Below are 57,671 nucleotides of genomic sequence, written 5' to 3'. Positions count from 1 at the left end.
TCAACATTGACAAAACCATTGTGCATCCAGTAATTGGCAAAGGTTTTACCTGTTTTAGCTTCAGATTGCGCGATTTCATTGGTGTGGTGGGGAAACTCAAGGTCTGCGCCTCCAGCATGGATATCAATCGTATCACCTAGCAATTGCGTTGCCATAACAGAACACTCAATATGCCAGCCAGGACGACCCACTCCCCAAGGGCTCTCCCAAGAAATCTCTCCCTCTTTGGCTGATTTCCAAAGAGCAAAATCCAGAGGATTTTCTTTGATAGCCATCTCATCATCAACACGACCACTAGCTCCAACCTCTAAGTCAGCTAAGCTTTTATTTGCCAACTTGCCATAATTTTCTGATTTAGCCACTCTAAAGTAGACATCACCAGAAGCCTCATAGGCATAATCTTTCTCCAATAAAACAGTAATAAAATTAATAATATTTGGAATAAAATCCATCACACGCGGATGTTCCGTCGCCGGTTTCACAAAAAGTTTACTGGTATCTTCTTTAAAAGCAGCAATAAAAGTATCTGCTACTTCTTTAGGAGTCATCTCTAATGTAAGGCTTGCCTTGATGATTTTGTCATCGATATCGGTAAAGTTTGAAATATAATTTACCTGATAACCACGGTATTCAAAGTATCGGCGAATAGTATCAAAAGCAACAGTGCTTCTAGCATTACCTATATGAATGTAATTATAAACTGTTGGCCCACAGACATACATTTTCACCATATTTTCTTCTATTGGTTGAAAATCTTGAAGACTTCTTGTCATCGTGTCATAAATTTTAATCATACAGTCCCCTTACTTTTTGTTGGTTTTGCTGGAATACCAACAACGGTAATGCCTGCTGGAACATCTTTTAAAACAACAGCCGAAGCACCGACTTTAGCATATTCACCAATTTCGATAGGTCCAATCAGCTGTGAGTGAGCAGATATTAAAGCACCACGTCTCACCGTTGGATGTCTTTTACCACATTCCTTACCAGTGCCACCAAGTGTCACACCGTGATAGAGAAGAACTTCTGTTTCAACAATTGCAGTCTCTCCAATAACCAAACCATTGCCATGATCAATAAATACCCCTGAAGCAATTCGAGCACCAGGATGAATCTCAATTTGTGTTAAAAAACGCCAAAATTGACTATGCATTTTTGCTAATAATTTAAAATCATAACGCCATAAAAAATGTGATAATCGGTGAGCAGCAAGTGCCTTTACCCCAGGATAAGTCAGTAAAATTTCCAAGGTGCTTTTTGCTGCAGGATCATTTTTTTTAACAATAGCAATGGTCTCTTTCCACCAACCCATAATTCTCCTTTACTAGTCTCTTACGTAAATTTTTCCCAAGAAAGTAACTCCATTTCTTCATCAAAAGGATTAATAACAATTCCTTGTGATGACTCTATTTCATTTTCTTTTGATTGTAATTGCTCTAATTCGGTCAATCTCAAAGCTAACACAGTGCCCTTAGCCTCTCTAAAACGTAAACCAAATTTTTCATGATTATACCAGCGAGCAAAACTTTCTAAGTTTGAAAAAACTGGAATATAAATGTCACCATCAGGATTTGTCATAGTCGGAAATAGCTTTTTCTCATTTTCTTTGTTAGTCATAGAAAATGATGGTATCAGATAGTATTTTTCCAATTTCTCTGCTTTTTGATTATCTTCACTCATTAATCGATTCAAAATAGTAGTAAAATAGTTAATAAATGCTACTAATTCTTGACTTTTAAAAGTAGTTGTATTGCCAAAATCACCAGTTTTTTTCAAATTAAAAACGAGACCATAAAGTTTATTAACTAATGCTTCTTCTAATATTTCCAAACCGGAACGATGAACCCATTTTTTTGTTTGAGCACTTTCTTGAATAGCTTTAAAAGCCTCCAAATCTTTCTCATCAGTAAATACTGGTGTCACTTTTTTGCCATCTACCTCAATAGCATAAGGTGTATCACTAGCCCAAACCGGATACTGATGAAAGACATTTACAAGAGCAATACTATCTAAAAAATTCTCTGGTGTATTGATAAAGGCACGCAAACGTTTATCAATTTCAGCCATGATGTTATTGTTTGTTTTGTTTGTCATGTTTTTCTTCTTTATCTTCTTTTTTCTCAGGGCGTGGTGGTCGTGGCAAAAGTGCTTTCATAGACGCATCAACTCGCCCCTTATCATCAACTTTAATCACTTTAACCGAAACCATATCGCCAATAGCAACCAAGTCTTCTACTTTGTTGGTTCTTGTCCAAGCCATTTCTGAAATATGAACAAGAGCATCTGTTTTATCAAAGAGATTGACAAAGGCACCAAATTTTTCAATACGAACAACCTTAGCTTCATAGACATCACCAACTTTAGCTTCACGCACCAAGTTAGTAATAATTTCTTTTGTACGATTAATTGCTTCTTGATCACTCGAATAAATAGAAATCATGCCCTCTTCATCAATATCAATCTTAACTCCTGTTTCAGCGATAATTTTATCGATAGTTTCACCGCCCTTACCGATGACAATTTTAATTTTATCAACATCAATTTGAATAGTATCAATTTTTGGTGCGGTAGGTGCCAATTCTGGACGAGCTTTTGGAATAGTATTTTGAATAACATCAAGAATTTCAAAGCGTGCTTTTTTTGCTTGTGTTAACGCTTCTTCTAAGATTTGAGGAGTGATTCCTGCAATCTTAATATCCATTTGAAGAGCGGTAATACCCTCTCTTGTACCAGCCACTTTAAAGTCCATATCGCCAAAGTGGTCTTCTAGTCCTTGAATATCAGTTAAAATAGTGTAATTATTCCCATCTGAAATCAAGCCCATCGCAATTCCTGCAACTGGCGCTTTAATCGGTACACCACCAGCCATAAGAGCAAGAGTCCCTGCACAAATTGAAGCTTGAGAACTAGAACCATTTGATTCTAAGACTTCTGCTACCAAACGAATGGCATAAGGGAACTCCTCATAACTTGGTAACACTTGCTCAAGAGCACGTTCTCCTAGTGCTCCATGACCGATCTCACGACGGCCAGGTGCTCCATAACGGCCTGTTTCACCAACAGAATATTGTGGAAAATTATAGTGATGCATGAAGCGTTTTTTATAAACCTCGTCAAGACCATCAACCAATTGTGTTTCACCAAGCGGTGCTAAGGTTAAGACTGATAAGGCTTGTGTTTGACCACGCGTGAATAAACCAGAACCATGCACTTGTGGTAAAAAATCAATTTCAGCATCTAGTTGACGAATCTCATCAACACGACGGCCATCAGGACGAATTTTATCTTCTGTGATGAGACGTCGTACTTCTGCATGTTCCATCTGTTCCAAAATCTCTGCCACATCACGCATAATAGTCGCAAAGTCTTCATCGTCAGCGAATTTCTCCTCGTAGACTGCCTTAACTTCTTCTTTGACAGCTTCTGTTGCTGCTTCACGCGCTAGTTTTTCTTCAACTTGAACAGCTTTTTGCAATTGTGCATTGTACTGAGCAATAATTTCTACTTGTAAGGCTTTATCGACTTGGAGAAGTTCAACAGTTGCTTTTTCCTTACCAACTTGGGCAACAATTTCTTCTTGAAAGGCAATCAATTCTTTAATAGCTTCATGACCAAGTAAGAGAGCTTCCAACATGATATCTTCAGTTAATTCTTTAGCACCAGACTCAACCATGTTAATGGCATATTTAGTTCCTGCAACAATAAGGTCTAAAGCAGAAGCTTCTTGTTCTTCTTGTGTTGGATTAATAATGTATTTACCATCTACATAAGCCACTTGAACACCTGCAATCGGACCATCAAATGGAATATCAGAAACGGATAATGAAAGTGATGACCCAAACATAGCAGCCATCGGTGCAGATGCGTTGGCATCGTATGAAAGTACTGTGTTAATCACTTGCACTTCATTTCTAAAACCTTCAGCAAACATTGGACGTATCGGACGGTCAATCAAACGAGATGTTAAGGTTGCATTAGTACTTGGACGGCCTTCTCGTTTATTGAAACCACCTGGATATTTTCCAGCAGCATACATTTTTTCTTCATAATTGACTTGAAGTGGAAAAAAATCACCAGTTGCCATTTTTTTAGACATGGTTGCTGCAGTTAAGACAGTTGTTTCACCATAACGAACAACAACAGCACCATTGGCTTGTTTTGCTACCTGACCAATTTCAACTACTAAAGGTCGTCCGGCAAAGGTTGTTTTAAAGACTTGTTTTGACATAAAAACTCCTTGAATCTATTTATTATTTGATACATCGTTTGCTACAAAAATCAACCTATTTCCCTAGAAATAACCTCATCTTTGTATCAATCATGTATCTCTTTTATTTTACCACAAATGAGATAAAATAAGAAACGTCTTAATCACTGTTTTTCAGATGTTTTCATTTTCTAAAAAAGAAAAAAGCTCCCAAAGGGAACTTTTCTTTTGACAGTCTTGATTAACGACGAAGACCTAATGAACCGATTAATTCACGGTAACGGTTAACGTCAGTACGACGTAAGTATGCTAATAAGTTACGACGATGACCGATTTTTTTCATCAATCCACGGTAAGTAGCGTTGTCTTTTTTATGTTTTTTAATGTGTTCATTTAAGTGGTTAATTTCCCATGTTAAAACTGCCACTTGAACTTCAACACTACCAGTATCACCTTCGTGACGAGCGTATTGTGCGATAATTTCATTTTTTTTCTCTTTTGAAATTGCCATTATTTTTCTCCTTTTGATGCTTTATCCGAGTCATAGGTTTTGGCAGACCTAAAACCAAGAAAAAGTTGGTATGTCCTATAGACATCATTCATTGTATCAAAAGAGTCTCCCTTTTGTCAAATAGTCCACTTTATTTCTTGTTTTTTTTATGATATAGTTAAACATGAAATTAGATTTAGAAATCGAGGAAGACTCATGTCTGTTCAAGAAAAATTAATTCGTGCTGGTCATCTGATTGATATGGATGATATTATCAGAGAAGGAAACCCAACACTTCGTGCTAAAGCAAAAGAAGTCAATCTACCACTTTCTGATGAAGATATCAAGCTTGGTGAAAAAATGATGCAATTTTTAAAACACTCACAAGATCCTGTGATGGCTGAAAAAATGAAACTGCGTGCTGGTGTTGGGTTAGCTGCACCACAAATTGATATTTCAAAACGCATTATTGCCGTTTTAGTGCCAAATCCTGAAGACCCAGAAGGAAATCCACCAAAAGAAGCCTATGCTTTAGAAGAAGTCATGTATAATCCTAAAATTTTATCACATTCTGTTCAAGATGCTGCTTTAGCTGAAGGAGAGGGATGCTTATCTGTTGATCGCACCGTTGAAGGCTACGTGGTTCGTCATTCTCGCATCACTATTGAATACTATGATAAAAACAATGAAAAACACAAACTAAAATTAAAAGGTTATAATGCCATTGTTGTCCAACATGAAATTGACCATATCAATGGGGTGCTTTTTTATGATCGTATCAATCCTAAAAATCCTTTTGAAAGAAAAGAAGGACTTCTCCTATTAGATTAGTCGCTAAAACAACAAAACCCTCTGACCTTGTTAGCAACAAACTAACAAGGTCAGAGGGTTTTTCTTATTAAGCAATCGTTTTTTGAATGTCTTGCATCTGAGCATAACGACCATTTTGAGCCATTAATTCTTGATGGGTCCCTTGCTCAACAATTTCACCATTATCTAAGACCAATATCTGATCAGCATCTTGGATGGTTGAGAGTCGATGAGCAATAATGAAGGTTGTTCGACCTTCTTTCACAACTGCCATTGCTTTTTGGATAATCTCTTCTGTCTCTGTATCAATATGAGATGTTGCCTCATCTAAGATAAGAATCTTTGGATCAACAAGCAGAGTTCTTGCAAAAGCAATCAACTGTCTCTCACCACTAGAGAAGGCTGCCCCTTTTTCGACCACTTTTTCATGAATACCATTTTTTAATCGAGTAATCATATCATTAGCACCAACACGCTTTAGAGCTATCATAATCTCTTCATCAGAAAAAACAGGATTATTCATAGCCACGTTACTTGCAATTGTTCCTGAAAAAATATATGGCTCTTGAAGAACAATCCCCATATGACCACGAAGACTCTCTCTTGAGAAATGCCTAATATTTTGACCATCAATCATAATATGACCTTCTTGTGGATCATAAAAACGATATAAAAGATTCATAATAGAAGATTTTCCTGAACCTGTATGACCTACTAGAGCAACAGTCTGACCTGCTTTAGCATGGATAGTAATATTTTTTAAAACTTTTTTATCAGCTTCATATGAAAAAGAAATATTTTCAAAATCAACTTGACCAAACGGCACCTGAATGATGGCTTCATCATCTTCTTCTAAAGCTTCTTCCAACAATTCTAAAACACGTTTTCCAGTAACAAGAGATTGCTTCACATTAGGCAAGCTACGTACTAAATTACCCATCAAATCAAACAACATACTGATATAGTTGATGTAAATAAATAGTTTTCCTGGTGTCATTGAACCTTCACCACCTAAAAGTTGGTAGCCAACAATGGTTATCATTCCAGCCAATACTAAATTTTTTAAAAATTCTGTTAATGTCCACGATAAAAAACTACTAATCCAAATATTAGTATTCTCTGATTGGCGCATTTTATTTGCCATCTCATCAAATTGCGTCATTATTTTATTTTCTTGATGGTAGAGTTGAATAATAAAAAAGCCATTCATTGTTTCATTAACTTGAGTATTGATATCACTTCTAGCATTGAAAAAGTTGGCTGTGGGTTTCTCTGATAATTGGTGATATAGTTTTTGCCAAAAATAAAATAAAGGAACTAATAATATAAGAAATAAACCCAACTTCCAATCAAGAGAAAAAACAATTGCATAGATACTAATGACTCTTAGACTAACAATAAGAATATTAGATAAAAAATTTGAATAAAATTGTCTGCGTAAATTTTCTGTATCATTGATAATGCGAGTAGCAATCTTACCCGCTGGTTTATCATCAAAATAAGCAATTGGTAGGTGTTGCAAGACTTGATAGGCTTTTTCTCTTATATGAGCCACCGTTTTATTCGCACAGTGCATCAATAATCGAGAAGAAGCATAGAGTCCTATACTTGATGCAAAAACAGTACTAATAAACAAGACCAAGCGAGTGATAAAAAGAGAACCCTCCATCGGTTTGCCTCTCGAAAGAGAGCGTAAAGAACCATCAATGATTTGTTGAATAATTAAAGGAGATAACTGCTGCAAAACAGTTGCTACTAATAATAAACCAAATCCTAGAAAAAAGAGGTTTCGAACTTTTTTTAATTCTTTTAATAATGCTATAAAAACAGGCATGCTAGTCCTCCTCTTTTGTTTGCTGACGTTGGTATTGTTCATAATACCAGCCACCTCGTGCCACTAAATCTATTGGCTTACCTGCTTCAATTATCCTACCTTCATCTAAAACAATAACCCAATCAGCATGATTAACAGCTGACAAACGATGACTAACAATAATGGTTGTTTTACCGTTTCGCTCTGTTTGAATATTGCGGATAATTTCTTGCTCAGTTTTTGCATCAACTGCCGATAAAGAATCATCTAAAATTAAAATTTCTGGATTTTTTAAAAAAGCTCTTGCTATTGAAATCCTTTGTTTTTGCCCACCAGAAATTGATACCCCTTTTTCACCAATCTCTGTTGAGAGTCCATATGACATTCTCTTTAAATCTTCTGTAAAAGCAGCTGTCTTTACAGCACTTGAAATCTCAGCTAGGGTCGCATTAGTTTTTCCTATAGCAATATTTTCCTCAACTGATTTTGAAAACAAAATATGTTCTTGTGGTACATAACCGATTGCTGCTTCAATCGATTTTTTTTGGTAACTAAAAACAGATTGGTGATTAATTTCAAATATTCCCTTGCCAAGTGGGTATTGTCTGAGAAATTGTCGTACAAGAGTAGTCTTACCTGAGCCTGTTTTGCCAACAATTCCAATAGTATCACCCCGTCTAATGACTAAATTAATATCCGATAAACTAACTTGGGAGCTACCTGGATAAGTAAAAGAATAATTAGAAAATTGAATTTCTTCAGGAATCTGTAAAATTATTGTTCCATCTTCTTCCAAATCATCGCCAGTTTCTAACAACTCATGGATTTTTTCAAAAGATGTTTTTCCCACTTGGTAAACTAAAATAAAATCAGACAGCGACCAAAAAGGTTCAATCAGAGACATCGTATAGAGTTGAAGAGCAATGACTTGTCCCAAAGACAACTGATTGTTTTGGATGGCAGTCGCTCCCATAAAGAGAATAATAGTTGTGGAAACAGCAACAAAGAAAAAGAAGGTTGGCCCATACAAGGACTGATAACGCATGATGTCATCTCCTTTTTTTGCTAAATCGTTCACTTTTTGTTGAAATTTTTTAAGTTGCAATTCTTTTTTTCCATAAGCTCTTGTCACACGAATCCCTTCAACAACTTCCAAGACCTCATCATTTAATCCAGCAATAGCTTCACGATTGGCTTCAACTACAGTATCTTGCTTTTTCCCTAAAAGATAAACAACTATTCCTAAACACATAATAGGTAAGATAGCCATAATACTAATTTGCCATGATATCAAAAACATAACCGGAATAACAAATAATAGCATTCCACCTGAAAAAAAGACAATCATCAATCCATAGCCAACCATTTCCTTCAGCCCTTCTGAATCCGTAGTAAAACGCGTCATTACATCTCCAGACTTAAATTTTTCGTAAAATGGCGTTCGCATCATTAATAATTTTTGAAAAGCTTTTTTCTGAATTCCAAAACGAAAGTCAACCGAGGATCGAAACAAGTAAAAGTGCCAAATATAAGATGAGATGTATGAGATCACTGCTACTAATAACAGCAGTAAAATGGTCCTTGTTAACTCAGTAGTCGTCAACTGTTGATGTGACATCTTATCAATAACTTGTTGAATCAGCTTTGTTGGAATAACTAAGGTTACATCATAAATAATCAGCGTTGCTATAATTAATAAATAAAGCCACTTTTTTTGTTTTATATAGCGAAAGACCAATTGAAACACATTAATCTCCTTCTAAGATTTTCTCTTTGTTAAATTGTAATTTCTCATGAATACCAAAAAACCCCGATAGATAGCACTCCTATCGAGGTCCTTGTTTATTAGCTCGTCAAAAAGAGACTAACTTTTCAAGCCAGAAAGAAGTACTAAATTATTAATCATTAAATCATACAACCATTTATTCATGATTTTAAACTCCTTTCTTAAATCTGTTATTAATCGTAACATAAATAGACAAAGATGTAAACCATTTTATTTTTTTAAGCAAAATATGCCACCTCTAAAACAGCTTCAGATTTTATTTGTCAACTTTTAATAGAGAAATATCAACCTTAATATCTTTACGTAATAACTTTTTAACACTACAGTAGTCATCAATATAAGCTATGATAGCTCCAGATTCTTCTTGAGTATAAGGGTGATGGATAGCCACTGTTAAGTTGAAATGATCATCTTCATACGAGGAAGATACTTCAATTGGTACCTCATTTAATTGATGGTGTTTTTTAAAATACCCTTGCACACACATGGTAATACATGACCCCAAGGCAATATTAACAAGACTCATTGGCGTTTCTCCATGTTGTTTCACACCAAATAGCTCTACAGAGTCCCCATAACCCTCAGATTTGACATGAAAAAGTCGATCACCGATTATTTTTGTTTGATACATATTAAACTCCTTTGATAAATAATTTATAAACAAAACAGGAGAAGACATCATCTGCTCCTGTTAAAAACTTACTAAGCCACGATAGCTTTTGCCACTTCTTCTACTGTCATACGTGAGAAATAAGCAGTTGTATCGATGGTTTTTAATTTTTCAAGAACTGCAGGGTATTCATATGGAACACCGACCAGCAATTCTTCAATATCACTAACATCTTTAATGCCAAAGAAGTCGCCATAGATTTTGATCGAAGTAATGATTGATTTGTCAACATTGGCATAAGTGGTGATTTTCCCAGCTGGATAGCGCACATTACGAGAAATCGTATATTCTGGTGCTTTGCCATAAGTCCAATCCCATGTGCCAAAAGTTTCTTCTGCCGACTTTTTAATATGAGATAATTCTTCATCTGATAAAACATATTCAGTCATATCTGGATGTGTTTTTTTCATTTGCTCTAAAAGGGCATCCTTAAATTCAGTAACCGTGATTTTTTTAGGTAATTCACTTAAAATGTTAGTCACACGTGCTCGAACTGACTTAATCCCTTTTGATTCAATTTTATCCTTGCTTACTTTGAGCGCACTTGCTAAAACTGATAAATCAACATCAAAAAGTAAAGCACCATGGTGCATCATACGTCCCTTATAGTATGCTTGAGCGTTACCACCAAATTTTTTACCATTAATTTCTAAGTCATTACGACCAGTAAACTCAGCTTTTACACCCATATCTGCTAATGTTTCAATAACTGGGGCTGAAAATCTTTTGAAATCAAAAGCTCCTTCTTCTCCTGATTTTGAAGAAATAATAGTATAGTTGAGATTATTTAAATCATGATAAACAGCACCGCCACCTGAAAGACGACGGACCACTTTGATACCATGTTCATCAGTATATTCTTTGTTAATTTCTTCAATTGCATTTTGATGTCTACCGATAATAATGGCAGGCTCATTTATCCAGAGAATAAAAATTTCATCCTCATCCATTAGTTCTCTAAATGCATAAGCTTCTAAAGCAATATTAAAAGCTGGGTCGTTGCTGTTGTTAACAATATATTTCATTCGTAACTCCTTATCTAATGATAATGTTGGAACTAAGAAAAGACAAATCTTAGGTAATCTAAGATTTATCTTTTACTGTGCTTATTTACGTCTTGGTGGGTTATGAATAGCCTCTCCTAATACATCCATGAAAGCTTCATACATTACTTCTGAGAAAGTAGGATGTCCATGGATAGAAAGTGCTACTTCATCAACCGTCAATTCAGATTCCATAATGGTTGATGCTTCATTAATCATTTCAGCTGCAGATGGTCCTACAATATGAACACCCAAGATTTCATGATATTTAGCATCAGCTATTACCTTAACAAAACCATGGTCTTCGTTTGAAGCAATCGCACGTCCATTTCCAGTAAAACTATTTCTACCAATTAAAACATCGCCATATTGTTCACGTGCTTGTTCTTCTGTTAAGCCACAGATAGCAACTTCTGGGTGAGTATAAACAGCTGCTGGAGTATAAGTAAGATTAGCTTTTCGAATATTGCCACGCATAGCATTTTCAGCAGCTACCTCACCCATACGGTAAGCGGCATGTGCCAGCATTTTTTGACCATTTACATCACCTGGTGCATAAATACCAGGAATAGAGGTTTCTTGGTATTCATTAACCTTGATACGACCTCTTTCCAACTCAAGATTAAGATCTTCAAGACCATTTAATTGTGGTACACGTCCAATTGAAAGAAGAGCTTTATCAACAACAACTTCTTGACCACTCACCTTAAGTGTCAATTGATTATTAGTTTCAACAATTTCTTCTAATGATACAGAAGTCATGAACTTCATACCTTTCTTAGAAAGGATTTTTTGCAATTCAAGAGAAATTTCACGATCCATAGCAGGAATGATACGATCAGCCATTTCAACAACTGTTACTTCTGTTCCATATGATGCAAAGACTAATCCAAGCTCAACACCAACAACACCTCCACCAATTACAGCTAATGATTTTGGAATTTCACGAAGATCAAGAATATCATCAGATGTTAACACATGTTTAGAATCAATTCCTGGAATATTGATACGAGAAACCTTTGAACCAGTTGCTAAGATGATGTTGTGACCTTTGATTGTTTGGCTACCAATCACAACAGTCTTGTCTGGATTAACTTTACCAAGACCATTAAACATGGTCACTTTATTAGCTTTCAACAAGCCAGAAACACCACTTGTTAATTTCTTAACGACTGAGTTTTTAAAATCAACGGTTTTATCCATATCAATAGTGTAGTTTGTTGAAGCTAGGTTAATTCCTCGACCGGCTGCAATTTTCAAACCTTCTAAAATTTCTGCATTTTTAAGATAAGTTTTTGTTGGAATACATCCTTTGTTTAAGCATGTTCCACCAAATTCTGATTTTTCAACAATTGCAATTTTACCACCAAGTTGAGCTGCACGAATAGCAGCGTAATATCCAGCTGGCCCACCACCCACAACAATAACATCATACTCATCTTCAGCTAATGTAGCTTTTGGTGTTTTTGCCACTTCTTGAGCAGAAGACTTAGGCACCTCTAAACCGGCAGCTTCAAGTTCTTTTGTTGTTTCTTTGGTGGTTGCTGCTTCAGTATCAACACTTTCACCAGGTTGACCTAAATAAGCAATAACTTCTGTCACTGGGACGGTGGCACCATCACCGTGAACTATCTTGATTAAAACACCAGAATCTTCAGCTTCAAGCTCCATATTTGTTTTATCAGACATGATTTCTAAAAGGATATCTCCTTCTTTGACTTCATCTCCTTCTTGTTTTTTCCACTCAATGATTTCACCTTCTTGCATATCAACACCGAGTTTGGGCATGATAACTTCAATTGCCATTATTATCTCCTTTTTATTTCAATAATCAAATGTGATTTCTTATTATCTATTTTTATGAAAACCTGATGTTATCAAATCAATAACTCAAATGGGTTTTCAATGAGGTTTTTAAGATCAACCATAAATTTAGCACCATTCATACCATCAACAAGACGGTGGTCAATCGTTAAACTCAACGCCATGATTGGACGAACAACAACTTCACCATCAACAACTACAGGGGTTGGGATAGTTGCTGAAATTCCTAAAATAGCTGAGTTTGGTTGATTGATAATTGGATTGAATGATTTAGTTCCAAACATTCCAAGGTTCGTAATTGAAAATGTAGAGCCTGACATTTCTGTCGCTTTCAATTTACCAGACTGTGCTTTTTTAATCACATCTTTTGAAGCGATAACAAAATCAGAAATTGTCATCTTATCTGCATCTTTAACAACTGGCACAATAAGACCATCATCTAATCCTACCGCAATTCCTAGGTTAACAAAACGATGAAGTTCAATCTCAGTAGCATCATTGATAAGAGAAGCATTAAGATAACTATGTTCTGGTTTCATCAATGTTTTAACAACAGCAATACCAAGCAGGTCAGTAAAGGTTACTTTGTTTCCTGTCTTAGCCATGATTGGATCGATTAGCTTCTTACGAAGTGCCATCATTTCTGACATATCAACATCATAGTTAAGTGTAAAGGTTGGTGCAGTAAGATAAGAATGTGTCATCCCTTTAGAAATAGCCTTACGCATTGCACTCATCTTAATAATTTCAACGCCTTCAGGTAATTCTTTCACTGATTTTTCAACCGGTTTAGTTACCTGTGCTACTTCAGTTGTTGCTTTAGAAGCATTAAGAACAGCCATGATGTCTTCTTTCATAATCTTACCATTGTAACCAGTTCCTGTAATGGTAGATAAGTCAAGACCTTTATCTTCAGCAATTTTCTTAGCAAGAGGTGTTGCCTTAGGTTGAATACCTTTGAAATTCTCAACATCATCCTTGTGCACGCGACCAAGCGGTCCTGTACCAGGAACTTGTCCTAAATCAATACCTAACTCTTTAGCTACTTTGCGAGCTGCTGGGGTTGCTCTCACTTTCCCGTTATTTCCTTGAGGGATTGAAGCAACAACTTGAGATACTGATTGAACAGGCGTTTCTAGTACTTTTGCAACCTCTTGAGGAGTTTCTTTCGATTCAGTTGAAGAAGCAGAAAGATTATCAAGAGATTCTCCTTTTGCACCAAGATAACCGATAACTTCAGTAACTGGAACAGTATCACCATTCCCACGGACAATTTTTAATAAGATACCAGAATCTTCTGCCTCAAGTTCCATATTTGTTTTATCAGACATGATTTCAAGGAGTATGTCTCCTTCATTAACCATGTCTCCTTCTTGTTTTTTCCATTCGAGGATTTCGCCTTCTTGCATATCAACCCCGAGTTTGGGCATTATAATTTCGACAGCCATAAAATTCCTTTCAAATAAAATATAAACGTAGAAAAGAGATGGTATTGCCATCGTCTTTTCTCTCTATTCTTATATCATTATTATTTACCAAGCAACTAATAATCAATTAGCAAATAACAATAAGTTTATGAGAGTGTGATTAAATTTTCTATAATAACGAATATGAAAATCTTAAATTACAATCCCTTATTAACCATTTTATAAATAGCTGTTTTAATTTTTTCAACATCTGGAAGTATTGCTTGTTCAAGGACACGCGCATAAGGAACAGGAACATCTTCACTTGCCAAACGTACAATCGGATGATCAAGATAATCAAAAGCTTCACTTTCTGTGATTACGGTAGCAATTTCTCCAATAAAGCCACCAGTTTTATAGGCATCATTAACAAGCATTAATTTACCAGTCTTTTTAACAGAATCAATAATCAATTCTTTATCAAGTGGAATAAGTGTTCTTGGGTCAACAACTTCAACATTAATCCCATCTTTTGCAACTTCATCAGCAGCTTTTAGAACTCTCTCTAACATACGACCATAAGAAACAATGGTTAAATCTTTACCCTCACGTTTAATTTCTCCTTTACCAAGTGGAATATAAAAATCAGGATCCAGACTAACTTCTTCTTTTTTACCATAAAGTGCTTTAGGTTCCATGAAAAGAACAATATTATTATCTTTAATAGCAGATTTTAATAAGCCTTTAGCATCATTAGCATTCCCAGGTGCAACAACTTTAATTCCTGGAATATGAGTTAACCAAGCCTCAAGAGATTGTGAGTGTTGTGCAGCAGAACCAATACCAGAACCTGAAGCAACTCTAAATGTTACGGGTGTTTTAAGCCCACCACCAAACATATAATTGTTTTTAGCACCATTATTAACAATAGCATCCATAGCGATTGTCAAGAAATCCATAAAGGTTAAGTCAACGATTGGACGTAGACCCGTGATTGCTGCACCAACTGCTGAACCTGCAATTGCTGCTTCAGAAATTGGAGTATCTCTCACTCTTTTTTCACCAAATTCTTCATACATTCCTACAGAAGTTCCAAAGTCTCCCCCATAGATCCCAACATCTTCACCCATTAAGAAAATAGTATCATCTTTACGCATTTCCTCAGTCATTGCAAGGTTAATTGCTTCACGTAAAGCCATTACTTTAGTTTCAGTCATTATTATTTTCTCCTCTTTCCTTTCCTTAGTCTACCCAAACATCTTCAAAAGCTACAGAAAGTTCTGGATCTGGGCTATTTTGTGCAAACTCATAAGCTGCATCAACTTCTTTAACCACATCAGCATCAATACTATCAAGTTTCTTAGCTGTAGCAATTTTCTTTTTGATTAGGAAGTCACGGTATTTTAGAAGAGGATCTTTTTTCTTCCACTCATTTACCTCTTCTTTTGAACGGTATACTCCAGCATCTGCTGTTGAGTGTCCGAACCAACGGTAGGAAACAACCTCTACAATCGCTGGACCATTACCTCCACGAACGTGTTTAACAGCCTCAGCCATCGTTTCATAAACTGCTATAACATCATTTCCATCTTCTACATAGTATCCTGGGATACCATAAGCTTCTGCACGAGTATACAAATGAGGCGTATTAGTTGCTTTTTTGATATCCATTGAAATACCATAGCCGTTATTGATAATAAAGAAAATAACTGGCAATTTCCATGTTGCTGCCATATTTACTGATTCGTGAAATGAACCTTCGTTTGTTGCACCATCACCTGAAAAAGCGACAACAATATTATTTGTTCCTTTGTATTGCTGTGTCAATGCCGCACCAACTGCTAAAGCATAACCACCACCAACAATACCATTGGTACCATAGTTTCCTTTTTCAAAGTCAGCCAAGTGCATAGAACCTCCACGGCCCTTAGACACACCAGTTACTTTACCAGCTAACTCAGCCATCATCCCATTCAAATCCATATCCTTAGCAATGGATTGTCCATGACCACGGTGATTTGAGAAAATAATATCTTCATAAGATAGGTGAGCAACACTACCAACACTAGCTGCTTCTTCACCAACAGAAAAGTGAGTCATCCCTTGTACAAATCCACGACGCACTAATTTATTTATACGCATATCAAATTCTCTGATGCGTTGCATTTTCAAATACATTTCCAAATATTTTTCTTTAGAAAGTTTAACCATAATTTCCTCCACTATAACATTTTACAATCTCCATCATATAATAAAACTTCACAAAGTGCAAGTTTTTTAACCGCTTTCTTATACATATCTGAGGGAGTTTTTCGTAAAATTAATTATATTTTTCACAAAGTTTTCTTGTGCTCATATATTCTATTAGTCATTTTAAAATCCCTCTCCAATAAGGCTAGGGATTCTAATATATAACTAAAATAAATCATCAAATAAGCTGAGTTGGTTATCTTCTGGTAGTGAACCTAAAATCCCCATTTCATTTAATTTTTCGACTAATGTTGTTGACAGGCCACCTCGTTTACGTAGCTCTGTTTTTGAAAGAAACTCTCCTTTTGTTCTGGCTTTAACCACTTGTTTAGCAACATTTTCTCCCAATCCATCCATAGCAATAAATGGTGGAATAAGAGTATCTCCTTCAATTAAAAATTCATGTGAATCACTCTTATAAAGATCCAATTGGCCAAATTTAAAACCTCTCTCCAACATTTCATTAACAATTTCTAAGGTTGTGTATAAGTCTTCTTCAACCTTACTAGCTTCGTTATTTTTACGTTTTTGAGCAATTTCAGCCATTTTAACTTTTACAGCTTCAAGACCACCACTCATTGTTTTTAAATCAAAAGCCTTAGCACGAATAGAAAAATAAGCACTGTAGTAATAAAGAGGGTAGTGAACTTTAAAATAGGCCACACGTAAAGCCATCAAAACATAAGCTGCTGCATGGGCTTTAGGGAACATGTATTTGATTTTACCACAAGACTCAATATACCAATCAGGGACTTTATTTTCTCTCATGGCTTTAATATAAGCTTCTCTTTCTTCTTCTGAAATCTTTAGCCATAAGCCTTTACGTACACGCTCCATAATATTAAAGGCCATCTTAGGTTCTAAACCAGCATGCATCAAATAAACCATGATATCATCACGACAACCAATAACCGTTGATAAATCAGCAATGCCTCTCTTGATTAAATCTTGTGCATTTCCCAACCAAACATCAGTCCCGTGTGATAGCCCTGATAATTGCAATAACTCAGCAAAAGTTGTAGGATGTGTTTCATCCACCATACCCCGAACGAAATTCGTACCAAATTCTGGAATTCCTAGCATACCAGTTGAAGTCCCAATTTGCTCAGGTGTCACACCAAGAACTTCTGTTCCAGAAAATAATTTCATCACATCAGGATCATCAGCAGGAATCTCTTTAGGATCAATGCCAGATAAATCTTGAAGTTTACGAATCATTGTCGGATCATCGTGGCCGAGAATATCAAGTTTTAAAACATTCTCATCAATATCGTGGAAATTAAAGTGAGTCGTCTTCCAACCAGCTGTTAAATCATCAGCAGGATATTGAACAGGTGTGAAATCATAGACATCCATATAACTTGGAATGACAACAATACCGCCAGGGTGTTGACCAGTTGTTCTTTTTACGCCCGTTGTCCCCATAGCCAAACGATCAATCTCAGCATCACTATAAAACTTACCATAATCACTTTCATAGCCCTTAACAAAACCATAGGCTGTTCGGTCAGCAACGGTACCTACTGTTCCTGCTCTAAAGGCATAATCCTCGCCAAAAATGTCACGAACATCTAAGTGAGCGTTGGCTTGATCATCACCAGAAAAATTTAAATCAATATCTGGTACTTTATCCCCATCAAAACCAAGAAAAGTTTCAAAAGGAATGTCTTGACCATCCTTACGATACTTGATACCACACCGAGGACAATTCTTTTCGGGTAAATCATAACCCGAACCAACAGAACCATCTGTAATAAATTCTGAATGTTGACAACTTGGACAAACATAGTGAGGAGGCATAGGGTTAACTTCTGTGATACCAATCATTGTAGCAACAAAACTGGAACCAACAGAACCACGGCTACCAACCAAATATCCACGATCATTGGAGCGTTGCACAAGCATTTGAGAACTCAGATAAATGACAGCAAACCCATTTCCTAAAATTGAAGTCAACTCTTTTTCAATTCGCAAATCAATAATATCTGGTAAGGGATTCCCATATATCTCAAAAGCCTTCTCATAGGTAAGTCTTGCCACTTCTTCTTCTGCTCCTTCGATGAAAGGAGTATAAAGATCACTTTTAACCACATCAATTGCTTCAAAACGATCAACCATAATATTTGGATTGTTAACAACGATATCGTAAGCTAAATCTTCTCCTAGAAAAGCAAATTCCTCAAGCATCTCGTCAGTTGTCCTAAAATGTGCTTTTGGTAATGGTGCTGGCTGGGCATCCTCCCCTCGTCCTATTGGGCGGTTTATCATGGCACCTTGACCTAGACTACGCACAATAATTTCACGATAGATTTCATCTTCTGGGTCTAAATAATGAACATCACCTGTTGCTAAAACTGGCTTATCAACACGTTTAGCGACATCGATTAACTCTTTAATAATAGTTTCAATACCTTCTTGGTCAGCTATCAACTCTCTTGCGATTAAAGGACGATATAAATCAGGTGGCATGACCTCGATAAAATCATAATATTGAGCTTTTTCTACAGCTTTTTCAACTCCATCTGATAAAACAGTATCAAAAACCTCACCCTCTTCACCACCAGTACCAAGCAATAAACCTTCTCTATACTCATCAAGAACTGTTCTTGGAATCCGAGGAACTCCCTCAAAATAGATAACATTTGACAGACTAACAATTTTGAATAAGTTTTTTAAACCTATTTGGTTTTGGACATAAATAGTGACTTGTTTGGTTTTTGCTTTTTTATAAGAATCTTTTAAAATTGCTTTTTTATTTAAATCTAGAAGATTAGTGATATGCAATTTTTCCTGTGCTTCTTTGAGGAAAATAAACAAAAGACGACCAGTTGCTTCTGCATCATAGTTAGCCATATGATGATGTTCTAAAGACACTTGGAACCGCTTGGTCAATGGTCCCAAACCATGACGTTTATAATCTGGGTATAGGTTCCTAGAAAATTCTAACGTGTCAATAACCGGTTGAGTGATTGGAGACAAACCATTTCGCTCATAGTTAACATTCATAAAACCAACGTCAAAAGTGGCGTTATGAGCTACAAGAACCGTATCCTGACAAAAATCTTGAAATTCTTGTAAAACTTGTAACAAAGGTTTTGCTCCCTGTAGATGTTGATTGGTAATCCCTGTTAATTCAGAAGTGAATGAGCTAAGAAGATTACCAGGATTAATAAATTCATCAAACTGTTCAATGATATTTCCCTTGTACATCTTAGAGGCCGCAATTTGAATCAAATCGTTGTTCACTGCTGATAAGCCAGTTGTTTCGACGTCAAAAACAACATAAGTGGCTTCATTGAGGTCTAAATCGACTTCATTGTAAGTAATAGGAACCTTATCTTCAACTAGATTGGCTTCAAGTCCAAAAATGACCTTAATATTGTTTTTTTTACCTGCATGATAACCATGTGGAAAACTTTGTACATTACCATGATCGGTTATAGCAATAGCATTATGTCCCCATTTAGCTGCTCGAGCAATCAAATCTTCAACAGTTGGTAAGGCATCCATAGTCGACATGTTGGTATGAGCATGAAATTCTACCCGTTTTTGTCCTTCAGGCATTTTGTCTTGACGCTCTTCATGGTCAATGACTTTAATATCTTGAACATTCATTGTTAAAGACTTAGTAAATTGATTATTTTCAATATTTCCTCGAACACGTAACCAAGATCCTTTAGCTATGATATCAAAATTTTTCAAGTCTTCCTCATCTTTAGCCCATTTTTGTAAGGCAAAGCTAGAGGTATAATCCGTCATTTTAAAATTGATAATATAGCGTCCTGTACGTGTTTTTTTTCTTTCTACAGCAAAAACAAGTCCCTCAAAAACAATCCTATTTTCTTCTTCAAAAATATCAATCATTGGAGTGATTTCGGCCTTAGCAAAACTAGCTTGCCTCATCGTTGTGCGCTCTTGATAAGAAGTATTTGTCACTTCTTGTTGAGGTTGCAAGGCTTCTAAAGATTTTTGAGCTTCAATAACTTCTTTAGTCGCTGTTTCAATTAATTGATTTTTACCAGTTTCAAATTCTTCAACAATAGATTTCGTCAACTCATCGCTTGAAACAATATCAAATGAAATTTTGCCAAAACCAAAGGCTTCAAATTGTTTTGCCAGATTAGGTAAATGATTCTTACGAAAATGTTCATTATTTAAAAAGTGAGGTGCCTTGATAAAGATGGTATCATTCTCATAATAAACTGCTAAGTGAGAAAAAGAACTCTTAAAACTCATGCTCTGACAAAGTTCAGAATCAAAAGCTTCTTGGTAATAAGCCCTAAGGATTTCATCAGTCACAACAATATTTTTAACAGATAAAAAAAGAGTTGCTTTAATGTTTAAAGATGCAAAAGTTGTTGCCAATGACTGTCTTAAAACTCGATAGACTGAAATGGGCAACAATTGATTAAAAGAAAAATAAAATTCCCAATTTCTTTTTTGGGCATTAACCAAAACACGCTCAATCTCAGCACCTGAAAAAACTGCTGATTCTTTCAAATCATCAGGAATAGCTATTTGGTCTAGTAATTGCTTGAATAAATCCGTCATGATTACTCCTTATCAAATCGTAATTCTATTTTACCACAATTATAAAAAAGATAGGATTAGGAAAATAAGAAAAAGATAAGCAACCACACCTATCTTTTGGAGAATTATAGTTAAAACAATCAATTATAAGCAGTCTATTAACCTCTCTATAATAGATTAATGTCTCTTCTAAAGAGAACAATCTTTATTAGCTCTTTCAATTAATTCCCTAATAACGACTGATTTGTATTCTTGATACTGCTCTGGTGAATGGCGGTATAACTGGCTGGCCTCCTTTTTAATGTCCAAATAACGCTCAAAAGCTTCGCGATTATTTCTTAGAAAATCTCTAAACTTTAATTCTTCAATTGCTTTACGATTACCATCTTGATAAAAGTGAAGATGGACTAAATGAGTGATGGTATCAGATGCATATTTTTCAAAATATCTTCTTCCTGGTATCCATTTTCTCCTTTTGCGACATAACCCAACTGTTTTAATTGTTTATTATAGAAATCGATTGCTTCAATTTTATCGACAATAACCAAAACATCAATAATTGGTTTAGCAGACATTCCTATAACAGCTGTTGAGCCAAAATGATGTACGTCTATAATCTGGTTCGATAAAAGATTAATTAGGTTAACTTTTATCTTTTCAAATTGCCTCACCCAGTTAGGATTGTATGGTGACAAAAACATTTCTCGTTTTTTCATTTATTTCTCCTCAAAGCACTTCATTTTACGATTTGCTATTATTTCATCTTTTCCTTAAACTAAATACACCTAAAAAGAAAACAAGTGTTGATCCTTCTTTTAAACTGTTATTAATTAAACTAGTGACTGATAAAACCTTGGTATAAGAAGATTAAAAGAATCATACCATTCTAATACTTTATCAGCCCTTGTTTGCATTGTAACCATTTGTTGATCTCCACGATTGAGTGCCCAACTAATTGAACTAATAATATCAACTGCCATATAAAAAAATCAATAGCCAAAAATCATCGGGGATTGAGTTGTTAACAAAATAGCCTTGTAAGACCCCGCTAGCAAAATCTTCAGAGTGAATAGCATTCCAGACCATCCTATTAAATTCTTCATAAGGGTCGCCAATGTCTAAAGAACCAAAATCAACAATAGTTAATTTTTTATTTTTTCTTCAACCATCATATTACCCACATGGTAATCTCCATGGCACAATGTTTGTGGTCAGTTTTCTAATAAATAACGATGCTGATTAATAAAGTCAATAAAGATTTTTCCTTTCGGATAGTAAGCTTTTACAGGATTAAATGCTGCTATTTTTTTATCAATTTTACAGTTAAAAATCGTTTCCCAATCAGAAACCGGTTCATCTATAATGACAGAATGAATTTGCCTAAGGTATTCTCCCGCCAAAAAACCATATTGATAACGTGCAGTTTTAGAGAGAGTTTTAGAATAACGACTAAAATCTTGCCCATTTATCCAAGGGTATAGACTTTCAATATGATTTTCTCCATATTTAATATCTATAAGTGAAGAAACATTGATTTTTACAGAAGATAAAGCTTTGGAATATTTGATTTCAAGCTGTTTTTTACTTACATAGGACAATAGAGATATCTTTAATAAATAATCATTATTCCCACTAATATGATACTTTTTTCACCAGAAAAACTCTTTTCAATAACAACTTTACTATTATAGTCTAAATCATCAAATAAAAACATGATACCCATCCTTATAGCAACAATCTCTAATACCTTAAAATAATAAATACTGAAACAATCTTTATCAAGAATAAGAATCCATGAAATCATACCTAAGAGTAAAAATCTTGTATTAGAGCTTTAGTTCCTTTTTATATCTCTTTGACCAATAATTATCAACAGTTAAATTGTTAGCCTCTCATTAAAAATCAATAAAACCGGTTTTTAATTTCTAAAAACAAGACTCATTCGATATTTTTAGTATTATGGAAACTAGATGTTTGAATTATTCTTTCATTAGCCAGACATGTTGTAAAAAACTGATATCTTTATATGGCTTTTTATCACTGACTGCTAATTCTATTTTTTTCATTTTTTCCAACCAGTCTGCTTGTGTTTTAAATTCATTGGGTTGCAAACTATAAAACGTCCTCACTCCTTGATATTTTTCAAGTGTCATTTGAGTCAAATCAAGTAAGTCTTCAATGGTATAAGTTGTCCCCTGTGAAAACGATGCACTTTCAAAAACTTCATCGTTTAGAAGACTTAAGGCCATACCAATATTATTTGAAAAGACAACACTTTGAATAACTTTACCAACTTGATTGTGCTTTATAATTGAGAGTCTACCACCACTTTTTAAAACTCTTTTGAATTGTTCTAAATAAAACAAACGATCTGCTTCCAAAACATATTCTAAGACGTTGTGACATAAAACAATATCAAAAAACTCATCTTCAAAAGCTTCTAATTGTTCAATACTTCCTAAAATTTTTTTGTAAGAGCTGCTTTCATTGGCAAATAACATTTCAGCACTTGGTTCAATAGAAACCACCTCATTATCATTTGCTAAAAATTTACTAACTAAACCAAAACCAGCGCCAAAATCCAATATCTTTTTGTTCTTTATATGACTCAATTGAGAAAAGGTAATTTCATACTGGAGTTTCCCCCAAGGTTGTTCTAACATATTTTTATAGTTATCTAGATTAGCTGACATAACATTCCTCCTATACTTTTTCAAGAAAATAAAAACTGAAAAAAATTATAATCATATCACAATTTAATTGATTATTTTATCATTAAACACATATAACTAAAAAAATTATATCATAGTTTCAAAAAAGTATTTGAAACTAAAATAATGAATGTATTAAAAATTGGTGAAAATTAAAAAACTAATATCATATCCGTAGGTAAAAAAAAAAAGACAAGTATAAAAACTTGTCTTTATTAATTATACCGGCGGCCGGGGTCGAACCGGCACGTCCGTGAGGACACTGGATTTTGAGTCCAGCGCGTCTGCCAATTCCGCCACGCCGGCTAAGAGTACTACTGGGGTAGCTGGATTCGAACCAACGCATGAGGGAGTCAAAGTCCCTTGCCTTACCGCTTGGCTATACCCCAACAAAATAGGCGAGTGATGGGAATCGAACCCACGAATGCCAGAGCCACAATCTGGTGTGTTAACCACTTCACCACACCCGCCATATTCCAAACACGGGCAGTAGGAATCGAACCCACACTGAAGGTTTTGGAGACCTTAGTTCTACCTTTAAACTATGCCCGTTGTGATGGAAAGAGAGGGATTCGAACCCCCGAACCCGAAGGAGCGGATTTACAGTCCGCCGCGTTTAGCCTCTTCGCTATCTTTCCGTTTTTATAATACATGGCGCGAGACGGAATCGAACCGCCGACACATGGAGCTTCAATCCATTGCTCTACCAACTGAGCTACCGAGCCATTTTTTATATTGCGGGAGCAGGATTTGAACCTACGACCTTCGGGTTATGAGCCCGACGAGCTACCGAACTGCTCCATCCCGCGTTAACAATATATAAGGAGGATGTGGGATTCGAACCCACGCACGCTTTTACACGCCTGACGGTTTTCAAGACCGTTCCCTTCAGCCGGACTTGGGTAATCCTCCANGCGGTTGCTGTGTTTTTAGCATCTCTTGTTGATTGGTAAATTAACGTCATTGCGCTCTCCCTTGTTTCATAAAGTCTTTTTCTTATCATATCATATTTTTAACTGATTTGCCTAAACAAGTTTTCTGAATAAAGTCTATTGAATATAAATAAAAAACACCAATTCTCAAGGAGAACTGGTGTCAAGGATTACCCTTCATAATCAAAGGCGATTTCAATAATTTCTTTTAATTCTGAAATGAGTGGTTCTTTTGGATTTGCAGTTGTACATTGGTCTTCGTAAGCTTTTTCAGCTAAACGATCAGCATCTGCTTTAAGTTGTGCTTTAGTCACACCTTGTGACTTAAAGTTCATTTTAATACCGATTGATTGACCAAGCTCGTAAACCTTGCGAGCAAGTGTTTCTGCCAATTCTTCATCTGTTTCACCTTCAAATCCCATGAAACGTGCAATATCAGCATAGTCTTTTTCTGCACGGAAGTAGTCATATTTAGGGAACATAGCATGTTTTTGAGGATCTTTGGCATTGTATCTGATGATATGTGGCAGTAAGATGGCATTAGTACGACCATGAGGAACACCCCATTCACCACCAACTTTGTGAGCGATAGAGTGACAAATACCTAGAAAGGCATTAGCAAAAGCCATTCCCGCCATAGTTGAAGCGTTATGCATTTTTTCGCGTGATTCTTCATCTGGTGTATTCACTGATTTTTCAAGATAGTCAAAAACTAGTTTGATAGCTTGAAGAGATAAACCACGTGTATAATCACTTGCCATTACTGAGACATAAGATTCAATCGCATGTGTCAAAACATCCATTCCTGTATCTGCTGTAACACTGGCAGGAACACTCATAACAAGAGCTGGGTCAACAATAGCAACATCTGGTGTCAATGCATAGTCAGCTAGTGGGTACTTAGTGTGGTCATCACTATCAGTGATAACAGCAAATGGTGTTACTTCTGATCCTGTTCCTGATGTTGTTGGAATACAGATAAAGGTTGTTTTTTCTGCATAAGGAATTTTATAGGTACGTTTACGAATATCTAAGAATTTTTGTTTAGCACCAAAGAAGCTAACATCAGGATTCTCAAAGAACATCCACATTGCTTTTGCAGCATCCATCGCAGAACCACCACCTAAAGCAATGATGGTATCTGGTTGAAACTCGTTAAACATTTCAAGTCCCTTGTAAACAGTGTTAGTTGATGGGTTTGGCTCTACCTCTGAGAAGACTTTCACAGATGGATTATTTTTATTTAGTTGCAATTGTTTTTTCACTAAATCAGCATAGCCAAATTTAACCATTCCTGGATCACAGACAATCATAACTTTCTCTGCTTGAATTTTACGAAGGTACATGATGGAATTTTTTTCAAAATAGATTTTTGGTGGTAATTTAAACCATTGCATGTTATTACGGCGCTTTGCTAGTGTTTTAACGTTAATCAAATCAATTGCCCCCACATTGTGTGATACTGAGTTGCGTCCATGTGAGCCACAACCAAGTGTTAACGATGGAATCATTTCATTATAGATATTTCCGATACCACCTTCAGCTGATGGTGAGTTAACAAGGATACGACAAGCTTTCATGCGAAGTCCAAAGCGAATTTGAAGGTCTTCGTCTTCTGTGTGGATAACTGCAGTATGTCCTAAACCACCAAGGTTCAACATTTTATCACATTTTTCTAAAGCATCCTCAACGTCACTTGCTTTGATGAGTGCAAGAACTGGAGAGAGTTTTTCAAGTGCTAATGGATGTTCCATTGTAGCATCTGGAATTTCTGCCAAAATAATTTTAGTGCCTTTTGGTACTTTGATGCCTGCTAATTCAGCAATAAATTCAGCTGAATAACCAACGATTTTAGGATTAACAGCAGTTTTTGCTTCATTAAGAACTGCTTTTTCTAACTTTTTAATATCTGCTTTTTTAGAAACAATAAAACAGTTGTGGGCTTCAAATTCTGCTTTTACCTCATCATAAACAGAAGCATCAACAATAGCAGCTTGCTCAGAAGCACAAATCATACCATTATCGAAGGTTTTTGAAACAATCAAATCGTTAACAGCACGCTTAATTTTAGCATCTGCTGCAATATAACTTGGTACATTCCCTGGACCTACACCAAGAGCAGGTTTTCCACTTGAATAGGCAGCCTTAACCATACCAGGACCACCTGTTGCAAGAATTGTTGCAATTAAAGGATGGTTCATCAAGGCACCAGTTGCTTCAATACTTGGTTGTTCAACCCATTGCACACAATCCTCTGGTGCACCAGCTTCAATTGCAGCGTCACGAACAATACGAGCAGCCTCTGCAGAACATTTTTGAGCTGATGGATGAAAGGCAAAGATGATTGGATTTCTTGTTTTTAAAGCAATTAAAGCCTTGAAAATCGTTGTTGAAGTTGGATTAGTTGTTGGTGTCACTCCACAAATCACTCCAACCGGCTCAGCAATAGAAATCAAACCAGCTTCTTTATCTTCTGCGATAACACCAACTGTCTTATCATATTTAATCGCATTCCAGATATACTCTGAAGCGTACATATTTTTAATAGCTTTATCTTCGTAGATACCACGACCTGTTTCTTCAACCGCCATTTTTGCTAAAGGCATATGCTTTTCTAGTGCCGCCATACTTGCATGGTGAACAATAGAATCTACTTGTTCTTGTGTGAAATCTTCCATAGCGTGTAAAGCTTTGGTCGCTTTTTGAGCCAACTGATCAATCATAGTTTGTGCATCAGTAGTTTTAGTTACCATAAGTTATTTCCTCCAACATTGTTAAATGTTTCACAATTTTTATGTTTTCATTATATCTTAATTTAAATAGTTTGTAAATAGTTTCACAATAATTTTTTCATTTTTTTTGAAAATTTTAATGTTATTGACTGAAAACCTATGAAATTTTTCTAACTCTTAGCTTTTCATATCACTTTACTGACAAGAAAAAACACTTCTTGATTTTTAAAAATAAGAAGTGTTCCAATTTTATTTCATAAAATTATTTTGCTGGTTTTCTAGCAACTGTTTCAATAGCTTCTTTTATTGTTTGGGCATAAAGGTCAGAACCAGATGAATCAGAGATAGAAAAATGGACACCATCTGTTCCAGCCCAAATATTTGGATTATCTATTGAGGCTTGATACCAATCTGCCACTTCAATATAGTCATATTGCTTAGCTAATTCCAGTTCATAATTTCGCACATTCTCTATACTGCCATCTTTGACATTGTATGGTGTTACTAAAACCAAGCGATATCCCTCTGGTAAATTATCCACAAACTGCATGATTTCAGCTTGATAGTTATAGGGTGAATTAACACCAACTGCCAAAACAACTGTTTTTGACAGGGTTTTATTATCAATATGATTTTTATAAATCTCAAAAGCTAGTGGAAAATTACGGCTAATGGCAGCGTCTAGCTGTGCTTCTGGTAGTTGCTGGCTAATCGTATCACTAGCTCGCAAGGTAACAGAGTCTCCAATAATCATAATATCACTAATTGCAGAGGCATCTCCTGCAGTTAACATATGAGTTCTATCCATATTAGTGTCAGCTTGTTTTAGTGAATTAATCAATAAATCGGTTTCAAAAGCACCCACTTTAGGAGACCTTACAATAACAAACAAACTGATAACAACAAGTGTTCCCAAACTTCCAATTAACCATTTTGAATACTCTTTAAAGTTAAATGGAAAACCTAGAATAATTGGTGTTCTTCCCGCAACGATAGGTTCAATCACATAAAATGATAGTGAAGCAAAAGCGACAGACAATAGTGTTGTCAACAAAACCGCAGCCCAGTTATTCATTAATTGAGTGAAAATAATATAAAGTGGCCAGTGAAAAAGGTAAATGCTGTAGCTAATATCAGATAAAACGGTAATTGCCTTTGGTTCTTTGATATCAGGTGTTTTTTCATGTAAGACACGACTTGAATAAATCATCACTCCTGTAAATAAGCTTGTTAATATAAAGCCAAATAAATAGGTAAAGATGTGATTAAAATCAAGAAGACGTGACAATAATAAAATTAATGAAAGACTTAAAGCAAAAACAATTAATACTGGCTTTAATTGCCATGAGCGAACATTGATTTTAAATTGTTTCGTTGTTTCTTGAATACCCGTCATCGTAGCAAATATAGCACCTAAAAAGAAGCCATAACTATGAGATAGAGTTGAGAAATACACAGTAGAAAATTGATCAACAAAAAATGATCTAATAAACATACTCAAAAAACTAACGACAAACAAGACCACTGACAATATAAAAATAAGACGTCTAAAATCTGTATTTTTTTTAATTCGTTTAGACAATAACCAAGTTAAAAAGCCCCAGATAATATAAAAATGCACCTCAATCGCCAAACTCCACGTATGTAAAAATAAATGAGGAATAAATTGACTTTCATAATTGCCACCAATTAAGAGTTCATAGACATTAGTTGTAAAACCAAGCATTGCTGCTATTTGACGTCCAATATCTGCAACAAAATCTTGCTTGACTAACAAAGTTAGCGGTAAAATTATTAAAATCAGTAAAATAAGTGGTGGAAAAATTCGATAAAATCGTCGTCTAAAGAAACGTAATAAGTCAATCGATTGTTTTTGACTAAATTCGTCGATTAAAAGTGCTGTAATTAAATAACCTGAAAAGGTGAAAAAAATATCAACTCCTATAAAGCCACCTGGAAAAACATTCCTAAAAAAGTGATAAAGTAGCACCAAGAGTAAACCGGTGATACGAATGACAGAAAACCATTTTATTCTCATTTTTGATAAATTCCTTGTTTAAAAGTCCCTTCATAGACTTTTTTATCCTTTGCAATTAATTTGCCTTGCCCATCAGCTTGACCGTCTTTAAAATCCCCCTCATAAGACCAACCTATGTTTGAGATAAAAATTCCTTTGCCGTTGAACATACCATTGACAAAATTGCCTTCATATACATCACCATTTTCAAAGGTTAATTTTCCCTTACCATTCATTCGATAGTTAACAACATACCCAGTATAATGAATCTTTCCATCATTATAAGTCAAGACTGTCTTTGTTTTTAAGGGAATCAAAAAGACACTCATTCCTAGGATAAGAATGATAAAAACCGTTATAAGTTCTATTTTCTCTCGTGAAAATGTCATTTTTTTTAATGTGTCCATTTTTTGACTTTCTATGTGATTTTTAAAGATTATTAAAATAATTCAACCACTCTAAACATCCTTGTGAGATTAGACGATATGTCTCTTCAAAATCTCCCGTGTACCAAGGGTCAGGAATACCTTTTTTAGCAAACATAAAAATCTTTTTCTTTAGCTTTCCTTTAGCTAATTTTTTTAAATCAGCAACATTATTCTCATCCATTCCGATAATATAATCAAATTCTTGAAGATCTTCTACACGGATGGGTTGAGAACCTTTCATATGGTTGAAATCAATCTTATGTTGATCTAACATTTGTTGTGTGCCACTATGAATAGGTTTCCCTTTTTCCCAACGAGATGTGGCTCTACTTTCGATATAAAAGCGGTCATCTTCCTTGACTAAATCTTTCATGATAAATTCAGCCATAGGGCTGCGACAAATATTTCCCAAACAGACAAAACAAATTTTCATGATTCTCATCTCCTTGACACTATTATAACAGAAAAAAATAAACTTCTAGGCAAAACAAGTTATACTTTTTTGAAATTTCTTTTCACTTTTAATTTCTCAATGATTAAAAAAACTCTCAGTTTTTTATATGTAGAGAGTTCTTTTTAAGTAATTATTTTTCACTATAAGGATAACCAAGATGCTCATAAGCTTTTTGAGTTGCTACGCGCCCTGATCTGGTTCGCATTAAGAAACCTTTTTGAATGAGATAAGGTTCATACATGTCCTCAACCGTCTCACGCTCTTCAGCAATATTAACCGATAAAGTTCCTAGCCCAACAGGACCTCCTTGGTACATCTCAATCATGGTTTTAAGAATTTTTTGGTCGACATAATCAAGTCCCTCACGGTCAACATCAAGCATACTCAAAGCTTTATCTGTCATCTGCTGAGTGATAGTGCCGTCTCCTTTGATTTGTGCATAATCTCGCACGCGCTTTAAAAGACGATTAGCAATACGTGGTGTTCCACGACTACGTTTGGCAAGCTCAATTGCCGCTTCATGGACGATTGCCATATCAAAAACAGAAGCTGTTCGTTCAACAATTTCCGTCAAATCCTCAATTTCATAGTATTCCATGTGACCTGTAATACCAAAACGTGCTCTTAAAGGATTGCTAAGCATACCAGCTCGAGTGGTTGCCCCAATCAAAGTAAAAGGTGGTAAATCAAGATGAACACTGCGACTAGCCTCACCATTACCAATCATGATATCAATGTAAAAATCTTCCATAGCACTATAAAGCACCTCTTCAATTGCCATAGGCATCCGGTGAATTTCATCGATAAATAAGACATCACCTGGTTCTAACTCATTTAAAATAGCAACCAAGTCACCTGATTTTTCAATAGCAGGTCCACTCGTTTGCTTTAAATGAACACCCAATTCATTAGCAATGACAAAAGCCATGGTTGTTTTCCCAAGACCTGGTGGCCCAAACAACAACACATGATCAAGTGCTTCATCACGACCTTTAGCTGCTTCGATAAAAATATTAAGTTGATTTTTGACCTTATCTTGTCCAATATACTCTTTTAAATATTGTGGTCTTAGGGTGCGCTCAACTACCTCTTCATCACCCATTATTTCATTATCTAAAATTCTGTTCATAGCCATATTATAGCAAAAAATGATTAAGTTGTCTGCCAATAATCTAGATTATCAAAGTGAGTTTTTTACATTCCCCACCAGTCATACTCAGAAAAAACAATAATATGATTGTTTTGCATACATCTTCCTCCTTACGTCTTTAAAAGTAATTTTAGTATAGCTTAAGACATAAAAAGAATACATGACATATATGTCATGTATTATCTTTGAGCCATTCTTTTTGAATTTTTTCTTTAAGATAGAGATCATCAATTAAATCTGAGAAAGAGAGCGCTTCTTGGTATGCTTTTTCGGCCTTTGAATGGTTGTTATGATAGTCTAAATAATACTTCCACTGTAACATTTTTAAAATAGGCATTTTCTGAAAATCTTGAATTTTTGTCATAATTAACTGACTTGTTGTTAAAATAGCTTCAATATGTCTTTGATATCCTAATTGTAAGGTCACTCCAAAATTGTTTAGTAAGACATTGTTTAAAATATAGAGATTTTCGATTGGTAATTTATCCACTTGAGAAAAAATATTAGCCATTAATAAATGATAGGCTTCTTCATGATAAAGTCGCTTTGAGAATTGATCTGTTGAAATACAAATAAAATAGAGTTCAATTAAAATCAGATCATTAATGGTATATTGTTTCTTTAGTAATAATTGGTCAAAATAGTCATTTAAAATGGTGATTCCAAAATTAATATTCTCACTTAAATGAACATCAATTTTTGACTGTAAGCAATCAATGACTAGTTGTTCTTCTTCTGGTAGTTGTTCGTAGTAATCAGTATAAATTTCATCTAAATAAGCTTCGCGGTCAAGCATACGTGTCGAATCACAATAAGTTTGGGTGCGTAACAATAAGTACTTTAATTCTTGGTAGCGACTAGGCAAAACACAAGCAGTTGCTTCAACCAAATCATCTATTGATACCTTTAGCTGAGACGCTATAAACTGAATTTTATGAAGAGTGGGTATGGACTCACCAGATTCAATCCTAGCTAATTGGCGAACCGACAACTCATCTCCTAAAGCACAAAGCTCTTCTTGTGTCATCTCCATTTTTAAACGCTGTCTTTTGACATTTTCCCCAAACCTATACATAGCACCTCCAAAAATTTATTTTTAGTATATCACAACTATAATCATATCCTTATTGACTTATTTAGACAAAAAGAGCAACGTTTTTGTTGCTCTCTTTAAAGGATTATTCTAAACCAATGCGTTTAAAAATATCATCCACACGTTTAGTGTAATAAACAGGATTAAATAACTCATCAATCTCATCTTGTGTTAAACGAGAGGTAACTTCGCTATCAGCTTCTAACAGTGGCTTAAAAGCCACTTGATTATCCCAAGAATAAGCGGTTTTTGGTTGTACCAAGTCATAAGCTTCTTCTCTTGTCATTCCTTTTTCAATCAAGGTCAACATGACACGTTGGCTATAAATCAAGCCAAAGGTAGACTGCATATTGCGAAGCATGTTTTCAGGAAAAACGGTCAAATTTTTAACGATATTACCAAAACGGTTTAGCATATAGTTGATTAAAATGGTGGTGTCTGGTGTGATAATACGCTCTGCAGAAGAATGAGAAATGTCGCGTTCATGCCAGAGTGGCACATTTTCATAAGCGGTTAACATATGGCCACGAATCACGCGCGCTAATCCCGTCATATTCTCAGAACCAATAGGGTTACGCTTATGAGGCATGGCTGAGCTTCCTTTTTGTCCTTTTGCGAAAAACTCTTCCACTTCACGTTGCTCTGATTTTTGCAATCCTCGAATTTCTGTTGCCATGCGTTCAATTGACGTGGCAATCCCAGCTAAAGTCGCAAAATACTCTGCGTGTAAGTCACGTGGTAGCACCTGCGTTGAAATTTCTTGGGGACGGATGCCTAGTTTACCACAGACATATTCTTCTACAAACGGTGGAATATTGGCAAAGTTACCTACTGCACCAGAGATTTTTCCAGCTTCAACACCTTTTGCGGCATGCTCAAAACGCTCTTGATGGCGTTTCATCTCGCTATACCAAGTGGCTAATTTTAAACCGAAGGTTGTTGGCTCAGCATGAACACCGTGTGTACGCCCCATCATGATAGTCATCTTATGCTCACGCGCCTTATCCGCGACAATATTAGTAAAGGTTTCTAAGTCACGACGAATAATATCGTTGGCTTGTTTATAGAGATAACCGTATGCCGTATCAACGACATCTGTTGAGGTTAAACCATAGTGAACCCACTTACGCTCTTCACCCAGTGTTTCAGAAACAGCGCGTGTAAAAGCCACAACGTCATGACGTGTTTCTTGTTCGATTTCAAGAATGCGATCAATATCAAAATCAGCATTGTCACGAATTTTTGCTACATCTTCTTTAGGGATTTCACCCAATTCAGCCCAAGCTTCGTCGGCTAAAATCTCAACTTCTAACCAAGCACGGTACTTATTTTCTTCACTCCAAATGGCCGCCATTTCAGGACGGGAATAACGTTCAATCATTATTTTCTCCTATTTCTTTTTAGCAATTAAAACCTGTAATGTACTGGTGAAACTTAAACAATTATCACCACTACTTTTCTCTTCTGATTTTTTCTTAAAAATCAATTCCCTTACCAAACTCTTCAGCATCTTTTTCTAAGAGAGTGACGTGTCCCATTTTACGATTGTGTTTAGCTTCTTGTTTACCGTAAAGATGGAGATGGGCGTTAGGATTTTCTAAGACATAACTTTTAGCTTTTTCAATATGTTGCCCCAAAACATTTAGCATAACTGCCGGTTGGTGCAAGTGAATTTGTGGTAAAGGTTGTCCTAAGACACCTAAAATATGCGTGTCAAACTGGGAAAAATTACAAGCCTCAATCGAATAGTGTCCAGAATTGTGAGGACGTGGGGCTATTTCATTGACCAAAATAGTGTCACCCGCCACAAACATCTCAACACAAAGAGTGCCTGATAACTCCAGCTGTTTGGCAATCTTTATTGCCATGTCCTGTGCTTTTTCAGCCAAGGCTTTTGGGATGTGAGCTGGCACAATTGTTTTTGACAAAATATTGTTGCGATGATTATTTTCTTGAACAGGAAAAACGGTCACTTCTTTACCATTTCCAGAAACAATCACAGAAATTTCCTTGTCAAAGCTAACAAACTCTTCTAAAACACAGGCTGAGGAATCAGCTAGTTTTCTTGCTTCTGGTAAGTCTTCTTGTGATCTGATGACCAATTGTCCATGACCATCATAGCCACCTGTTGCTGTTTTTAGAACATATTTTTTAGCAAAATCTATAACGTCTAAATCACTACTACTGTTAATGACATAATAAGGAGCTACAGTAACACCAGCTTTTTGAGTGAGAAAGTCTTTTTCAAAAATACGATTTTGTGAAATGCGAAGAAGGTCGGTTCCTTGAGGGAGTTGACCTTTTTTTACAACGGCATCTAGACCATCGGCATCCACATTTTCAAATTCATAGGTCAAGACATCACAACGCTCAGCCAATTCTTGTAAGGCATTCACATCATCGTAAGGCGCCACAATCACTTCACTGACGCGTGAGGCTGGACAATCAGCAACAGGGTCAAGCGTGATCACCTTGTGACCCATATAAATGGCTGAAATAGCCATCATCTGTCCCAATTGACCTCCACCGATAATGCCAATCGTTTTAGATAAGTTCATCTGTAGAAGCCTCCGCTAGTTCTCCTTGTTGTTTAGCATAGTCACTTAATTTTTCAGCGAGTTCTTCATTAGTTGTTGCTAAGATTCTGAGTGCTGTCAAGGCAGCATTTGTTGCTCCCGCTTCGCCAATCGCCATTGTTGCTACAGGTACACCACCTGGCATTTGTACAATGGAATAAAGTGAATCGACACCACTTAAGGCGCGTGATTTAACTGGCACACCAATAACTGGCAAGGTTGTTTTGGCTGCCACCATTCCTGGTAGATGGGCGGCACCGCCTGCCCCTGCAATAATCACCTTGATACCACGCTTGCGTGCATTTTCGGCAAAATCAAACATCAAATCCGGTGTTCTATGAGCAGAAACCACTTTTTTCTCATAAGCAACTCCAAATTGATCAAGTATTTCAGCAGTTTTCACCATGGTTGACCAGTCGGATTTACTCCCCATAATAATCGCAATCTCTGTTGTCATAGTGCTTTACTCCCAATATCTTTTCTGTAGAAGAACCCTTCTGTGTTTTCTTTTTCTAGTGCATGGTAAATCACATCTTGTGCTTCTTTGACGGTATTTTGAGTGGTAACAAGCATATAAACACGTCCACCACTTGATACCAAGTGATTATCTTTATTGGTCACCCCTGCAAAGTAAGTAATGATATCATGATTTTTTGTCATTGGCACTTTAACACCCTTGTCATACCCAAGAGGATAACCGTTACTTGCAACTACCACACCAAGTGTTACTCCTTCTTGAAGCCATGTAAGTGTAGCTGGTTTATTGTTTAGAATATCATCAATAGCTTGAGCTAAATCTGACGTTAATCGCGGTAAGATAATTTGTGTTTCTGGATCACCAAAACGAGCATTAAATTCAATCACCTTGGGACCATCTACTGTTAATATCAAACCTGCATATAAAACACCAAGATAAGAACGTCCTTCTTTGACCATTGCTTGAAGCGTTGGTTTAATAATCTTTTCAACAGCTTGGTCAATCACTTCTTGAGGTAAATGAGGGACTGGTGAGTAAGCACCCATTCCTCCGGTATTTGGCCCTTTATCTCCATCATAAGCACGCTTGTGGTCTTGTGCACTCGGTAAAAGATAGAAGGTTTCACCATTAGCAAAGGCAAACAAGGAGAACTCTTCACCCTCTAAAAATTCTTCAATAACAATGCGTGCACCTGAATTGCCGAATTTATTATCAAGTAACATTTCTCTAGCGGCAGAAATGGCATCGTCTACAGTTTCAGCAACAACAACCCCTTTTCCAAGTGCTAAGCCATCGGCCTTAACAACAATTGGGGCACCTTTTGTTTGGATATAAGCTTTTGCTTCTTCAAAATCAGTGAAGGTCTTATAGTCTGCCGTTGGAATCTGGTATTTTGCCATAATGGTTTTAGCAAAATCTTTTGACCATTCTAGCTCAGACGCTTTTTTAGATGGCCCAAAAGCTTTTAAACCTGCTTTTTCAAAATCATCCACAATTCCAGCAGCTAAAGCATCATCAGGTCCAATAAAAGCCCAATTAATGTCTTTTTCCTTCGCAAAAGCAATAAGCGCTTCATGTTCGGAAATTGCTATGTCAACTAACTCTAAACCATCAAGTGTCATACCGTCATTGCCTGGAGCAACATAAACGGTTTCTACATTTTCTGAACGTAATAATTGTTTTGCGATAGCATGTTCTCTACCACCTGAACCAATAACCAGTAATTTCACATCTTCACCTCAATAAACGGATTTTATAAGACCATTATATCAAAAATGTTCGGTTTTTTATATGAGATAATGTGTTTTTAAGCAAAAAAATAAAAAAAAAGACAAACTTAACTGCTCCATTTGTCTTCTTTTTAAGTCACAATAGCTGAAATAGATAAAATGATTAAGAATATCATATCTTGAAAATAGTAAAATGCTTTTTATCTACAAGCTTATTTAATCAACCACAATAATTCATTAAATCTCTTTTATATTGATTAACTTGTCGTTAACATTACTCTCTTCCTATTCTGCTAGGTGTAATTTGTGATTTTCAATAGTGTAGATACGATCTGCTAGCTGTCTTAATCGATCATCATGCGTTGCAATAACAATCGTTCTCCCAGATAACTTTTGTTCAAGTAATAACTCACAAACAATAGCTATATTTTCTTTATCTAAATTAGCTGTTGGTTCATCAGCTAAAAGTAAGGCTTTATCACCAATTAAGGCTCTTGCAATAGCTACTCGCTGTTTTTGACCACCTGAAATCTGCTTAACTTTTTTATCTAAGATGTCTTCAATGCCTAAACGTTTAGCTAATTTACTGACTTGTCTTGCTACTTCTGAATCACTTTTTTCTGTTTGATAGAGTGTTGGAAGAATAAGATTTTCATGGACTGTATAATCATTTATTAAGGCAAAATCTTGAGGAATATAACCAATGGTATTTCCACGAAACTTGCTCATGATTTCATCGGTAACCGCTGACAGATTTTGTTCTTGCCAAAGATAGCGTCCGTCTTGAAAAGATTTTAAGCCAGCAATAATATCTAATAGAGTTGTCTTTCCTATACCAGATGCGCCATAAAGTAAAGTGATTTGGCTTGCTTTTGCTTCAAAAGTTATTGCTCGAAAAATAGTTTTATCTTTATAAGATTTTTTTATACCATCTAATTTAAGCATCTAGTTCTCCTTTCACTCGTCGAGAAATCATAACTATTACCCATAAAAACTGTAAAGCAGCAAGGGTTAGCAGATAAACATAGTCCCAGAGAATTAAGCCAAAGTAAAAAATAGTGTGGGCACTAATGATAAAAGTCAATAACGCTAATAAGATTGGACTATATAAGAAGAAAGTAACCGCTCGACTCAAGCGGCTATAGGATAAACCAACAAGTCTAAGCACTTTAATCTCTTCTTCACAAATACGCCAAGTAGAGACCACAAGCCATCTCAATAGTAAAAAAATGATAAGCATGAGAAAGCTTCCGACATACAAACTAAATAACATATTATCCCTGTAATATTGATGGGTTTTGTCATACTGTTCTTGAAAAGGCACAATTTCAACGTCATCTCCTAATTCACGGATAGTGACTTGAAATTGTTCAATCTCTGAAATGGTGATATCTCTAAGAATCAAGTCATTTAAAGATGCAACCAAAAGACCAGGAGAAAATTGTTTTTTCAGTTCATCTTCAGTTAGCAAGACCAACTCCCCACCATCTAGATACTCCATTTTATTAGTATAAACTTTATCTTGTTTGATTAATTCAGAAAACTGTTCAAACAACTTGTTCATCGTAGGTTCCACATCAGTATCCGTTAGATTTGAAAGAGGATAGTAAACGAAATCGAAACTTTTCTTTTGAGCTTCAATCTTCATTACTTGAACCTTGGAAATATTTCTAATGAATTGACTGGTTTCATTCCATATCAAAAGATTCATAAAAAAATAAATCATAAAAACAATCAGAAACACATACCATCGTTTTTTCAACACTAACCAATAAACTGCTGTCATAAGCTTCTCCTTAATAACCAATAAGTCGATAAACCACTCAATAAATACATACTGTATAAACTACAAACAATAGCCATGATTCTGTTTACAGTGAGTAACTCTAAGGGATAACTGATTAAAATAATATAGCAAGGTATTAAGAGAGCAATGAAATGGCATTTTAAGTAGGCATAAAAAATATCTGTCCGTGCCATTCCCAACAAGCGATGCACACGTAAAATTGGTAAACGTGCCTTAATTGCAATTAAGCATAAGCCAACTTGAGCAAAAATCAAAACAGACACAGTTACTAGGTTTAATCGATTTGTCAAAACAAGAGTCATCAAAAATAAAACAATTGTAAAATCAAGTTTGAACAGGATACCATACAAATACCACCATTTTTTAATCATTACTCTCCCTTCCAACACCTATATACTATAAACGATAATAAAACGTAGTTTTAGGTGCATTCCAGTTTAATGAATCCCAAACCAATACATCGTCATAAACGCGTCCGTTATCTCTTCTCCAAGAATCCTTGTAAGCGGTAGCTCTACCTACCAAAGTACCATTACGATAATAAGAAATTGCAGTACTATGACCACGCCTAGTGATCCAAGCTTCTCCATAATATCTTACTTGCCATTGCTCTGTACTTCTAACACCATTTGACCAATTGCCATAAGAATAAGTTGCTGCATAAACAATACTTCCAAATGTTAAACTCATTAGTACAGTTGCCAATATAATTATTTTTTTTAAGCATAAAGATACTCTTTTTTTATTTTGAAAACGTTTTCTATATTATTATACATGTTTTTTTATTAAATTGTCAAACTATTTTGAAAATTTTTAAAATAATATATTCTTTGTATATTACTTGACAGCTATTATTAATAGGCTATTTTTTTACTATAAAATAGTCATAGCAAGTTAAGGTGCGAGAAAATGATACTCTTATTGATTATACAAAAAGCTCTCTCCTATCTAAGGTCTTATGACTCACTATAGATAGGAAAGAGCTTCTTTTGTATTTTTTTTATTTTAAATTAATGTCTAAAATGTCTCACATCAGTAAACAACATGGTCATGCCATACTTATCAGCTGCTGCAATGACTTCTTCATCACGGATAGAGCCGCCTGGTTGGATGATAGCTTTAATGCCTGCTTTGGCAATTTCTTCGACGTTATCAGCAAATGGGAAGAAGGCATCACTCGCTAAAACAGCACCTTCAAGACGGTCTTTTGCTTGTTCGATAGCGATTTTAACTGCTCCTACACGATTGGTTTGACCAGGTCCAACACCTAGAGTCATCTTATCATTTGAAATTAAGATACCATTTGATTTAACGTATTTAATTGCTTTCCAAGCAAATTCAAGAGCCACTTTTTCTTGCTCACTTGGTTGACGTTTAGTCACAACTTTCCATGACGCAGGATCTTCTTTAATCACATCTTGGTTTTGTGACAACATGCCACCAACAATACCAGTGTATTCTTTTTCAATTTCACTATCAGCTTGGGCATCAAATGGTAATTCTAAAACGCGCAAATTTTTCTTAGCTGATAAGATAGCTAGTGCTTCTGGGCTGTAACTTGGCGCAATAATGATTTCAAGGAAAATCTTGCTCATTTTAGCAGCAGTTTTTTCGTCAACTTCTCTATTTAAGACAACAATCCCACCAAAAATAGAAACAGAGTCTGCTTCATAGGCATAATCCCAAGCTTCTTCAATGGTTTCAGCTTGACCAATCCCACATGGGTTCATGTGTTTCAAACCTACCACCGTTGGCTTATCTTTGAAATCACGAATGATACGAGTAGCAGCATCAGCATCTCTAATATTGTTAAATGAGAGTGCTTTTCCATTTAATTGCTTACTTGAAGCAATAGAATAGGCTGTTGGAAGAGCATTTTGATAAAAATCTGCTTCTTGTTGTGGGTTTTCACCATAACGCATGGTTTGGTTCAAGTCATACGTTAAAGTTAATTTTTCAGGTGTTTTTTCACCAACTGCTTTAGTGAAGTAGTCAGCAATAAGAGCATCATAGGCTGCTGTGTGTCTAAAGACTTTAGCTGCCAAACGTTTACGCACATCAAGACTAGTCTCACCAGCTTTAGAGAATTCTTCTAAAACAAGTTCATAATCCTGAGGATCAACAACAACTGTCACACTTGCATGGTTTTTAGCTGCTGAACGAAGCATACTTGGCCCACCAATATCAATGTTTTCCACAGCATCCGCATAGGTCACCTCTGGTTTTAAAATCGTTTCTTTAAAAGGATATAGATTGACAACTACCAAATCAATTAGTGAGATAGCATTGTCTTTAGCCGCTTGTAAGTGGGTATCTAAATCACGTCTTGCAAGAAGACCACCATGAATTTTTGGATGAAGGGTTTTGACACGACCATCCATCATTTCAGGAAAACCAGTCACCTCATCAATGGCAATAGTTGAAACACCTTCTTGGTCTAACATATTTTTAGTGCCACCTGTTGAGATGATTTCCCACCCTAAATCTTTTAAACGTTTAGCAAAAGCAACGATACCTGTTTTATCTGAAACACTGATAAGTGCTCGTTTTGTCATTTTAGTTCTCCTTTTTTAATAAACTGTCTACGACCTGTGGATAAAGTCGGTGTTCACAAGCATGAATTCTCTCTTCAAAACTGGCCATTGTATCAGTCTCAAGACGCTTCACGCGCTCTTGTGTGATAATTTCTCCTGTGTCAATGCCAGAGTCAACCCAATGAATGGTAACACCTGATTCAGTAACACCAGCTTCCCATGCGTCCTTGATACTATGAGCTCCCGGAAATTCTGGTAAGTAAGACGGATGAATATTGATGATTTTCCCTTCATATTTTGAAAGAAGAGTCTCACCGATGATTTTCATATAGCCAGCCAAAACCACTAAGTCAATCTGGTGATTATCTAGTAAGTCAACAATCGCTTGTTCATAGGCTTTTTTAGATGTAAATTCTTTCAACTCAAAAGCGAAAGCCTTGACATTCAATTGGCTTGCCCTATCTAAGACAAAGGCATCCCGATGATCTGAAAAAACAAAGGCCACAGGAAATTTTTCAGCAATGGCTTGAAAATTGGAACCATTACCTGACGCAAAAACGGCTATATTTTTCATTTGATAACCACACTTTGATTTTCTTTTTTAACAATATGGCCAATCTCATAAATAGGTTCATCAATAAGTGACTTAACCTCAGCAACATGTTCTGGCTTCACGGCAAGCACTAAACCAATCCCCATGTTGAAGATTTCAAACATTTCCTCATGTTTAATTTGTCCATATTTTTCAATTGCTTTAAAAATAGGTAAAATAGGAATTTTATCTTCTTCAATCACAGCTGCTAGATCATCTGAAAACATTCTTGGAACGTTTTCAACAAAACCACCACCTGTAATATGAGCAATCCCATTAACTAATTCTTTTTTAACTAAAGGAAGAACACTTTTAACATAGATACGAGTAGGCTCTAATAGGACATCTTTTAAAGCTTTTCCTTCTAGTTCTTCTAGATGCTCATCACCACTGTAATCTTTGAAGACACGGCGAACTAAAGAGTAACCATTGGAATGAACGCCACTTGAGGCAAGACCCAACAAGACATCCCCATCAGAGACCTTACTACCATCAATTAGTTTTGATTTCTCAGCAATGCCAACAGCAAAGCCAGCTAAATCATAGTCATCATCCCCATACATTCCTGGCATTTCAGCCGTCTCCCCGCCAATCAAGGCAGCACCTGCTAAAACACAACCATCAGCTACTCCCGCAATGACTTGTTCTAATTTTTCAGGTTTGTTTTTACCTGTGGCAATATAATCTAAAAAGTAAAGTGGCTCAGCACCTGCTGCAATAATATCGTTAACACACATGGCAACACAGTCTTGACCAATCGTGTCATGTTTATCATATTTTATCGCAAGCATGAGTTTTGTTCCAACGCCATCTGTCCCACTCACAAGAACGGGTTCTTTGACATTTAACTGAGACAAATCAAACAACCCTCCAAAGCCACCTAAGACACCCATCGCTCCTAGACGTTTAGTCTTAGACACATGTTTTTTGATGCGTTCAACCACTTCATAACCAGCTTCAACATCAACACCTGATTTTGCATAAGCATTTTCTGACATGTTTAACCCCTTTTTAATTTTCTCTAAAATCAACTTTTTGATGGAGATTCCTAAGGTACTCTTCTTCATAATCATAAAGCTCTGTTGGATATTTTCCATCAAAATAAGCCACACATAAGCCACCATTAGGAGCATCTGACTCTAGACCAATAGATTCAATCAATCCATCAATGGATAAAAATGACAAGCTATCTGCTCCAATAATCTCACACACTTCCTCAATAGAATGATTAGCTGAAATGAGTTCACGCTTAGTTTGAATATCAATCCCGTAAAAACATGGGTGTTTTAATTCTGGACTGGCAATTGCCACATGTACTTCTGAGGCTCCAGCTTCTCTTAACAAGCTAACAATCCGTCTACTAGTTGTTCCGCGAACAATTGAATCGTCAACCATGACCACGCGTTTACCTTTAACCACACTAGAAACCGCGGATAATTTCATCCTTACCCCTTGTTCTCTCAATTCTTGTGTTGGTTGAATAAAAGTCCTTTGAATGTATTGATTTTTAATCAAGCCCATTTCGTAAGGAAGACCAGATTCTTCAGCATAGCCAGAAGCAGCTGATAGGGAAGAATTTGGGACTCCAACAACGATGTCTACATCAATTTTTGTTTCTTGAGCAAGGCGTTTCCCTAAATTTTTTCGAGCTGTGTGCACATTTATTCCGTGAATAACACTATCTGGACGCGCAAAATAAATGTACTCCATAGAACAAATAGCCATTTGCGTATCAGTTGTGAACTGATCAAAGGATAAACCAGAATCATCAATAATTACGATTTCACCAGGTTTCACATCTCTCACCCACTTGGCACCAATGACTTCAAAAGCACAAGTTTCACTGGAAATCACCCAAGAACCATTAGCAAATTGACCGATAGAAAGAGGTCTAAAGCCATTAGGATCTAAAGCGGCATAAATTTTATCTTCAGTCATCATAAGGTAAGCAAAACCACCTTTTACTTGATTAAGAGCATCCTTAAATTGCTCAATAAAAGTGTCTTTTGAACTACGGCGAATGAGGTGCATGAGAATTTCAGTATCTGAAGAACTAGCAAAAATTGCTCCTTTTTTCTCTAACTCAGCACGAAGAGATTTGGCGTTAGTAAGATTTCCATTATGTGCCAAAGCCATCTGACCATCTGAAAAATTAAATAGAAAAGGTTGAATATTATTAATTGAGGCTGTTCCTGCTGTTGCATATCTCACATGCCCAATAGCGGCTTTTCCTGTTAATTTAGCAAGATTACTTGGTCTTTTAAATACTTCTGAGATGAGCCCTATATTACGATGACGAAGAAGTTTCCCATTATCATTTGAAACAATCCCAGCTCCTTCTTGTCCTCTATGTTGAAGACTATGAAGGCCATAATAAGCAACTTCTGCCGCTTGATCATGTCCCCATATCCCAAAAATACCACACTCTTCATTGAGTGATTTTACTTCATAAGTCATTTTTTCCCCTTAGTTATTTCTAAAATAATTAACTGCACTGGCAAAAAGTTGTTGGTCCTTATGCCCTGGAATATTTTTAAAGTTTCCTTCTTCATAACGTTCTGAGTGACCCATCTTACCAATAATTTGACCATTGCGGCTTGTTATTCCTTCAATTGCATGACTTGAACCATTTGGATTAAAACGTGAATCCATACTTGGTTTACCATCAAAATCAACATATTGGCTGAAAATTTGGCCATGTTTTTGAAGCTCTAAAAACTCTGTTTCAGAAACGACAAATTTCCCTTCTCCATGAGATACTGGAATCACATGAATATCACCAACAGCCACACCACTCAACCAAGGTGAGTTGGTGTTAGCGATTCTTGTTTCAACCATTTTGGCAACATGTTGATTGGCATCATTATAAAATAGTGTTGGACTGTCGGTATGACTCTCTTCAAAATTACCATAAGGAAGCAACCCTGATTTAACAAGAGCTTGGAAACCATTACAGATACCAATGATCAATCCACCCCTTGCTATAAAGGCATCAATAGCCGTTTTAACTTTTTTGTTCAATAAAATATTAACAATGAATTTAGCAGAACCATCTGGCTCATCTGCTGCTGAAAAACCACCAGCAAAGAAAATAATATTAGCCTTTTCAATCATTTCAACCATTTCAGCAATAGATGCTGCAATTAAGTTCTGAGTCAAGGTTCTAAATGGTACTAGAGCCACTTCTGCGCCAACCTGTTCAAAAGCTTTAGCAGAATCGTATTCTGAGTTTGTGCCAGGAAAAACAGGAATATAAACAAGTGGCTTATCAATTTTTTCAGAGAGATTTTTTGTTGGTTGGGCGGAAACAACTGGTACATCTGATAACTTTTCTTTTTGCTCAAAAAGTGTTGGATAAACATCCTCAAGAGTCCCTTCAAACGCACCGATAAGTTCTTGACCAGAGATGGTAACATCATTAATAACTAGAGAAAAATCACTCGATGTTGTCCCTAATTTAAGCACACCAGGAATGTCCTCTTTACTTGTGAAAACAAAGCCACCCAATTGCCCTTGAAGAAGAGTTGAAACCATCTTATCATTCAGTGATAAATGAGCACCAAAACGATTACCAAAACTCATTAAAGCGATTGTTTCACCAAGACCACCATACTTAATAGCTGCACTAGCTGTTATCTGATGTTTTTCCTGAATACGGCTAAATTGTTCAAAATTAGCAAGAATTAGTTTATAATCAATGATTTCTGAAATAGCTTGCCCTTCAATATAATAGATGGTTTCACCGGCATTTTTAAACTCAGGCGATAAGACTTTATCAACTTTTGAAGTGGTCACACCAAATGCCACAAGGGTTGGTGGAACAGTTAATTCTTCAAAAGTACCACTCATTGAGTCCTTCCCACCAATAGAGGGTAGACCTAATTGAATTTGTGCTTCAATAGCACCTAAAAGAGCTGACACAGGTTTTCCAAAACGTTCTGCCTGTTTATCTAAGCGCTCAAAGTATTCTTGATAAGAAAAACGAGCTTTCTGCCATTTTGAACCAGTTGCCACCAAACGACTAGTTGCTTCAATAATAGCATAAGCAGCACCATGATAAGGTGACCACTCCGCAATATAAGGATTATAACCTTGTGCCATTACAGAAACAGTGGTTGTTTTCCCGTTTTGAACAGGTAATTTTTGAACAGAACTTTCTGTTGGCGTCACTTGATAACGACCACCTAACGGGTGGTTGATTGTCGAACGTCCAACCGAACTATCAAAGAGGGTTTGAAGGCCTTTTTGGCTAGTATGATTGAGATTAGAAAGAACAGTGACTAGTTCTTGTTCAATCGTTTGTAGTTTGGTTGTCTTTTGGTACGGAAGAGTTTTCTTACTATCTGTGACATCAACATCAACAACCACACGAACACCATTTGTGTCTAAAAAGGCACGTTCAATATCGACAATCTTTTCACCATTCCAAGTCATCACAAGACGAGCTTCTTTTGTCACCTCGGCAACAACAACTGCTAAGATATCTTCTTTTTCAGAAGCAACAATGAAGGCTTCTGCGTCTTCTTTAGAAACAACAACTGCCATGCGTTCTTGGCTTTCTGAAATGGCGATTTCTGTCCCATTCAGTCCTTGATATTTTAAAGGCACTTTATTTAAATCAATCAAAACACCATCAGCTAATTCACCAATAGCAACACAGACTCCACCAGCACCAAAGTCATTAGATTTTTTAATCAGCTGGCTTACGTCTGAATTTCTAAAAAGACGTTGAATTTTTCTTTCTTCAATGGCGTTACCTTTTTGAACTTCAGCCCCTGCTGTTTCAACTGTTTCAATCGTTTGTACCTTAGAAGATCCTGTAGCGCCACCAATGCCATCTCGACCAGTTTTACCTCCCAGCAAAATAATAACATCGCCAGGTTCTGGTTTTTCACGACGAACATTTTTCTTAGGTGTTGCTCCAACAACCGCACCAAGTTCCATACGCTTAGCAATAAAGCCTGGATGGAAATATTCCCTCACATAAGTTGTTGCTAAACCAATTTGATTCCCATAAGATGAGTAGCCTTGTGCAGCCTTTTTTGAAATTACTTGTTGTGGTAATTTGCCTTGACGGGTATCAATGACATTTTGTGTAATATCACCAGCTCCTGAAATTCTCATCGCTTGGTAAACAAAACTACGCCCTGACAAAGGATCACGAATAGCACCACCAATACAGGTTGCGGCTCCCCCAAACGGCTCAATTTCAGTAGGATGATTATGAGTTTCATTTTTAAACATTAACAGCCATGTTTCATCTTTGCCATCAACATCAACAGAAATTTCCACCGAACAAGCATTAATTTCATCAGAGATTTCCATATCATCCAAACGACCATTCGCACGCTCATAACGTCCAAAAATAGTTGCCATATCCATTAATGTCTGAGGTTTAGCTTCCCGACCGAGTTCTTTTCTCATAGCCAAGTACTTATCATAAGTTGCTTGGAGTTGCTTTTCAAATTGAGAACGACTAAAATTAATCGTTTTTAACTCAGTTTCAAAGGTAGTATGACGACAATGATCAGACCAATAAGTGTCTAAAACTTTTAATTCGGTTTCTGTGGGAACTCTTTCTAGTGTTTTAAAATAATTTTGAATCAATAATAAATCAGCTACTTCCATAGCTAAATTCTGTTCTTTTTTAAACTCAACAAACTGATCTTTTGAATAGTCATTAAAGAAATCAAGTTTAGCAATACAATCATTTGCTTTTTCAAACGCTTCAACCATTACTGGTTTTGTAATATCTTTAAAACGTGAATCTACTGGGTTCAACAGATAAGTCTTGATTTTTTCTAACTCATCTAAAGCAACATCATCATTCAACAAGTAAAGTTGAGCTGTTTTGACAGTGACATTGTTTGTTGCCCCTAAAAGAAACAGAGCTTCTTGAGCACTGGCTGCACGCTGATCAAACTGACCAGGCAAAGCTTCAATAGCAAAAAATTGATAGTGACTGAGAAAATCAGAAACTTCATTTTCTGTCATCAAATCATCAGTCACCTGCTCTGAAAAAATATGTTTTTCTGCTCTTTCAGATAAGTCCAAAGATAAATGAAAAACATCATAAACTTGTAAAAGACGTAATTCTTTTAAGGTTTTAACCTGCAAATTATGTCTCAATTCTGCAAGCAAAGATTTCTCTTTCACTCTAAAATTAGCTTTCTTCTCAACAAAAATACGTTTATTCATACTTGCCCCTTATTTATTTTTAGACAGTTGTTCTAAAACAACAGTGTAAACATCTATAATTGAACCAATATTACGACGGAAGACATCCTTATCCATATGGTTTCCTTCTTTATCCCATAAACGACTGGTATCGGGTGAAATTTCATCAGAAAGGATGATGTTACCATCACTATCACGTCCAAATTCCAATTTGTAATCAATGAGAGTTAAACCAATTTCTGTAAAAATATCTGTTAGAACTCGATTAATTTTCCTTGTTTCTTCCTTTAAAAATGCTATTTCTTCAGCAGTTGCAATCTTCAAAAACAAGACATGTTCATCATTGATAAAAGGATCATCTAGCTCATCATTTTTATAATAAAATTCAATAATTGGAGTTTCAAATTTGATACCCTCCTCAAGCCCAAAACGCTTAGAAAATGACCCTGCTGAGTAATTACGAAGAACAACCTCAAGTGGAATAATACTCACTTTTTTATTGAGCTGGTCTGTTTCAGAGAGTTGTTTAATGAAGTGTGTCTGTATGCCTTTTTGATTTAAACGCTCAAAAATAAGCGAAGATATCTGATTATTGAGCCTTCCTTTGCCTTCTACAATTTCTTTTCGTTGACCATTTAAAGCTGTTGCCTGGTCCTTATAGCTGGCAATAATCTCATCTGGATGACTTGTTTCATAGATGTCTTTCGCTTTTCCTGAATAAATTAACTGTTTTTTCATTATATTGTTCGCCTTTTAAGTTTTTATAGCTTAATAGTAGCATAAATAAAGAGATTTAACAACAAAAAATGAACAATAAAAAAGATATTCGAAAAATTCGAACACCTAATTTGTTTTTTTATATAAATAGTCAACCATTTGCCCCATGGTTCTGACATCCTCAACATCTTCATCGAGAATTTCAAGGTTAAATTCATCTTCTATATTGATGATAAACTCAGTCAAAGTGATAGAGTCAGCTCCTAAATCATCTTTAAAATTAGTATCCATAGTCACTTTGATATCAACTTCTCCAAGTTGTTCTGCAATCAATTTTTGTATTTTAACTAGAATGTCTTCTTTAGTCATTTGATTCACTCTCCTTTGAAAATTCATTGGTTAATCGATCCATAAGACCACTCTCTAACATGAGACTAATTTGCTTAATAGCATTATAAATCGCTTTAGCATCGCTTGAGCCGTGACATTTAACAACTGGTGCTTTAAGACCAAATAAAACAGCGCCACCTGCAGATGAATAGTCAAGGCTTTCTTTTAATTGAGAGAGGTTCCCTTTTAAGAGTAAAGCTCCCAACTTTGTTAAAAAGCCACCATTTTGGATTGTTTTTTTCAACTGTCCTATGATAGAAATGGCTGTCCCTTCAATTGATTTTAATACAGCATTACCTGTAAACCCATCAGCAATAACCACATCACAAATGCCTGCTAGAAGATCACGTGCCTCAACATTTCCAATAAAATTAAGTGAAGCATCATTAGAAAGACGCTCAAAAGTTTCTTTTCTTAACGCATCTCCTTTTGTCTCTTCTGTACCATTATTTAATAAACCAACACGTGGAGAAGTAATTCCTCGAACATTCTTAGCATAAAAAGAACCAAGAATTGCAAACTGATGTAAGTGTCTAGCTGTATTTTCAGCATTAGCTCCCAAATCCAACATATCAAAACCTTTACCATCCATGGTTGGGATGGTTGACATTAACCCAGGACGATCAATATTTTTAATACGACCAACAATAAATAATCCTGATGCTAATAAGGCTCCTGTATTTCCAGCTGATAAGACCGCATCTGCTCTTCCTTCTTTAACAGCTTGAGTTGCTAGTACCATTGAGGCTTGCTTTTTCTTTCTAATAGCCTTTACAGGCTCATCTTCAGAATCAATTTTTTCAATGGTATGACTAATCGTAACTCTATTAGTATCTATTAGATAAGGAGTGATTTTTTCTCTATTTCCATAGAGTTGAATTTCAATATCTGAAAAATCATTTAATGCTTGATTAACACCTTCAATAATTGCTTTGGGAGCATTATCTCCGCCCATAGCATCAATTGCAATTTTTTTCATTTGAAACTCCTTTTTAAAAATATTGACTTATCTATTATAGCACTATTCACTTTTTTTATCATCTCATGAAATAGCTATCATTTTTAATCCTGTTTCATGATATTGCCCCATTTCTCCAAATCATCAATAAAGGCTTTACTTTTTAATTTTAAACCAACATAATCAGCATAAAGCTCATCTATAAACAGTCTTAGCTCTTTCTTTAATGAGTCATTAATAGAAATAGTTTTCAATTCATCAAACTGAATCGTTTGAAATCGATTAATTAAATAAGGGATATTGGGATTTAAATGGCTACGATGATTATCTTTATCAAAATGGTCTGGACAAAGAAGTCCTGAAAAACGATGAGAAAAATCAAAAGGTAAATCCTTACGATGACAAAAAAGACAATCATTAAAATTCAGTGACACACCAAAATGGTCTAGTAATTGAATCTCAAAAATATTTGTTAAAATTTCATAGTCTAAACCCTTATTGATAAGTTTTAAAGTCTTACTTAAAAAAACAAACAAAGAAGGATCTGGTATTGCATCTAAAATAACACTATCAGCTAAGGCAATAATATAACTCGCATAAGCTAGTTTATATATATCAGCATTAATTTGCTTAAACAATTCAACTTCTTTATAATCTTCAATATAACATAAACCAGTCTCATTAATTTTTAAAATAAAATTAGCCATTATTAATGGTTGAATAACTGAAGCCACTTTTGATTTTCTAGCACGTTTGACAAAGAACATTCTTTTACCATCAGTTTCCGTAAAAATTTTAACTAATTTATCATCTTCACGAAAATCCCTATTATAAAGAACAAGTCCTTTAGTTTCCTTAATCTCCATATTCTTTCATAAATTCTTTCAATCGTCTCAATGCCTCTTTAAGGGTGTCCATACTAGCAGCATAAGAAATTCTGATATAGCCTTCACCGTATTTTCCAAAAGCAACACCTGGAATTAAAGCAACAGCTTGTTGTTCAGCAAATTCTTTCAAAAAACCGAAGGAGTCAGAAGCTCCTGCTCCTGGTATTTTTGCAAAAATATAAAAAGCACCATTTGGTTTAATCACTTCAAAACCAAGCTCATTGAGTTTTTCAATAATATAATCACGACGCTCAACATATGCTTTTTTCATTGGCTCTGCATCATTTTTTCCAACTGTTAAAGCTTCAATAGCCGCATATTGAGCACTCGTTGTTGCAGCAGTCACCAAATATTGATGACTTTTAATAAGTTGACTGGTTAATTCTTTTTTCGCAAAAATAAAACCAATACGCCATCCTGTCATGGCATGTGATTTAGATAAGCCATTGATTAGAATTGTTTGTTCTGGTAAATATTCAGCAATAGAAACATGAGGTTCTTTTGTATAAGTCAATTCAGAATACACTTCATCACTAATGACAAACACATTATATTTTTTTAGAACAGCCGCAAGTCCTTTGATTTGTTCACGAGAATAAGTCACACCTGTAGGATTAGTAGGATAATTCAAAAGAACAGCTTTTAGTTTTTCTCCTTGTTCTAAAATGGCTTTTTCAAGCATCTCTGGTGTCAAAATAAATTGATTAGCGGTTGTGTCAATTTCGACAATATCTGCACCAACCAATTTGACAAGAGGCTCATAACCAGGATAAGCTGGAGCTGGCAGTAAAACAGTATCTCCTGGCTCTAAAATAGCAGTTAGACTTGCTGAAAGGGCTTCCGTTGCCCCAACAGTAACTAACACTTCATTTTCAGGATGATAATTTAGATGATATTTTTCTTTCACAAAATCACTAGCAGCTTGTCTTAATTCTAGTAAACCAGACATACCAGTGTAATAGCTTTTATCATTATCAATCGCTTTTTTAGCAGCCACTTTAATATGATTAGGTGTTGTAAAGTCAGGTTCACCAAGTGTCAATCTTAAAATACCTGGAATTGATGAAATGGTTTGATCAAACTGACGAATTAAAGATATTTCTATTTTGTCCAAATTTTTATTAAATCTTTTACTTAAATCCATAATGCCCTCCAACTTATTTTTTATTCTTATTATACACTAAATAATCACTAAAAAACACCTCTAAAGTGAGGTGTTAGTTGTTTTAAATTTTAAAGATAAAAATACTTTATTTACCAACTTCAAACAATGGAGATAAGGGACGTTTTTCATGAATACGTATAATAGCTTCAGCAATCAATTGGGCAATCGAAATTTGCTCAATTTTATCAATAAGTCGTTCCTCAGGAAGATAAATAGTATCAAGAACAATCATTTTCTTAATGGCTGATTTTTGAATATTATCAAGGGCTGCTCCAGAAAGAATGGGATGAGTTCCACTAGCATAAACCGCTGTTGCGCCAGCTTCAGAAAGAGCATCTGCTGCATGACAAATAGTTCCCGCAGTGTCAATCATATCATCTATTAAAATACATGTCTTATTTTTAACATCGCCAATAATGTTCATCACTTCACTCGTATTCATCTTATCAACACTTCTTCGTTTATCAATGATAGCGATTGGTGTTTTTAAAAATTGTGCTAATTTACGTGCTCTAGTCACTCCACCGTGATCAGGGCTAACAACAACATAGTCATCTCCTATCATTTCACGACGTTGGAAATAATCAGCAATAAGTGGTGCTCCCATCAAGTGATCTACAGGGATATCAAAAAATCCTTGAATTTGTGCAGCATGTAAGTCTACTGTAAGAAGACGATCTACCCCCGCCACTTCGAGCATATTAGCAACTAATTTAGATGTAATTGGTTCACGAGATCTTGCTTTTCGATCTTGTCTAGCATAACCATAGTAAGGCATAACAACATTAACAGTCTCAGCACTGGCACGCTTTAAAGCATCTACCATAATTAATAGTTCCATCAAATGATTATTAACAGGTGAACTGGTGGATTGTAAAACAAAGACATGATGACCCCTAATAGATTCTTCTATATTGACTTGAATTTCACCATCTGAAAATTGTCTAACTGTTGATTTTCCTAAAGAAATACCCATTGTTTTAGCAATTTTTTTTGCAAGTTGTTGGTTAGACGATAGTGCAAATAACTTTAAATTAGAATAAGACATGATTTCCTCCCAAAATTTTCTCCCTTATCATTTTAACCCTTTTCAGTTTTTTTTTCAATCTTTAATAAAATAGATACAATAATAAAAAAACAGAAAATTAATATTTTTCTGTTTTTGGTTAATCATTAATATGGATAAATGTAATAAACTGCTTGAGTCGTTGGATTAAACCATCCACGGTAATTACCAATTGATTGATTCCCAGCATAGTTTGCTTCCATAACTTGGATATTAGTTGAGCTTTGAACCCCTGTTACATAAACAACATGGCCATAACCACCACCATCATATGGGAAGACTGCAACTGAACCAACTATTGGCTCAGAACCAATTGAAAATCCTGCAGCTCGTGCACTTGCACCCCATTGATTTGCGTTACCCCAATAATTACCTACCCAAGGTGCTAATGATTTTACACCCCAAGTACACTGACCAACCGGATAAGTGTTTCCAGAATAGTTAACAGATGGTGTAGTTGTTCGAACCGGAGTAGCAGTTGTCACTGGATTATTTGCTGGTTGAGCTGGTGTAGCTACTTGCGTTGGTTGAGCTACTTGTGCTGGTTGAGCTGGTTGAGCTGGTGTGATAGTTGATACTACTTGTTGAGCTGTTTGAACAGAAGCCTCTTGTTGTCTTATAGCTTCTTGAGCAGCAGCTCTTGCAGCTGCTTCTTGGGCAGCAGCTTGTGCCGCTTTTTCTTCTGCAGCTGATTTTGCAACAAGTAAATTATTTTTTTCATCTTGAGCTGTTGCCAACTCTACAGCTAAGTTTAATTGAGCAACTTCTAATTCTGCTTTTTGTGTGTTTAAAGCGTTAGCATTTTCAGCTAAAGTTGCTTGGTTTTCTGCCACAGTATTGATAGCTTCTTGATTTTTAATTTGTTTTTCTTCAATAGCTTTTTTATCCGTTTTTTGTTGTTTCAACATTCTTTCGTTTGCAGAAACAACTTCACGAATAGCAACAATTCGGCTAATAGCATCTGAAAATGAATCGGAATCAACTAATGTACTGATATAAGAAGTTGCAATGCTATTTTTTTGTGCACTTCTAGCCTGATTTTCTAAAGATTTACTTCTTGCAACAATTTTACTAGAAAGCAATTCAATATCTTTTGCTAATTGTCTAGACTCAGCCTCAAGTTTTTTATTTTGTTCAGCTAATTTTTCTTGTTCTGCTTGAAGAGAATCTACTTGTTTTTGAACAGCTGTTACTTTTGCTTGAGCTTGAGCTTGTTCTGTTGTTAAATGATTAATGATATTTTCTTGATTGGCAATTTTACTATCATAATCTGTTGCAGAAACAACTTGTAGGTTTGATACGAGGTTCAATGTTAACCCACTAATTAATACTGCAGATAAAATTCTTTTTTTCATTTAGTACATACTCCTTTTCGATAAGACATTACTATAATACCAAAAAAAAATCTAGTTTATATTACGTGATTGTTACATTTTAAAGCATTTTTGAAACATATTATATTAAATGTAATCTATTTACAAAAAAATCTGAAAAAAAGTAGAAAAGAAGATTAATCATCAATGAAGGTAACAAGTGATAAACAACAAAAACATCAAACGAATAAGAGGTCATATGGTAAAATAATGCAAGAAAATAGCTACCAATATTAAAAATAAAAACTAGAATAAAAAAGCTAAGCACTCTAGCTATTTTACTATAATTCATTAAAGGTAACCATTTGTATCCCAGGAATATTAAAAGAGGAAAAAGAAAGGTTGAAATACCTATTCCATGAAAATACAAACTATCATACAAAAATGACAAAATAAGAAAAATAAAATACACTAAATATTTTGAATAAGTTAAAATAAAAAATAACAGCATCATTAAGAAAAAATGACTGGAAATAACAAATTGATAAGATAATAAAGTTGAAAGAAAATAGGTTAAATGCCTATCTAAAAAAAGACTGATAAATAAAAATAAAAAAGGTAGAATTCGTTTGAACTTCTTCATATTATTCTCCAATTAGACTAACATAGGAAAGATTTGAAAAGTCAACCGTTGGAACAACATAAATTTTGATATTCAAAGGCTCTTTGTCATCAATCATTTTTACTTTCCCAACAGAAATACCTGAAACTGATTGACCATCTAAACCACTTGTAAAAACCTCATCACCACTTGTGATTGCCATTTTCGTATTCAATTGTGAAATGATCAAAAGATCATTTTTTTCATCGTAATCTGTTAAAACTCCAAAAACATCTTCTTTTTCAGTTTTAATCTTAACAGGAATACCATCTGTATTTGATAAATTAGTAATTAAGGTAACATCTGTAGTAGTTGAATGAATTTTCTCAACTTTTCCAGCCAAACCTCCATTTGAAATAAGGAGCATATGATTTAAAACGCCATCATATTCACCAATATCAATAGTAACATAATTAAGCCAAGCAACTGGAGAGCGTAGTATAACTTTACCAGTAAGAATATTTAAACCCTCAAATGATTCCTTAATATCAAGTGCAAAGCGCAGTTCTTTATTTTCTTCAAGTAAAATTTGATATTCTCTATCTTTAGTTTCAAATTTTGATAATTGTTCCCTGAGATAATCATTTTCTTTATAAGTATTAAATAACTCATTAACACCGGAAAAAGACTGACTAACATAAAAAATAGGAATATCAATTATTTCCCTAACAGTATTAACACCTGAATCAATAAATAAAAATACTTCATTTCTAAAATATTTATTTTTTGAAATAAAAAAAATTAAAGAATAGAACATTAAAAAAAGAGCAATGAAAATAATAACGAATTTAGACCATTTAAATTTTTTCATGAAATCATACCCTTTATAATAAAATAAAACGAGACATCATAGTAATGATAATCTCGTTTAACTACGGAGAATGGGGGATTCGAACCCCCGCGCCAGTTACCCGACCTAACGATTTAGCAAACCGTCCTCTTCAGCCTCTTGAGTAATTCTCCAAATATAATGGGCACGAGTGGACTCGAACCACCGACCTCACGCTTATCAGGCGTGCGCTCTAACCACCTGAGCTACGCGCCCAAGCCAATTTACTGCTTGGTTTACACTAAGGTAAAGCGGGTGACGAGAATCGAACTCGCGACAACAGCTTGGAAGGCTGTAGTTTTACCACTAAACTACACCCGCTAATGGTATGGCGCGAGACGGAATCGAACCGCCGACACATGGAGCTTCAATCCATTGCTCTACCAACTGAGCTACCGAGCCGTTTTTTATATTGCGGGAGCAGGATTTGAACCTACGACCTTCGGGTTATGAGCCCGACGAGCTACCGAACTGCTCCATCCCGCGTTAACAATATATAAGGAGGATGTGGGATTCGAACCCACGCACGCTTTTACACGCCTGACGGTTTTCAAGACCGTTCCCTTCAGCCGGACTTGGGTAATCCTCCAAAAATTATAAAATAGTCCGTACGGGATTCGAACCCGTGTTACCGCCGTGAAAAGGCGGTGTCTTAACCCCTTGACCAACGGACCATAATTTTATAATGGGCACGAGTGGACTCGAACCACCGACCTCACGCTTATCAGGCGTGCGCTCTAACCACCTGAGCTACGCGCCCAAGCCAATTTACTGCTTGGTTTACACTAAGGTAAAGCGGGTGACGAGAATCGAACTCGCGACAACAGCTTGGAAGGCTGTAGTTTTACCACTAAACTACACCCGCTAATGGTATGGCGCGAGACGGAATCGAACCGCCGACACATGGAGCTTCAATCCATTGCTCTACCAACTGAGCTACGGAGCCGTTTTTTATATTGCGGGAGCAGGATTTGAACCTACGACCTTCGGGTTATGAGCCCGACGAGCTACCGAACTGCTCCATCCCGCGTTAACAATATATAAGGAGGATGTGGGATTCGAACCCACGCACGCTTTTACACGCCTGACGGTTTTCAAGACCGTTCCCTTCAGCCGGACTTGGGTAATCCTCCAAAAATTATAAAATAGTCCGTACGGGATTCGAACCCGTGTTACCGCCGTGAAAAGGCGGTGTCTTAACCCCTTGACCAACGGACCATAATTTATAAATGGGCACGAGTGGACTCGAACCACCGACCTCACGCTTATCAGGCGTGCGCTCTAACCACCTGAGCTACGCGCCCAAGCCAATTTACTGCTTGGTTTACACTAAGGTAAAGCGGGTGACGAGAATCGAACTCGCGACAACAGCTTGGAAGGCTGTAGTTTTACCACTAAACTACACCCGCTAATGGTATGGCGCGAGACGGAATCGAACCGCCGACACATGGAGCTTCAATCCATTGCTCTACCAACTGAGCTACCGAGCCGTTTTTTATATTGCGGGAGCAGGATTTGAACCTACGACCTTCGGGTTATGAGCCCGACGAGCTACCGAACTGCTCCATCCCGCGTTAACAATATATAAGGAGGATGTGGGATTCGAACCCACGCACGCTTTTACACGCCTGACGGTTTTCAAGACCGTTCCCTTCAGCCGGACTTGGGTAATCCTCCAGTCAAATGGACCTTGTAGGACTCGAACCTACGACCGCTCGGTTATGAGCCGAGAGCTCTAACCAGCTGAGCTAAAGGTCCAAAGTCTTTAAATTATAGCGGCGAAGGGGATCGAACCCCCGACCTCCCGGGTATGAACCGGACGCTCTAGCCAGCTGAGCTACACCGCCATCCATCGGGAAGACAGGATTCGAACCTGCGACACCTTGGTCCCAAACCAAGTACTCTACCAAGCTGAGCTACTTCCCGAAAAAAATGCACCCTAGAGG

General features: G+C 35.9%; 45 protein-coding genes, 29 tRNA genes and 4 pseudogenes (1 of these 78 running past the window's edge). 1 reads left to right on the top strand and 77 read right to left on the bottom strand.

Features of this window, described 5'->3' with window-relative positions; genetic code table 11:
- The 5 genes and pseudogenes from cysS to rpsO all read right to left on the bottom strand — a co-directional run.
- Positions 1-794, bottom strand: the 5' portion of a protein-coding gene (gene cysS, locus A3I1_RS0104850) for a cysteine--tRNA ligase (protein ID WP_018370158.1). Its footprint begins 556 nt before the window's first position; the window shows 794 of its 1,350 coding nt (coding positions 1-794); the start codon lies at positions 792-794; its stop codon lies beyond the left edge, outside the window.
- On the bottom strand, positions 791-1,312 hold the full coding sequence (cysE, locus tag A3I1_RS0104845) for a serine O-acetyltransferase (protein WP_018370157.1): 522 nt from the start codon (positions 1,310-1,312) through the stop codon (positions 791-793). The genes cysS and cysE overlap by 4 nt, the downstream gene beginning before the upstream one ends.
- 20 nt (positions 1,313-1,332) lie before the next feature.
- On the bottom strand, positions 1,333-2,094 hold the full coding sequence (locus A3I1_RS0104840) for an SseB family protein (protein ID WP_018370156.1): 762 nt from the start codon (positions 2,092-2,094) through the stop codon (positions 1,333-1,335).
- A pseudogene (gene pnp, locus A3I1_RS0104835) lies at positions 2,078-4,228 on the bottom strand (polyribonucleotide nucleotidyltransferase); the annotation flags it as partial. The gene A3I1_RS0104840 and the pseudogene pnp, both read right to left, overlap by 17 nt.
- Before the next feature lie 220 nt (positions 4,229-4,448).
- The gene (gene rpsO / locus A3I1_RS0104830) at positions 4,449-4,718 is read right to left on the bottom strand and encodes a 30S ribosomal protein S15 (protein ID WP_018370154.1); all 270 of its coding nucleotides are present in this window, start codon (positions 4,716-4,718) and stop codon (positions 4,449-4,451) included.
- A 195-nt stretch (positions 4,719-4,913) separates the two neighbouring features.
- On the opposite strand from rpsO, the gene def reads away from it, so the two are divergent.
- Positions 4,914-5,528, top strand: coding sequence for a peptide deformylase (def, locus tag A3I1_RS0104820; RefSeq protein ID WP_018370152.1), 615 nt, complete (start codon positions 4,914-4,916; stop codon positions 5,526-5,528).
- Positions 5,529-5,595: 67 nt separating this feature from the next.
- Here def and A3I1_RS0104815 read toward each other — a convergent pair whose 3' ends face one another.
- From A3I1_RS0104815 to A3I1_RS0104465, 72 genes and pseudogenes are all read right to left on the bottom strand, one after another.
- On the bottom strand, positions 5,596-7,341 hold the full coding sequence (locus A3I1_RS0104815) for an ABC transporter ATP-binding protein (protein ID WP_018370151.1): 1,746 nt from the start codon (positions 7,339-7,341) through the stop codon (positions 5,596-5,598).
- Position 7,342: 1 nt separating this feature from the next.
- On the bottom strand, positions 7,343-9,067 hold the full coding sequence (locus A3I1_RS0104810) for an ABC transporter ATP-binding protein (RefSeq protein ID WP_018370150.1): 1,725 nt from the start codon (positions 9,065-9,067) through the stop codon (positions 7,343-7,345).
- Positions 9,068-9,362: 295 nt separating this feature from the next.
- Complete coding sequence (locus A3I1_RS0104805; RefSeq protein ID WP_018370149.1) at positions 9,363-9,737, bottom strand: OsmC family protein; 375 nt, start codon at positions 9,735-9,737, stop codon at positions 9,363-9,365.
- 71 nt (positions 9,738-9,808) lie between these two features.
- Positions 9,809-10,801: a lipoate--protein ligase gene (locus A3I1_RS0104800; RefSeq protein WP_018370148.1), complete on the bottom strand. Its 993-nt coding sequence runs from the start codon at positions 10,799-10,801 to the stop codon at positions 9,809-9,811.
- Positions 10,802-10,882: 81 nt separating this feature from the next.
- The gene (lpdA, locus tag A3I1_RS0104795; protein WP_018370147.1) at positions 10,883-12,625 is read right to left on the bottom strand and encodes a dihydrolipoyl dehydrogenase; all 1,743 of its coding nucleotides are present in this window, start codon (positions 12,623-12,625) and stop codon (positions 10,883-10,885) included.
- A 71-nt stretch (positions 12,626-12,696) separates the two neighbouring features.
- Positions 12,697-13,755, bottom strand: a pseudogene (locus A3I1_RS0104790) (dihydrolipoamide acetyltransferase); the annotation flags it as partial.
- Between the two features lie 59 nt (positions 13,756-13,814).
- Positions 13,815-14,091 (bottom strand): annotated as a pseudogene (locus tag A3I1_RS08695) (biotin/lipoyl-containing protein); the annotation flags it as partial.
- 176 nt (positions 14,092-14,267) lie between these two features.
- Positions 14,268-15,266, bottom strand: a complete 999-nt coding sequence (locus tag A3I1_RS0104785) for an alpha-ketoacid dehydrogenase subunit beta (protein ID WP_018370145.1) — start codon at positions 15,264-15,266, stop codon at positions 14,268-14,270.
- Between the two features lie 25 nt (positions 15,267-15,291).
- Complete coding sequence (locus tag A3I1_RS0104780) at positions 15,292-16,260, bottom strand: thiamine pyrophosphate-dependent dehydrogenase E1 component subunit alpha (protein ID WP_018370144.1); 969 nt, start codon at positions 16,258-16,260, stop codon at positions 15,292-15,294.
- A 204-nt stretch (positions 16,261-16,464) separates the two neighbouring features.
- A complete protein-coding gene (locus A3I1_RS0104775; protein WP_018370143.1) occupies positions 16,465-20,850 on the bottom strand; it encodes a PolC-type DNA polymerase III in 4,386 nt (1,461 codons plus the stop codon).
- 168 nt (positions 20,851-21,018) lie between these two features.
- Positions 21,019-21,530, bottom strand: a pseudogene (locus A3I1_RS08690) (GrpB family protein).
- Between the two features lie 129 nt (positions 21,531-21,659).
- Positions 21,660-21,809 (bottom strand): hypothetical protein, encoded by a 150-nt coding sequence (locus tag A3I1_RS08515; protein ID WP_169332634.1) that lies wholly within the window; start codon positions 21,807-21,809, stop codon positions 21,660-21,662.
- Positions 21,810-22,040: 231 nt separating this feature from the next.
- The gene (locus A3I1_RS0104760; protein ID WP_018370141.1) at positions 22,041-22,427 is read right to left on the bottom strand and encodes a hypothetical protein; all 387 of its coding nucleotides are present in this window, start codon (positions 22,425-22,427) and stop codon (positions 22,041-22,043) included.
- An 11-nt stretch (positions 22,428-22,438) separates the two neighbouring features.
- Positions 22,439-22,633, bottom strand: coding sequence for a hypothetical protein (locus tag A3I1_RS08440; protein ID WP_026216763.1), 195 nt, complete (start codon positions 22,631-22,633; stop codon positions 22,439-22,441).
- Positions 22,634-22,808: 175 nt separating this feature from the next.
- A complete protein-coding gene (locus tag A3I1_RS0104750) occupies positions 22,809-23,522 on the bottom strand; it encodes a class I SAM-dependent methyltransferase (RefSeq protein WP_018370139.1) in 714 nt (237 codons plus the stop codon).
- A 240-nt stretch (positions 23,523-23,762) separates the two neighbouring features.
- Positions 23,763-23,846 (bottom strand) — tRNA-Leu (locus tag A3I1_RS0104745).
- An 11-nt stretch (positions 23,847-23,857) separates the two neighbouring features.
- Positions 23,858-23,929, bottom strand: a tRNA-Gln gene (locus A3I1_RS0104740).
- Between the two features lie 8 nt (positions 23,930-23,937).
- Positions 23,938-24,010, bottom strand: a tRNA-His gene (locus A3I1_RS0104735).
- A gap of 11 nt (positions 24,011-24,021) precedes the next feature.
- Positions 24,022-24,092 (bottom strand) — tRNA-Trp (locus A3I1_RS0104730).
- Between the two features lie 5 nt (positions 24,093-24,097).
- Positions 24,098-24,178: transfer RNA gene (locus tag A3I1_RS0104725), tRNA-Tyr, on the bottom strand.
- Positions 24,179-24,192: 14 nt separating this feature from the next.
- Positions 24,193-24,265, bottom strand: a tRNA-Phe gene (locus A3I1_RS0104720).
- A 10-nt stretch (positions 24,266-24,275) separates the two neighbouring features.
- A tRNA-Met gene (locus A3I1_RS0104715) sits at positions 24,276-24,349 on the bottom strand.
- Positions 24,350-24,362: 13 nt separating this feature from the next.
- Positions 24,363-24,452, bottom strand: a tRNA-Ser gene (locus A3I1_RS0104710).
- Between the two features lie 190 nt (positions 24,453-24,642).
- Positions 24,643-27,225 carry a bifunctional acetaldehyde-CoA/alcohol dehydrogenase gene (adhE, locus tag A3I1_RS0104705; RefSeq protein ID WP_018370138.1) on the bottom strand — a complete coding sequence of 861 codons (2,583 nt, stop codon included), beginning with the start codon at positions 27,223-27,225 and terminating at the stop codon, positions 24,643-24,645.
- A gap of 241 nt (positions 27,226-27,466) precedes the next feature.
- Positions 27,467-29,242, bottom strand: a complete 1,776-nt coding sequence (locus tag A3I1_RS0104700) for an acyltransferase family protein (RefSeq protein ID WP_018370137.1) — start codon at positions 29,240-29,242, stop codon at positions 27,467-27,469.
- On the bottom strand, positions 29,239-29,628 hold the full coding sequence (locus A3I1_RS0104695) for an MORN repeat-containing protein (protein WP_018370136.1): 390 nt from the start codon (positions 29,626-29,628) through the stop codon (positions 29,239-29,241). Before A3I1_RS0104695 ends, A3I1_RS0104700 begins: the two co-directional genes overlap by 4 nt.
- A 22-nt stretch (positions 29,629-29,650) precedes the next feature.
- Complete coding sequence (locus A3I1_RS0104690) at positions 29,651-30,085, bottom strand: low molecular weight protein-tyrosine-phosphatase (RefSeq protein WP_026216762.1); 435 nt, start codon at positions 30,083-30,085, stop codon at positions 29,651-29,653.
- Between the two features lie 148 nt (positions 30,086-30,233).
- Entirely contained in the window at positions 30,234-31,232 is a 999-nt protein-coding gene (ruvB, locus tag A3I1_RS0104685) for a Holliday junction branch migration DNA helicase RuvB (protein ID WP_026216761.1), read from the bottom strand.
- 193 nt (positions 31,233-31,425) lie between these two features.
- Positions 31,426-32,328: a helix-turn-helix domain-containing protein gene (locus tag A3I1_RS0104680; RefSeq protein WP_018370133.1), complete on the bottom strand. Its 903-nt coding sequence runs from the start codon at positions 32,326-32,328 to the stop codon at positions 31,426-31,428.
- Positions 32,329-32,431: 103 nt separating this feature from the next.
- The gene (gene purB / locus A3I1_RS0104675; RefSeq protein WP_018370132.1) at positions 32,432-33,727 is read right to left on the bottom strand and encodes an adenylosuccinate lyase; all 1,296 of its coding nucleotides are present in this window, start codon (positions 33,725-33,727) and stop codon (positions 32,432-32,434) included.
- 94 nt (positions 33,728-33,821) lie between these two features.
- Entirely contained in the window at positions 33,822-34,904 is a 1,083-nt protein-coding gene (gene purK, locus A3I1_RS0104670; RefSeq protein WP_018370131.1) for a 5-(carboxyamino)imidazole ribonucleotide synthase, read from the bottom strand.
- Entirely contained in the window at positions 34,891-35,379 is a 489-nt protein-coding gene (gene purE / locus A3I1_RS0104665) for a 5-(carboxyamino)imidazole ribonucleotide mutase (protein ID WP_018370130.1), read from the bottom strand. Before purE ends, purK begins: the two co-directional genes overlap by 14 nt.
- Complete coding sequence (purD, locus tag A3I1_RS0104660) at positions 35,376-36,629, bottom strand: phosphoribosylamine--glycine ligase (protein WP_018370129.1); 1,254 nt, start codon at positions 36,627-36,629, stop codon at positions 35,376-35,378. The genes purE and purD overlap by 4 nt, the downstream gene beginning before the upstream one ends.
- Before the next feature lie 285 nt (positions 36,630-36,914).
- Complete coding sequence (locus tag A3I1_RS0104655; RefSeq protein WP_018370128.1) at positions 36,915-37,574, bottom strand: ABC transporter ATP-binding protein; 660 nt, start codon at positions 37,572-37,574, stop codon at positions 36,915-36,917.
- Entirely contained in the window at positions 37,567-38,415 is an 849-nt protein-coding gene (locus tag A3I1_RS0104650) for a hypothetical protein (RefSeq protein WP_018370127.1), read from the bottom strand. Before A3I1_RS0104650 ends, A3I1_RS0104655 begins: the two co-directional genes overlap by 8 nt.
- A complete protein-coding gene (locus A3I1_RS0104645) occupies positions 38,412-38,807 on the bottom strand; it encodes a hypothetical protein (RefSeq protein WP_018370126.1) in 396 nt (131 codons plus the stop codon). The genes A3I1_RS0104650 and A3I1_RS0104645 overlap by 4 nt, the downstream gene beginning before the upstream one ends.
- A 25-nt stretch (positions 38,808-38,832) precedes the next feature.
- Positions 38,833-39,126, bottom strand: coding sequence for a hypothetical protein (locus A3I1_RS0104640; protein ID WP_083899795.1), 294 nt, complete (start codon positions 39,124-39,126; stop codon positions 38,833-38,835).
- Positions 39,127-39,446: 320 nt separating this feature from the next.
- Entirely contained in the window at positions 39,447-40,991 is a 1,545-nt protein-coding gene (gene purH, locus A3I1_RS0104635; protein ID WP_018370124.1) for a bifunctional phosphoribosylaminoimidazolecarboxamide formyltransferase/IMP cyclohydrolase, read from the bottom strand.
- A 1-nt stretch (position 40,992) separates the two neighbouring features.
- Positions 40,993-41,544 (bottom strand): phosphoribosylglycinamide formyltransferase, encoded by a 552-nt coding sequence (gene purN / locus A3I1_RS0104630; RefSeq protein WP_018370123.1) that lies wholly within the window; start codon positions 41,542-41,544, stop codon positions 40,993-40,995.
- Positions 41,541-42,560, bottom strand: coding sequence for a phosphoribosylformylglycinamidine cyclo-ligase (purM, locus tag A3I1_RS0104625; protein ID WP_026216760.1), 1,020 nt, complete (start codon positions 42,558-42,560; stop codon positions 41,541-41,543). The genes purN and purM overlap by 4 nt, the downstream gene beginning before the upstream one ends.
- Before the next feature lie 13 nt (positions 42,561-42,573).
- On the bottom strand, positions 42,574-44,019 hold the full coding sequence (gene purF, locus A3I1_RS0104620) for an amidophosphoribosyltransferase (protein WP_018370121.1): 1,446 nt from the start codon (positions 44,017-44,019) through the stop codon (positions 42,574-42,576).
- Between the two features lie 9 nt (positions 44,020-44,028).
- Positions 44,029-47,760 (bottom strand): phosphoribosylformylglycinamidine synthase, encoded by a 3,732-nt coding sequence (locus tag A3I1_RS0104615; protein ID WP_018370120.1) that lies wholly within the window; start codon positions 47,758-47,760, stop codon positions 44,029-44,031.
- Positions 47,761-47,769: 9 nt separating this feature from the next.
- Positions 47,770-48,477, bottom strand: coding sequence for a phosphoribosylaminoimidazolesuccinocarboxamide synthase (gene purC, locus A3I1_RS0104610; protein ID WP_018370119.1), 708 nt, complete (start codon positions 48,475-48,477; stop codon positions 47,770-47,772).
- 105 nt (positions 48,478-48,582) lie between these two features.
- Entirely contained in the window at positions 48,583-48,825 is a 243-nt protein-coding gene (locus tag A3I1_RS0104605; protein WP_018370118.1) for an acyl carrier protein, read from the bottom strand.
- Positions 48,818-49,825, bottom strand: a complete 1,008-nt coding sequence (gene plsX, locus A3I1_RS0104600; RefSeq protein ID WP_018370117.1) for a phosphate acyltransferase PlsX — start codon at positions 49,823-49,825, stop codon at positions 48,818-48,820. The genes A3I1_RS0104605 and plsX overlap by 8 nt, the downstream gene beginning before the upstream one ends.
- Positions 49,826-49,908: 83 nt before the next feature.
- Positions 49,909-50,670: a DNA repair protein RecO gene (gene recO, locus A3I1_RS0104595; RefSeq protein WP_018370116.1), complete on the bottom strand. Its 762-nt coding sequence runs from the start codon at positions 50,668-50,670 to the stop codon at positions 49,909-49,911.
- Positions 50,660-51,835 (bottom strand): pyridoxal phosphate-dependent aminotransferase, encoded by a 1,176-nt coding sequence (locus tag A3I1_RS0104590; RefSeq protein ID WP_018370115.1) that lies wholly within the window; start codon positions 51,833-51,835, stop codon positions 50,660-50,662. The genes recO and A3I1_RS0104590 overlap by 11 nt, the downstream gene beginning before the upstream one ends.
- 106 nt (positions 51,836-51,941) lie before the next feature.
- Positions 51,942-52,904 (bottom strand): ribose-phosphate diphosphokinase, encoded by a 963-nt coding sequence (locus A3I1_RS0104585; protein ID WP_018370114.1) that lies wholly within the window; start codon positions 52,902-52,904, stop codon positions 51,942-51,944.
- Positions 52,905-53,029: 125 nt separating this feature from the next.
- The gene (gene pcsB, locus A3I1_RS0104580) at positions 53,030-54,277 is read right to left on the bottom strand and encodes a peptidoglycan hydrolase PcsB (RefSeq protein WP_018370113.1); all 1,248 of its coding nucleotides are present in this window, start codon (positions 54,275-54,277) and stop codon (positions 53,030-53,032) included.
- 100 nt (positions 54,278-54,377) lie between these two features.
- Positions 54,378-54,878, bottom strand: coding sequence for a rod shape-determining protein MreD (gene mreD / locus A3I1_RS08685; protein ID WP_018370112.1), 501 nt, complete (start codon positions 54,876-54,878; stop codon positions 54,378-54,380).
- Position 54,879: 1 nt separating this feature from the next.
- Positions 54,880-55,707, bottom strand: coding sequence for a rod shape-determining protein MreC (gene mreC / locus A3I1_RS0104570; RefSeq protein WP_018370111.1), 828 nt, complete (start codon positions 55,705-55,707; stop codon positions 54,880-54,882).
- Between the two features lie 64 nt (positions 55,708-55,771).
- Positions 55,772-55,859, bottom strand: a tRNA-Ser gene (locus A3I1_RS0104565).
- 8 nt (positions 55,860-55,867) lie between these two features.
- Positions 55,868-55,941: transfer RNA gene (locus A3I1_RS0104560), tRNA-Ile, on the bottom strand.
- Positions 55,942-55,975: 34 nt separating this feature from the next.
- Positions 55,976-56,046, bottom strand: a tRNA-Gly gene (locus tag A3I1_RS0104555).
- Between the two features lie 8 nt (positions 56,047-56,054).
- A tRNA-Phe gene (locus A3I1_RS0104550) sits at positions 56,055-56,127 on the bottom strand.
- Between the two features lie 10 nt (positions 56,128-56,137).
- Positions 56,138-56,211 (bottom strand) — tRNA-Met (locus A3I1_RS0104545).
- 13 nt (positions 56,212-56,224) lie between these two features.
- Positions 56,225-56,314: transfer RNA gene (locus tag A3I1_RS0104540), tRNA-Ser, on the bottom strand.
- A gap of 13 nt (positions 56,315-56,327) precedes the next feature.
- Positions 56,328-56,399: transfer RNA gene (locus tag A3I1_RS0104535), tRNA-Glu, on the bottom strand.
- Between the two features lie 12 nt (positions 56,400-56,411).
- Positions 56,412-56,485: transfer RNA gene (locus tag A3I1_RS0104530), tRNA-Ile, on the bottom strand.
- A 34-nt stretch (positions 56,486-56,519) separates the two neighbouring features.
- Positions 56,520-56,590 (bottom strand) — tRNA-Gly (locus A3I1_RS0104525).
- Between the two features lie 8 nt (positions 56,591-56,598).
- Positions 56,599-56,671 (bottom strand) — tRNA-Phe (locus tag A3I1_RS0104520).
- A 10-nt stretch (positions 56,672-56,681) separates the two neighbouring features.
- Positions 56,682-56,755, bottom strand: a tRNA-Met gene (locus tag A3I1_RS0104515).
- Positions 56,756-56,768: 13 nt separating this feature from the next.
- Positions 56,769-56,858: transfer RNA gene (locus A3I1_RS0104510), tRNA-Ser, on the bottom strand.
- 13 nt (positions 56,859-56,871) lie between these two features.
- A tRNA-Glu gene (locus A3I1_RS0104505) sits at positions 56,872-56,943 on the bottom strand.
- Positions 56,944-56,955: 12 nt separating this feature from the next.
- Positions 56,956-57,029 (bottom strand) — tRNA-Ile (locus A3I1_RS0104500).
- 34 nt (positions 57,030-57,063) lie between these two features.
- Positions 57,064-57,134 (bottom strand) — tRNA-Gly (locus A3I1_RS0104495).
- Between the two features lie 8 nt (positions 57,135-57,142).
- Positions 57,143-57,215 (bottom strand) — tRNA-Phe (locus A3I1_RS0104490).
- Between the two features lie 10 nt (positions 57,216-57,225).
- Positions 57,226-57,299 (bottom strand) — tRNA-Met (locus A3I1_RS0104485).
- 13 nt (positions 57,300-57,312) lie between these two features.
- Positions 57,313-57,402: transfer RNA gene (locus tag A3I1_RS0104480), tRNA-Ser, on the bottom strand.
- 7 nt (positions 57,403-57,409) lie between these two features.
- Positions 57,410-57,483, bottom strand: a tRNA-Ile gene (locus A3I1_RS0104475).
- Positions 57,484-57,498: 15 nt separating this feature from the next.
- Positions 57,499-57,572, bottom strand: a tRNA-Met gene (locus A3I1_RS0104470).
- A gap of 5 nt (positions 57,573-57,577) precedes the next feature.
- Positions 57,578-57,651 (bottom strand) — tRNA-Pro (locus tag A3I1_RS0104465).
- Between the last annotated feature and the right edge of the window lie 20 nt (positions 57,652-57,671).

The sequence above is a fragment of the Streptococcus marimammalium DSM 18627 genome (genome assembly GCF_000380045.1).
GTDB classification, from domain to species: domain Bacteria; phylum Bacillota; class Bacilli; order Lactobacillales; family Streptococcaceae; genus Streptococcus; species Streptococcus marimammalium.
Note: the sequence above shows the minus strand (reverse complement) of the source record. Positions and strands in the feature narration are given on the sequence as shown.

What these genes read in the sequence shown, in the direction of transcription:
- A3I1_RS0104640 (WP_083899795.1), bottom strand. Translation starts at nt 39,126, where the DNA reads ATGAGTTTAACATTTGGAAGTATTGTTTATGCAGCAACTTATTCTTAT.
- A3I1_RS0104750 (WP_018370139.1), bottom strand. Translation starts at nt 23,522, where the DNA reads ATGTCAGCTAATCTAGATAACTATAAAAATATGTTAGAACAACCTTGG.
- mreC (WP_018370111.1), bottom strand. Translation starts at nt 55,707, where the DNA reads ATGAAAAAATTTAAATGGTCTAAATTCGTTATTATTTTCATTGCTCTT.
- A3I1_RS0104655 (WP_018370128.1), bottom strand. Translation starts at nt 37,574, where the DNA reads ATGCTTAAATTAGATGGTATAAAAAAATCTTATAAAGATAAAACTATT.
- pcsB (WP_018370113.1), bottom strand. Translation starts at nt 54,277, where the DNA reads ATGAAAAAAAGAATTTTATCTGCAGTATTAATTAGTGGGTTAACATTG.
- purE (WP_018370130.1), bottom strand. Translation starts at nt 35,379, where the DNA reads ATGACAACAGAGATTGCGATTATTATGGGGAGTAAATCCGACTGGTCA.
- purK (WP_018370131.1), bottom strand. Translation starts at nt 34,904, where the DNA reads ATGAACTTATCTAAAACGATTGGCATTATCGGTGGAGGTCAATTGGGA.
- A3I1_RS0104800 (WP_018370148.1), bottom strand. Translation starts at nt 10,801, where the DNA reads ATGAAATATATTGTTAACAACAGCAACGACCCAGCTTTTAATATTGCT.
- A3I1_RS0104645 (WP_018370126.1), bottom strand. Translation starts at nt 38,807, where the DNA reads ATGATTAAAAAATGGTGGTATTTGTATGGTATCCTGTTCAAACTTGAT.
- A3I1_RS0104695 (WP_018370136.1), bottom strand. Translation starts at nt 29,628, where the DNA reads ATGGACACATTAAAAAAAATGACATTTTCACGAGAGAAAATAGAACTT.
- A3I1_RS0104840 (WP_018370156.1), bottom strand. Translation starts at nt 2,094, where the DNA reads ATGACAAACAAAACAAACAATAACATCATGGCTGAAATTGATAAACGT.
- purB (WP_018370132.1), bottom strand. Translation starts at nt 33,727, where the DNA reads ATGATTGAACGTTATTCCCGTCCTGAAATGGCGGCCATTTGGAGTGAA.
- A3I1_RS0104605 (WP_018370118.1), bottom strand. Translation starts at nt 48,825, where the DNA reads ATGACTAAAGAAGACATTCTAGTTAAAATACAAAAATTGATTGCAGAA.
- purH (WP_018370124.1), bottom strand. Translation starts at nt 40,991, where the DNA reads ATGACAAAACGAGCACTTATCAGTGTTTCAGATAAAACAGGTATCGTT.
- ruvB (WP_026216761.1), bottom strand. Translation starts at nt 31,232, where the DNA reads ATGAACAGAATTTTAGATAATGAAATAATGGGTGATGAAGAGGTAGTT.
- A3I1_RS0104585 (WP_018370114.1), bottom strand. Translation starts at nt 52,904, where the DNA reads ATGTCTTATTCTAATTTAAAGTTATTTGCACTATCGTCTAACCAACAA.
- rpsO (WP_018370154.1), bottom strand. Translation starts at nt 4,718, where the DNA reads ATGGCAATTTCAAAAGAGAAAAAAAATGAAATTATCGCACAATACGCT.
- mreD (WP_018370112.1), bottom strand. Translation starts at nt 54,878, where the DNA reads ATGAAGAAGTTCAAACGAATTCTACCTTTTTTATTTTTATTTATCAGT.
- A3I1_RS08515 (WP_169332634.1), bottom strand. Translation starts at nt 21,809, where the DNA reads ATGGCAGTTGATATTATTAGTTCAATTAGTTGGGCACTCAATCGTGGA.
- plsX (WP_018370117.1), bottom strand. Translation starts at nt 49,825, where the DNA reads ATGAAAAAAATTGCAATTGATGCTATGGGCGGAGATAATGCTCCCAAA.
- A3I1_RS0104650 (WP_018370127.1), bottom strand. Translation starts at nt 38,415, where the DNA reads ATGACAGCAGTTTATTGGTTAGTGTTGAAAAAACGATGGTATGTGTTT.
- def (WP_018370152.1), top strand. Translation starts at nt 4,914, where the DNA reads ATGTCTGTTCAAGAAAAATTAATTCGTGCTGGTCATCTGATTGATATG.
- A3I1_RS08440 (WP_026216763.1), bottom strand. Translation starts at nt 22,633, where the DNA reads ATGATTTCATGGATTCTTATTCTTGATAAAGATTGTTTCAGTATTTAT.
- recO (WP_018370116.1), bottom strand. Translation starts at nt 50,670, where the DNA reads ATGGAGATTAAGGAAACTAAAGGACTTGTTCTTTATAATAGGGATTTT.
- purC (WP_018370119.1), bottom strand. Translation starts at nt 48,477, where the DNA reads ATGAAAAAACAGTTAATTTATTCAGGAAAAGCGAAAGACATCTATGAA.
- A3I1_RS0104805 (WP_018370149.1), bottom strand. Translation starts at nt 9,737, where the DNA reads ATGTATCAAACAAAAATAATCGGTGATCGACTTTTTCATGTCAAATCT.
- purN (WP_018370123.1), bottom strand. Translation starts at nt 41,544, where the DNA reads ATGAAAAATATAGCCGTTTTTGCGTCAGGTAATGGTTCCAATTTTCAA.
- purM (WP_026216760.1), bottom strand. Translation starts at nt 42,560, where the DNA reads ATGTCAGAAAATGCTTATGCAAAATCAGGTGTTGATGTTGAAGCTGGT.
- purF (WP_018370121.1), bottom strand. Translation starts at nt 44,019, where the DNA reads ATGACTTATGAAGTAAAATCACTCAATGAAGAGTGTGGTATTTTTGGG.
- lpdA (WP_018370147.1), bottom strand. Translation starts at nt 12,625, where the DNA reads ATGGCAATTGAAGTTATCATGCCCAAACTCGGTGTTGATATGCAAGAA.
- adhE (WP_018370138.1), bottom strand. Translation starts at nt 27,225, where the DNA reads ATGGTAACTAAAACTACTGATGCACAAACTATGATTGATCAGTTGGCT.
- A3I1_RS0104680 (WP_018370133.1), bottom strand. Translation starts at nt 32,328, where the DNA reads ATGTATAGGTTTGGGGAAAATGTCAAAAGACAGCGTTTAAAAATGGAG.
- A3I1_RS0104780 (WP_018370144.1), bottom strand. Translation starts at nt 16,260, where the DNA reads ATGGTTAAACTTTCTAAAGAAAAATATTTGGAAATGTATTTGAAAATG.
- A3I1_RS0104775 (WP_018370143.1), bottom strand. Translation starts at nt 20,850, where the DNA reads ATGACGGATTTATTCAAGCAATTACTAGACCAAATAGCTATTCCTGAT.
- A3I1_RS0104590 (WP_018370115.1), bottom strand. Translation starts at nt 51,835, where the DNA reads ATGGATTTAAGTAAAAGATTTAATAAAAATTTGGACAAAATAGAAATA.
- A3I1_RS0104815 (WP_018370151.1), bottom strand. Translation starts at nt 7,341, where the DNA reads ATGCCTGTTTTTATAGCATTATTAAAAGAATTAAAAAAAGTTCGAAAC.
- A3I1_RS0104785 (WP_018370145.1), bottom strand. Translation starts at nt 15,266, where the DNA reads ATGACTGAAACTAAAGTAATGGCTTTACGTGAAGCAATTAACCTTGCA.
- A3I1_RS0104700 (WP_018370137.1), bottom strand. Translation starts at nt 29,242, where the DNA reads ATGAGAATAAAATGGTTTTCTGTCATTCGTATCACCGGTTTACTCTTG.
- A3I1_RS0104615 (WP_018370120.1), bottom strand. Translation starts at nt 47,760, where the DNA reads ATGAATAAACGTATTTTTGTTGAGAAGAAAGCTAATTTTAGAGTGAAA.
- cysE (WP_018370157.1), bottom strand. Translation starts at nt 1,312, where the DNA reads ATGGGTTGGTGGAAAGAGACCATTGCTATTGTTAAAAAAAATGATCCT.